The following is a 57,671-nucleotide window of genomic DNA, read 5'->3' as shown; positions in this document are numbered from 1 at the left end:
GGACTGGCTGGCCGCGGCATACGACGTGCTGACCGAAAGCGGCGTGGAAGCGGTGAAGGTGATGCCGCTGGCCAAGCGCCTCGGCATGTCGCGCACCAGTTTCTACTGGCATTTCAAGGACCGCGAAGCGCTGCTGGACGCGATGATCCGCCGCTGGGAGGAAAAGAACACCGGCAATCTCGTGGCCCGGACCGAAGCCTATGCCGAAAGCATTGCAGAGGCGCTGTTCAACCTCTTCGACTGCTGGATCGACCCCGAGCTGTTTGATGCCAGGCTGGATCTCGCGATCCGCAACTGGGCGCGCAATGACGCCGGCCTGCAGGCGCGGCTGGACCAGGCGGATGCACGTCGCGAGCAGGCAATGAAACAGATGTTCCTGCGCTTCGGGTATGACGCGCAAGACGCGCTGATCCGCGCCCGAGCCATGATCTATACCCAGATCGGCTATATCTCGATGCAAGTCCGGGAAAGCACCGAGTACCGGATCTCGCTGATGCCAGGCTATATCGAGGTTTTTTCTGGCCAGCCGCCTGCCCAGCATGACTTGGACCGGTTTCTGGCCCGCCACAGCCGAGCGCCGGCTGCGGTTTGAAACGCTGGCCATTACCCGAAAAGGGGCCACTCCCGCCTGCCGCCTAGGCATCCAAGATGCCTGCTGGACAGTTGGGCCAAGCGCCGTGCCCAGGGGGCGCGGCGCGGATCGCTTCGGGCTGCGCCCGAAGCGAAAAACATCGGCAATGCTTCTGCTGAAAACAGACAGATGTGTTTGCCACAGCCGCGCCGCGCGTCAGCGCGGCGCTACGAAAAGCACGGGCGCGGAACCGAAGGTTCCACGCCCGCCCTGTTCAGCCTTACCTGACCGCCTTATTCAGCTGCGATCTGCCCTTCGATCTTCTCGACCTTCACCGCCGAGAACTTGAACTCGGGGATCTTGCCATAGGGGTCCAGCGCCGGGTTGGTCAGGATGTTTGCCGCTGCCTCCACATAAGCGAAGGGTACAAACACCATGTCCTCAGCAATCGCCCGGTCGGCCCGCGCCATGATCTCGATCGAGCCGCGGCGGGTCGAAAGACGGATCATCTCGCCGGGCTCGATCCCCATAAGCTTGAGCGTGCGCGGGTTGAGCGAGCAGTTCGCCTCCGGCTCCACCGCATCCAGAACCTTGGACCGGCGGGTCATCGACCCGGTGTGCCAATGCTCCAGCTGGCGGCCGGTGGTCATGATCATCGGGAATTCCGCATCCGGTGCTTCATCCGGTGGGATCACAGATGCCGGGGTAAAGCGGGCACGGCCCTCGGGGCGCGGGAAGCCGTCACCGAACACAATCGCCTGACCGGGGTCGGTCTCATGCAGCGACGGATAGGTGATGGTCTCGGTTTCCAGACGCTCCCAAGTGATGTTGTTCAGGGACTTCATGTTCAGCTTCATCTCGGCAAAGACTTCGCTGACATCCTTGTAGTCCCATGGCAGGCCGATGCGCTGCGCAAGCTCGACAGTGACCTGCCAATCCTCACGCGCTTCGCCCGGAGGGGCCACGGCGGGGCGAACACGCTGAACCTGACGGTTGGTGTTCGACACGGTGCCGTTCTTTTCATAGAGCGCCGAGGCCGGCAGGATGATGTCGGCATAGTTCGCCGTTTCGGTCAGGAAGATGTCCTGAACGATCATCAGCTCCAGCTTGGCAAAGGCATCGCGCGCGTGATCGGCATCCGGGTCTGACATCGCCGGGTTTTCGCCCTGGATGTACATCCCCTTGATGTTGCCGGCATAGGCCTGGTCGACGATCTCGGTCACGGTGAGGCCCTTCTCGTTCGAGAAGTCGCCGCCGCCCCAGACGTCTGTGAAGCTCTTGCGGACATCATCCGAGGTCACGGTCTGATAATCCGGCAAGAACATCGGGATCAGGCCCGCGTCGGACGCGCCCTGCACGTTGTTCTGGCCGCGCAGCGGGTGCAGGCCGGCACCCGGCTTGCCAACGTTGCCGGTCATCAGCGCCAGCGAAATCAGGCAGCGCGAGTTGTCGGTGCCGTGAATATGCTGAGATACACCCATGCCCCAGAAGATCAGGCCCGCTTTGCCCTTTGCAAAAGTGCGCGCAACGCTGCGCAGCTGCTCAGGCGAGACACCGCAGATTTCAGACATCTTTTCAGGCGTGAACTGCGCCAGATGCTGTTTCTCCGCTTCCCAGTTCTCGGTGTACTTGTCGATGTATTCCTGGTCGTACAGGCCCTCCTCGACAATCACGCTCATGATCGCGTTCAGCATCGACACGTCTGCGCCGGGACGGAACTGCACCATCTCAGTGGCGAACCGGCGCAGGCCGACGCCGCGCGGATCCATCACGATCAGTTTGCCGCCGCGCTTGGTGAACTGCTTGAAGTAGGTTGCCGCCACCGGGTGGTTCTCGATCGGGTTGGAGCCGATGACGATCGCCACATCCGCGTTTTCGATCTCGTTGAAGGTCGCGGTCACAGCGCCGGAGCCCACATTTTCGATCAGCGCCGCAACCGAGGATGCGTGGCACAGACGGGTGCAGTGGTCGACGTTGTTGTGCTTGAAGCCTTGGCGGATGAACTTCTGGAAGAGATAGGCCTCTTCGTTGGTGCACTTCGCCGAGCCAAAGCCCGCAACCGATTTCGGGTCTTCGTTGCGTAGCTTGATCAGGCCCTTAGCGGCCAGATCCATTGCCTCTTCCCAGGTCGCTTCGCGGAAATGGGTCGACAGGTTGCCCGGATCGACGTTCAGCCCCTTAGCCGGCGCGTCATCGCGGCGGATCAGCGGCTTGGTCAGGCGGTGCGGGTGGTGAATGTAGTCAAAGCCAAAGCGGCCTTTCACACACAGGCGGCCTTCGTTTGCCGGGCCGTTGATGCCCTCGACGTGCTTGACCTTGCCGTCCTTGACCTTGAGCGAGACCTTGCAGCCGACGCCGCAGAACGGGCAGACGCTTTCGGTCTCGGAGTTGTAGTCCTTGCTGTCGCCAACCTGGTTTTCGTCCAGCACGGTTGCAGGCATCAGCGCGCCGGTCGGGCAAGCCTGCACACATTCGCCGCAAGCCACACAGGTGGACTGGCCCATCGGGTCGGCGATGTCGAAAGTCGGATATGCATCGTGGCCACGGCCGGCCATGCCGATCACGTCGTTCACTTGTACTTCACGGCAGGCGCGCACGCACAGACCGCAGGAGATACAGGCGTCCAGGTTCACCTTCATGGCGACATGAGAGTCGTCCAGCAGCGGAATGCGGCCCTCTTCCAGCTTGGGGAAGCGGCTTTCGGTGACGCCGTTCAGCTCAGCCATGTCCCACATGTGGGAGGACTTGTCGTGCGCCTCTTCCTTCTTGGGCTGGTCAGCCACCAGAAGCTCCATCACCATCTTGCGGGCGTTTTCGGCGCGCGCATTGTTGGTGGTGACAACCATGCCCTCGGCAGGTTCACGGATACAGGAGGCGGCCAGCGTGCGCTCGCCCTCGATCTCCACCATGCATGCACGGCAGTTGCCGTCCGGGCGGTAGCCCGGCTGCGGCTTGTGGCACAGATGCGGGATCTTCAGCCCGCGGCCGTTGGCGACTTCCCAGATGGTCAGGCCCTTTTCTGCCGTGACCTGTTCGCCATCGAGTGTGAATGTGACTTTATCGCTCATGGCTCAAACCTCTTCGGGGAAGTGTTTCATGGTCAGGCGGATCGGGTTCGGCGCAGCCTGGCCCAAGCCGCAGATCGAAGCATCAACCATTGCGGTGCTCAGCTCTTCCAGCAGGCCCTGATCCCACTTCTTCTCGCTCATCAGCTTGACGGCTTTTTCGCAGCCCACCCGGCAGGGGGTGCACTGGCCGCAGCTTTCGTCTTCGAAGAAGCGCAGCATGTTCAGCGCCGCATCGCGGGCCGAGTCCTGATCGGACAGGACCACCACGGCAGCGGAACCGATGAAGGTGCCATGCGGCTGCAGCGTGTCAAAGTCGAGCGGCACGTCATTCATCGACGCAGGCAGCAGGCCCGAAGAGGGGCCGCCCGGCTGATACGCCTTGAAGGCGTGGCCATCCAGCATACCGCCGCAGGCTTCGATGATGTCGGTGATGGTGAAGCCGGCGGGCAGCAGATGCACGCCAGGGTTCTTCACCCGGCCCGACACCGAATAGCTGCGCAGACCCTTGCGGCCGTTCTTTTCAACCGAGTTCAGGCATTCCGGGCCTTCGCGGTTGATCTTGCACACCCAGTACAGGGTCTCGACATTGTGAACCAGGGTCGGACGGCCAAAGACACCCACCTGCGCCACAAACGGCGGACGGTGGCGCGGCTCGCCGCGCTTGCCTTCGATCGATTCAATCATGGCGCTTTCTTCACCGCAGATATAGGCCCCTGCCCCGCGGCGCAGGTCAATGTAGCCTGCCTCAACGATGCCCGCATCTTCCAGCGCCTTGATCTCGCGGCGCAGGATTTCCAGCACCGCCGGGTATTCGTCGCGCATGTAGATGAAAGCTCTCTCCGCCTCGACCGCCCATGCCGCGATCAGCATGCCCTCAAGGAAGACATGCGGGGTGCGCTCCAGGTAGTAGCGGTCCTTAAAGGTGCCAGGCTCGCCTTCATCGCCATTCACGGCGAGGTAACGCGGCCCTTCATTGGCGCGCACGAAACCCCATTTGGTACCCGAAGGGAAGCCAGCGCCACCAAGGCCGCGAAGACCGGCTTCTTTGACTTTTGCCTGAACCGCTTCCCAGTCGCCATTTGCGCGCAGGTCCTTCAGCGTTGCATAGCCACCGTCCGCTTCATAGGCGGCGAAGGTTTCATAGTCCGGCACATGGGCGTGGGTGTCATCTGCTGCAATCGCCGCTTCGACCTTCTCGACGGTTGCGTGGTCGATGTGGTTGTGGCCGATTTCCAGCACCGGCGCGGTGTCGCAGCGGCCCATGCAGGGCGCGCGCAGCACGCGGACCTGGGAGGCATCCAGACCGTCTTCCAGCGCCTTTTGCAGTTGCTGGGCACCTGCCAACTCGCAGGACAGCGAATTGCAGACCCGAATGGTCAGCGCCGGCGGCGGCGTCTCGCCCTCTTTCACCACATCGAAGTGGGCATAGAAAGTGGCCACTTCGTAGATCTCCGCCTGGCCGGTGCGCATCTCCTCGGCCAAAGCCCGGATATGCGCCGCGCTCAGGCAGCCGTATTTGTCCTGGATCAGGTGCAGGAACTCAATCAAGAGGTCACGGTTGCGCGGGCGGTCCCCCAGCAGTTCCTGAACCTCGCTCAGCGCAGAGTCATCGACCTGGCGGCCTTTGGGCGTCTTGCGCCCTTTGCCTTTGCCGGACTTCCATACGCCCTTGCTATCATCCAATGGTGCCATGGGATCCTCCAGTCAGCACGTCTTTCATCCCGAAATGCCATCAAGAATGAATATCGTCAAATCTAGAAAACCGATTGCACGATAAGGATTGCTTATCACGCCATTTGCGGCATCCCATTGTCCACAAACGTCGCAACCACCTCTTTCAACGCCTGAACAGTGGTCAATTCCGGTGTCCGGTCCAAGGTTGCAATGCAAATCGGCCGCGATTGCTCAGGCTCGACCAGCGACAAAACCCGGGTTCCGCCCAGCCCGCCCAGCGCCTGCATCAGCGCCCGCGGCAGAATCGTTGCCACCGACCCCTCCCGCGCCATCACCATCGAGGCCATGAAGCCGTTGGATTCGGAGACGATCTCGGGCTTCAGCCCCAGGTCGGCAAAGATCCGGTCCAGGATACGCCGGTTCTGCATCTGCTGATCCAGCAAACTCAGCGGCAGCTCTGCCGCCTCAGCCCAGCTGATCGCATCGCCCCGGCCCGCCGCCATCTCCTCCGGCGCCAGCAGCACATAGCTTTCCTCATACAACGGCTGCACCGTCACCAGTTCCCGGCCCATGCTGTCGGCATAGGTAATTCCAGCGTCGATTGTACCATCATAAAGCCGCTGCTGAATAGCCAGCGAGGTGGTGACCTCAACCCGGGCCAGAATCCGCGGATAGGCCTGATGCACCTGATCCACCAGTTGCGCCGCCCAGGCGGTTGCGGTCGGCACCACGCCCAGCACCAGATTGCCGGTCACCTCGCCGCGGGAGGCCGCAATCTCCTGCTCCAGCGCCTTGGCGTCATCCAGGATCGACCGCGCACGGCGCACGATCATCATGCCCTCTTCGGTCAGGCCCTGGAACCGGTTGGCGCGGCGCACGATAGACAGGCCCAGCCGCTCCTCCAGATTGCGGATCCGCATGGAAAACGCAGGCTGCGACATTCCGCAGTCAGCGGCCGCCTTGGCAAAATGCTGATGCCGCGCCAGCGCGGTCAGCAACTGCAGGTCCTTGAGCTCAATCATGGCCAAACCTTACGCCGCGCTGCACGGCGCGCGCAACGGGGCTGCCGCCTTTCACGCAGAGCTGTGCGCTTCCGTCCTGCGCAGCGCCTCGTCGTAGAGAGCTGCGAGCTCCTCCATCGCCTGCGAAACCGTTTCCAGCTGCGCTGCAAGCACAGGATGCCCGCCCAGCCTTTGCAGCAGCAGCGCTTCGCGATTGGCCAGAATTGCCTGCTCTGCCGCGCGGCCCTCATCCGTCAGGCTGTAAGTCACCCCGGAACGGCCGGCCCCTTGCTTCCTGGTCAGACCGGCGGAGGCCAGCTTGCGCAGGGAATACTGGATATTGGGAATATCCGTCCGGTTGGTGGCGCGGGCCAGCTCCTTGATCGTCTTTGACCGCCCGCCGCTGCCGATCAGCAGCAGCAATGTAACCTCGGCTCCGGCAAGCCCGGCGCCGCTGACCTTGTCAAAGCAGCCCGCTTGCCAGCGGATCAAACCTTCCTGCGCTTTCTGAATCGCCAATTCAAGACTGTACAAAGTGCCGCCAAGCCCCGAAGAACTCTCAGCGGCCGGAACGGAGGTGTCTGCTGCAAACGGGGAAAGAACGGCTTTTTTATCCAACAATCAACTCCGGCAAAAATCAGTTTTAGTGCCCGCAACGGGCCAAAGATACTGCGGATCAGAAATGCAGCCACCGGGCCTGCCTGTATCCTGCAGCACCGGAAGAATTTCTGAAAATCCAACTCAAATCGGCCCAACATATCCAACCAATTCCGCTGAACTTCAATACCTGGCGGAAAACTCTGTTGCGGCTCCAATTCCGCAAGTCCGCCATTTTGCGGTAAATTTACGATCCGGACAGCCTCGCACAAACGGCTGCCCTGCAGGGACTCGCGGGGGCTTCAACTGCCGCTGCGGTGCACCTGCGCATCCCTTGCTGGCACGAAAACCTCCGCGATTTCCTGAACCAGGTTGTCGACGATTGCCTGGGCCTGAGCCTGTGACCGTTTGGCGCGCAGCCTGCGGGCAAGAGCGGAACCGCGCACCCCCGCTTCCTGCACCAGAAGCAGCAGCGCGATTTCCCGCAGCTGATGCATCGTCTGATCCGCCGCATCCTCAGGCAGGCCCTGCTGCAGCCGGTCAGGCACCGGACTGTTACCCAGCAGGCGCTTGATATCTCCGCCATGTTTTGAGGCCTCTGCCTGGGCAAAACAAAGTTCTGCCATCGGGGCCATTTCCGACAAGAAGACCGCGGCAGGCAGCCGCGTGCTCTGCCGGGAATAGCCTGCCTGCCGCTCGATCCCAAGGTCTGCACGCGCCGGATCAAAGGCCAGCGTCAGGCCTTCCGCCGAAAACTCCGCAGCCCGGTGAAGACCAAAACTCTGATCCAGGCTCAGACCTTCTGCAAACAGTACCAGCCGGGCCAGCGCTGCAGGCGGCAAATCGCAGGACAGGCGCTGAATGCCGCTTTGGCCGGTCTGTTTATACTTCAGAACCAGGCGCGCCCCGCCGCCATCCCGCGCTTCCATGGAGAAACTTCTTGCAGTCATGCTGCGAGTTACAAGGGATTCCGCCAAAGCTTCAAGCACCGCTTGAACCAGCGGCAAATCTCCGCGGCCCCAAAGCGGCCTGCGCCTCCGCTGCATTGACCTAAGGGGCACTGGCCCCATCCTTAACCTGTGCCCGCCAGCCTGATCAGGACCCCTAGCAGCCTGGCAGCAGCGGCCCGGACAGAAAGGCGGCCTATGCCCAAGACGCCAGTAAAGGAATATATGCTGGACACGCACCGGCTTTGCGATCCGGCGCAGACGCTGGCTTCGGTCAGGCCGCATCTTGCGGCGATGGGTATCACCCGCATTGCCAACCTCACCGGCCTCGACCGGGTCGGCCTGCCGGTCGTCATGGTGAGCCGTCCCAATTCCCGTTCGGTAGCCGTGGCCCTCGGCAAGGGGCTGACCCTGGAGGCCGCACAGGCCTCAGGCGTCATGGAGGCCGTGGAGACCTGGCACGCGGAACGGGTGATGCGGCCTTTGCGGGTGGCAAGCTTCCGGGAGCTGGAGCAGACCGCACGTGTTGCCGATGCCCGCCGTCTGCCGCGGGTGACCGGCGGACGCTTTGATCCGGACCTGCGCCTGCTGTGGGTCGAAGGGGAAGATCTTGCAGACGGCGGCAAGGCCTGGGTGCCGTTTGAGATGGTCGACACCGACTACACCGGCCCGCCCTGCGGCGGCCAGGGCGTCTTTCCCCGCACCACCAACGGGCTGGCGTCCGGCAACAGCCGGGCAGAGGCGGCCTGCCATGCCATCTGCGAACTGATTGAAAGAGACGCGCTGACCCTGTGGCACCATGCGGCGCCCGGGCCGCGCCTCGATCCGGAGACGATTGATGACCCGCGCTGCCAGGCGGCGCTGGACTGTTTTGCCGCAGCGGGCCTCAGGACCGGGGTCTGGGATATCACCTCAGATACCGGCGTCGCCACCTTTCTGTGCATGGCCTGCGGCGACGGCAGCCACCCAGGCCATATCGGCATAGGAAGCGGAACCCATCCGGACCCGGGCATCGCCCTGCTGCGGGCGCTGACAGAGGCGGCGCAAACCAGGCTGACCTATATTTCCGGCGCCCGGGATGATCTTGACCCGCTGGAATTCACGCCCAGCGCCGCCGCCGAACGGGCGAAATATGTCAGCCGCCTGCTGCAGCAAACGCAGCCGTCGCAGAGCTTCCGGCACTGCCCCGCTTTCACCTCGCCTGCTTTCGAGGAGGATTTGTCCTGGCTCCTGAAACGGCTGGCGGCAGTTGGAATCACCCAGGTGCTGCTCGTCGATCTGTCCCGCCCGGGCTTAGGCATCTCTGTGGTGCGCGCGGTGATCCCGGGCCTGGAGGCGCCGCATGATGATCCCGATTTTGTACCGGGCCCGCGCGTTTCGCAGCTGTCAGGAGCACGGGGATGAAAGCCATTGTCTTTGCCGGCCCTACGATCAGCGCAGCGGAGGTTCAGACCGTGATGGATGCCACGGTTCTTCCCCCTGCCGGACAGGGCGACCTTTACCGTGCGGCCCGGCAGGACCCGCCGGCAATCGGGCTGATCGACGGCTATTTCGAAGGTGTCCCCTCGGTCTGGCACAAGGAAATCCTGTGGGCGCTGGAACAGGGGATTGCTGTCTTTGGCAGTGCCAGCATGGGCGCCCTGCGTGCGGCCGAGCTGGCACCGTTCGGCATGATTGGCGTCGGGGATATTTTCGCCAGCTACTTGTCCGGTTCGCTGTGCGACGACGACGAAGTCGCCGTCCTGCACAGCCCAAAGGAACTGGGCTTTGCAGCGCTCAGCGAGCCGATGGTCTCAATCCGGGCAACCGCGGCCCGCGCCGAACAGGAGGCGGTGCTGGATGCGGAACAATCCCAAGCGCTGACCCGCGCCGCCAAGCAGCTGTTTTATCATGACAGAACCTGGGCGCAAATCCTGGCCGGATTTGCCGGCGCTGACTGGCATCCCCGGTTCTCCGCCTGGCTGGCCACCGGACGGGTCGATGCCAAACGGAAGGATGCGCAGGAAATGCTTGTGCGGATGGCCAACTATTTGAACGGCCAGAACGAACCTGCTGCAAAGCCGCCGCAGAAGCTGGAGCCGTCGCTGGCCTGGCGGGAGCTTGTCAGACGGGCCGGAACAGAACAACACCGCCCGCCCCCCGCAGACCTGCGCGTGCTGGATGAACTGCGCCTGGAGCCGGACCGCTACCAGGAATTCCGCACGCGTGCTGCGGCCCGCTGCCTGGCGCTTGGCACCGCCGAACGGGCCGGGCGGCAGGCAGAACGCGCTGCCATCCTTCGCCAGCTCGAGGACCACCGCGAAGCCCATGGCCTGTTCCAAAGCCGCGCGCTGCAGCGCTGGCTGGCAGAAAACCGGCTCACTCCGGCGGGCTATGAGGCCTTGCTGGCCGAGGCCGCGCTGGCTGGCAGCACGGTGGAGGAACTGGGGTCGAGCCTGGATGCGCATATGCTGGCTGAGCTCCGCCAGGCCGGGGCTTACGCCCGGCTGCAGTCCCGCGCCGCCGCCAAGGCGCATCTGCGCGAACCGGGTGCGCAGGGGCAGTCTATGCCGCCGCAGCACCGCCTGCATGTCGCGGCCTGGTACTTTGAGGACCGGCTCCAGCGCAATATCCCCGACGATCTGGCGGGATACGGCAAATCCCTGGGCCTCGACGGACTGGAGGCATTCTATGACCTCATATGGCATGAATTCATGTACCATACGTCGGGGCAACCCCAGCCTGCACAAAGAAACAGGGAATAGGCAAGGCAAACAGGCGGAACCTCCGCGGAAGGGAGGTCTTGCATGAACAACGGCTATGATCCGGCGGAAGAGCCACCGGGAACACGCTTCCTGCTGTTTCCGCAGTCCCCGTTCCGGACAGCGGATCCGGTGCCGGAACTGGTAGAAATCTCTGCCCCCCCCGGGACAATCGGGGCCGGGCCGTCCGGGCCGCGGATGTATGCCGTGAATCCGCAGGGCAAAACCATCCCCTTTGGCGCCATTGTTCCGGGCCCTTCCGGGCCGGGGATGTATCTGCCGCCCTGGCATGGCGAGCTGCTGCCGCCGCCGGAACCGGATGAGGACGGCCATTTCACCCATATCCCCCCTTCGGACCCGCGGTTCGAGGCCGCGCATCTGTTTGCAGCGGCCCATTTCACGCTGGACGTCTGGGAGGAGTATTTCGGCCACCCGATCCCCTGGCACTTTGCCCGGGACTACGACCGGCTGGAGCTATCCCTGCTGCCCAGCCTGGACAATGCGCATATCGGCTGGGGCTTTTTGGAAACCGGCGGCACCTGGGAGCACGGCGGCGAGTACCGCGCCTACAGCCTCAACTTCGATGTGGTCGCCCATGAAATCGGCCACGCCATCATCTACAGCGTTGCTGGCATGCCGGAGACAGCAGAGGTGCCGGGTGAATATTACGGCTTTCACAAATCCGCAGCCGATATGGTGGCGCTGATTGCCGCCTTGCATTTCGGTTCCGTTGTCGACGAGCTGCTGGAGAGCACGCGGGGCAATCTTTACACCTTCAACCAGCTGAGCCGCTTTGCCGAGCTTTCCGGCAACGCCCAGATCCGGATGGCGGCCAACACCCGGACGCTGCAGGAATTCGTGCAGGGCTGGAACAGCGAACACGCGCTGTCGGAACCGCTGACCGGCGCCATGTTCGATATCTTCGTCGATATCTTCCACGAACGCCTGCTGGTGCACGGGCTGATCACACCGGAAATGGAAGATCTGTCGGACCAGCTGGAGGAAACCCCGTTTTACGGCGACGTCATGCAGGCGCTGTTCGATGCGCGCTATGCGCTGGATCCCGAAGGGTTCCGCGTTGCGCTGCTGGAAGCGCGCGACCTTCTCGGCGGCTACCTCGCCGCTGCCTGGAGCCTGCTCGACGCCGGCAGCCTGACCTACGCGGCCGTCGAGGAGGCCCTGCTGGCCGTTGACCGCGAAACAACCGGCGGCGCCTTCCAATCCATCATCGAAGGCAACTTCCGGATGCGCGGCATCGGCCTGGTCCAGCCAGGCCTCCGCCTGCCGGAAGCGGATGAGGACAGCCACGCCCATTCTGTGAGGACACGCGTTCCCGGCGGTTAAGGCCCAGACGCTGGGAACAGGAGCTTCAGACGCCTATTGGCTGTAATTTGCAGCCAATTTGTGCTATTTTCACCCTAAGGGGGACTTTTCCGGAAATTGTAGTCGCGCATTTTGCGCGCGGCAATTGCGAAGAGAACGCCTGGTGTCGTTTCCATAGCCACAGGAGTGTGTACGGTGGCCGAGTCTTTACTGAGTTTTTCCGAAGTGCTGTTATTTGGACGTTTGATCGACGATATGACGGTGACCCCCAAGACTTATGGGGCCGCTGTGGGCACAACCGGCAATGTTGCAAATCTTGCAGGCACGTCGGTGAATAACCAGACCGTCAAGGCTGGCGACAAGATCCTGGTGATGGCCCAGACCAACAACCGCCAGAACGGCCTCTATACGGTTTCAAATTCTGCCGGAAACCCTTGGGTGCATCAGTTGCAATTGCCCGAAGGCACCCTGGTCGAGGTCGCCCGCGGCAACCGCCGCGGGCTGTGGAAACAGGACGGTGATTACGAGGCCGGGCAGCAGGAATTTTCCGCCCCGGAGTTGCGGCGGCGGAGAAGACGCGGAAAAGGCAACAACAATTTCCTGGGCGATCAGCTGAGCGACGATCCCAAACTCGCCCGGATTTACGGGTTCTCCTACGAAGGCACGTATTTCGAGCTGCCGGAACCGGTGATCTTCCTTGTGCATGGCGACGGGGACAGCGCGACCGGTGTGGTTCCAAACTCCAATAGCGTGCAGGTTTCCCGCGCGCCCCTGGATCCCTCGGTGACGGGCGTCGCCTCCGCGGAGTATCAGATCGCAAACGGCATCTGCGTCTGGGAATATGACAAGGCGGATTACTCGATCCGGATGGATGTGATGACCGGTATGCTGGAACAGGTGCTGCTGGATGTCTATTTCGGCGGCGGCGGCCCGGCGGTCAGCGGCGCCAAAGTGAGCGGTGCAAAGGTCAGCGGGGCCAAGGTCAGTGGCGCCAAGGTCAGCGGGGCCAAAGTGAGCGGCGCCAAGGTCAGCGGGGCCAAGGCCCGCGGCTCCGGCGACTGACCCGGGCACCCCAGCGAGTCCTGCCGCCCCCGAAAAAGCAGGGCCTGACCCTAGAACCCCGCCTTCTTCAGGCCCTCGACAAAGTGATGGGTGTCTTCCTCCAGCTTGTCCGGCTGGACCTTGGCCCAGCGCTCCAACGAGAAATTCGGATGCGCCTCGCGGTGCCGATCCGCCATGTCGCGGGCCAAATCCATCTTGCCCAGTTGCGCATAGCTGGCCGCCAGCATCCGCTGGCCCTCGGTCGGGTTGTTCATCCGGGTCAGCGTGTCGATGACGGCATCGTATTCCTTGAGATTGTAATAGGCCCCGCCCAGGTGCCACAGGTACTGATCCGGGAAATACGGGTTCAGCCGCATCGCCTGCTGCAGATTGCCGATCGCGGCTTGGTTGTCGCCGGAATGGGCCAGCGCATCTGCATAATCCGACAGCAGGTCGGCGTCATTCGGATTGAGCGCCAGGGCGCGCCGATAGGCGCCGATCGCCGCGTCATGCTCCTTGCGGTACAGATGGACGAACCCCAGTTCGCCAAAGCCCCGGGCATCGGTCGGGTCCAGTTCCACCGCCCGCTGCGCATAGGACAGGGCCGTATCCAGCGCGTGCTCCGAATCCTTGGCCCAGGAATACCGCCAGTCGATATTCAGGGTGCGCGAAATGGCGGCCGAAGCCCTGGCATAATCCTGGTCACGGGCCAGCGCCCGCTCATACAGGGTCTGGGCTTCGCGGTTGTCCTGCCGGGTATAGCGGAAAATGAACTGCTGACCGCGCAGCACATAACCATAGGCGGCCAGATCCGAAGGCGCCGTCTGCGCCATGCGCCGCCGCTCCTGCGCTTCGATCAGCACCGCCGTCGCGGCCACAATGGCATCCGTCACTTCGTCCTGAATGGCGAAGATATCGTCGATCTCCCGGTCATATCGCTCGCCCCAGATGGTCCTGCCCGAGGCGGCGTCGATCAGCTCAATCGCCACCCTGACCCGCGCCGCCGCGCGCCGGACACTGCCGCGCGCGACATAGCGCACGCCAAGCTCCCGGGCGGCCTCCTGCGGGGACATCGACTGGGTCTTGAAGAAAAAGGCAGAATTGCGGGCAATGACAAAGAGGTTCTTGAATTTGGACAGGTTGAGGATGATGTCCTCGGTTAGCCCGTCCGCGAACCAGCTGTCCGACGGATCGCCGCCAAGGCTGCTGAAGGGCAGCACCGCAACAGAGGGGATGCCGGGGGGCGGCCGGCCTGGCTGGGCTTCGGGCGGCCGCCGTGTTGCTGCCATCGTGGCCCCCGCCACTTCGCTGCGCACGCAATAAGACGCCACTGGCTCTGCAATATTCTTGAGCTGCTTCGGCCCGAGAAACTCGAACCCGAAGCGCAGCCGGTTGCGTATCTGCTCATAGACGGCGGCACTGATATAGACCCGGCCCGGCTCCGCAATCTCTTGCAGCCGGGCTGCGATATTGACGTTGTCGCCATGAATGCCCCTGTCGTCCACCAGGATCTCCCCCAGGTGCACGCCCGCACGGAACCGGAGCTGCTGGCTTTCCGGCCGCGAGAAATTGTTCTGTTCCGCGATGCGGTGCAGCTCAACGCCGAACCTGACGGCATCTGTTGCGGTTTCGAACAAGGCCAGCACCCCGTCGCCGCGCACCGCGACCACCCGCCCGTCCAGGGCATTGCAGGCCGCCTCCAGTTGCTCCAGCAAGGATTTCAGGGCGCTGTAGGTGTCGAATTCATCATTGCCCATCAGGCGGGCATATCCGACCACATCAGCAAACAGCACAGCCCCGAGCTGCCGCCTGACTCCTGTTTTGCTGCTGTCGCCGCTCACAAGCTGTCCTCCTCCTGTGAGTGCCGGCAAGGCCTGCCGCAGACGCCGGCCATGCCTGTCTTCATTTGCCAGTCAGTCCGCTGGCGGGTCTTGCGGGCCTGGCGGCCAGGCCCATCCTGCAGTTCCGGCACCGCGGAACCCAATGCGCAAGCCGGCATCAAGCGCTTGTGCCAGCGCACCGCGGCAGGCCTCCCATTCCGTCCGCAACAGCCCCACAGTTATCATGTCGAAATACCGGCCTTCCGCATACCACGCAGCCCGCATTCTGCCTTCGGCTGCAAAGCCCGCGCGTGCGGTCAGCTCTCCGCTGCGGGTGTTGTCGGCACGGTAGTAAGATGTAACGCGATTTAGCCCGATCTGCCGGAATGCAAAGTCCAGAGTCAGCGCCAGCGACCGGATGCCAATACCCTGCCGGCGCCTGGACTGCTCAATGAACAGCGCAACAACCGCATCCCGGTTCACCGGCGAAATACTCTCAAGGCCGGTGATCCCGCACAGCTCCCCCGTGCCGGAGGTGATCGCGAACCAGCACTTGCCGGTGTCTTCTGCGGCGCCCAGCGCCGGCGCCCATGCCTGTTGTATCGAAGCCAGGCTGAGCGGCGCCCGTGCGGTCCGGTCAAAACAGGCAAGATCGGCAACATTCTGAAACCAGCCGGCCAGCGCAGGAAGGTCGTCTTCTTCCAGCGGTCTCAGCTGGACATCCTCTGCGGGCCGTTCCGGCATCTGCCGTCCCTTTCTGCTTTGCTGTTTGCACTGCCGCGCGGGCGGGGTAACGCATCCCCGCTGCTTTATAGCACATTCCAGCACGGTAAGGGCGAACCAATGACGGTCCAATTCACCCTGCCCTGCCTGCGGCATCTGCCAAGACCGGCGGTTCTGCCTGCAAGAAATGCCGATGGGCCTCCTTTTTGGGCTTGCGACTCTGCAAGGCTAAGATTAAACCCCGCCGCAGTGGACCGATAGCTCAGCTGGATAGAGTACTTGACTACGAATCAAGGGGTCGGGGGTTCGAATCCTCCTCGGTCCGCCACTTTCCCTTTTGTTGGACGACGCATAGTTCTGCCATTTGGCACCCATAGTCGTTCCATTCCCCGTCCTTTCGGTTCTATACGCTCGCGGCTGAATTGCAGGTCAGACGCCGAAGGCGCCTGTTCCAGCTGATCTGCCACGTGGCGAACGAGGGAGAGGTCGAGGCATTACTAATCGACAGGGTTGCTGATCTTCCAGCCGCTCGCCCAGTTCAGCAGAGATGCAACTCGACCCGTTACCGCTCAGCAGCCGTGGCTTGTGCCGTACGGCTGCCTGATCGCAGCCCGAGGCCCGCAGCGCCAGGTCCAGAGTGCCGGTCACGTCGCCCGCTTTCATCGTCGTACAGAGTTTCCAGGCGATGATGTAACGGCTGTAATCGTCGCGGAACGTAGACAGGTAAAACCAGCCCCAGCCAATGACCTTAAGGTAGAGAATATCGGTCTGCCAGAGCTGGTTCGGCTGTGTGGTCTTGTCCTGGCACTCGTCAGCTGCCGACACCACCGCAAAGGCGGGCTGGTGATCAGGTCGTAGGATTTCAGGGTGCGATACACGGAAGCCTCTGACATCGAGCCATTGGAACGCAATTGGTCCGAGAGACAATGGGCGAGGGTACTTTTCCGCATCTGTGAAGCGCATGGCCAACTCGCGCGGCGACGGCTCGCTTTCCTGCTGGGCGAGCCCCTTGATCTTCTCTCGAACCGGCTCGTGAACAGCAGCAACCTTCTGTTTCCCCGGGCCGTCAACAATCACGTTGCCGGACATGTCAAAAACTTGCCGGGCTTATTCAGGCTTTTGCCAATCAAGCCGCCTTCCTTGATATCAGCTTTGATCCAGGCCAGCTATCGCCGGTCCAGCCGCTGGTTTTGCCAGGCGCAACCGTGCCTTCGCGCAGTCCGGTGCCATAAACGGTGCCGCCGGGCTTGAACGCACGCCCAAAAACTGCCTTTGCAATTGTTGAGAAAATGCATTTGAATCTCTCATTGGCGGCCAGCTCCGCAGCATTCTTCTGCTGCCTGCAGTCCAAATTTGCCAAAGACGTTCATCTGTTTCGGTGCCATTCCGCACAGATTGAGCTGCAACGCGGATCCCGGCACTGTATAGCCAGGCGGCAGCAGGCCTTAGGGCAAGCAGACTGAGGCCCCTCAACTTCTTTACTCTTACCTAGGCGGCCCACAACTTTGTTTCACAAGCTGGATGAAGGTCTTGACCACCAGGTTCGGCTCCACACCGCGTTTGCGCACCAGTTTGATTTCGGACTTCAGATCAAACATGCCGTCACCCACTGACCGGACCCGGCCTTCCCGCACCCAGATATTGGCAAAGCTTTCCGGCAGATAGCCTATGTAGCGGCCGGTCAGCACCAGCATGGCAATACCTTCGATCTGATGCGCGCTGGCATTTGAAGGCAGCCCGCGGGAGACCGGCGCCACCAGATCCTCGTTCAGATAGGCGCGCTTGCAGAAATTCGCCTGCGGCAGCAGTTCCTCGACCCTTGCCGGCGTGTCCGCGGTAAACAGGGGATGGCCGCGGCTGCAGTAAAGGCCGATCCGTTCATACCCCAATGTCTCGTATATCAGGCCCGGCTTGTGCTTGTGGAACACGCCCACGCCCAACGCAATCTGGCCGTCCTGCACCGCCATCTCGATGTCGTCGGGCGCCAGCGAGTGCATCTCGATCGCCACCTCCGGCGCAATCCGGGTGAACTCGGCCAGGGCGCTCATGATCGGCGCATCATTGTTGAACACCCAGTTGTCGATCGCCGCCACCGAAAGCCGCCCCACCAGCTTGCCGCGGGTGCCGTCCACCGTCTCGCCGAACTGATCCAGCGCCGCAAACAGCTTGTGCGAGGCGGCATAGACGATCTCACCCTTGTCGGTCAGCCGGAACCCCTTGCGGCCGCGCTGGCACAGGCGCATGCCCAGCCGGGTTTCCAGATCGGCAATCTGCCGCGAGATGGTCGAGGCCGAGACATTCAGCGTGATCTGCGCTGCCGAAAATCCGCGCGCCTCCACCACCGCGCAGAAGACGTAGAGCAGGTGCAGGTCGGCTTTGGAGAGGGCTGGCGGCAGCATGGCCTCACCATACTTGCAAGTTTGTAAAAGTTAAGTCCCTTAGTTTGTAATTTAATAAAAGCTAATCCCGGCCAATCCTATCGCCCAAGCATGTATTGACGAGGAGATAGAGCAGCATGGATGCGAGCACTGCAACGGCCAAGCGCTGGGGGATCAACAACGACTACGCCAAGCTGACAGATGTTCTGCTGGGCAGGCCGGAGTATTTCAAATGGGTCGAAGCCGGCCCGCTGATCGGGCGCACCCTAGCCAACGCGCACAAGACCGGCGTGCAGTTCGACCTGCAGCTGGCGATGAAGCAGCACTCGGAAATGGTCTCGATCTACGAGGAGGCCGGCGTCACCTGCCACTATCTGGACAGCGACGAGGTGCTGCACCGCAATTTCTTCGCCCGCGACAGCTCTGCCATGACCCCTTGGGGCGCGCTGATCTGCCATATGCAGCTGAAATGCCGCCGGGCGGATTACGCGACCGCGATCAAATTCTACCAGGACAACGATATTCCGATTTGGAAGTTCGCCACCGCGGGCCACTTCGAAGGCGGCGACTTCAACATCATCGAGCCGGGCCGGGTGCTGATCGGCTATTGCGGCGAGCGGTCCGAGAAAGAGGGCTCTGAACAGGTCGCCGAATTTGTCCGTGCAGAGGGCTGGGAGGCCGTGGTGGCCCCGATCAGCCGCGAGTTCGTGCATATGGACGGGCTGATCGTGCCGCTGGCCGAGAAGCTGGCAGTGGCCTGCATCGACGCGATGGAGCCCTGGCTGGTGGATATCGTCAAGGGCTGGGGAATCGAGATCGTCGATGTCTCCTATGCCGAGGCCAAGAACCTGGGCGTGAACTTGGTGGCCTTGGGCGATGGCAAGGTGCTGTCGATGGCCGGCGCCAAGGACCTGAACGCCAAGATGCGCGCGCTGGGGTTCGAGGTCTTTGACCCCGACATGTCGATGTTCACCCTGGGCGGCGGCGGCGTGCATTGCCTGAGCCAGGCGCTGTGCCGCGAAGACGCCCCCCAAAGCGCATGAGCAGCAACCATCGCATAGACGGCGCCCGGCTGTGGCAGAGCATCATGGAGATGGCCAAGATCGACGCCTTGCCGGGCGGCGGCTGCGGGCGGCTGACGCTGACGGATGGCGACCTGGAAGCCCGCGAGCTGTTTACCCGCTGGTGCGAGGATGCGGGCTGCACCGTCACCTATGACCGGCTGGGCAACATGTTTGCCCGCCGCGCGGGACGTGATCCGGACGCCCTGCCCATCGCCATTGGCAGCCACCTGGACACCCAGCCGCACGGCGGCAAGTTCGATGGCGTCTATGGCGTTCTTGCGGGCCTAGAGGTGGTGCGGACGTTGAACGATCTGGGGCTGGAGACCGATGCCCCGATCGAGATCGTCAACTGGACCAATGAAGAAGGCGCGCGCTTTGCCCCTGCCATGCTGTGCTCCGGCGTTTATGCGGGGCTGTTTGATCTGGAGTTTGCCCTCAGCCGCGAAGACGCCGAAGGGCTGCGGTTCGGCGATGAGCTGGAACGGATCGGCTATGCCGGCTCAGAACCCTGCGGCGCGCATCAGTTCGGCGCCTTTCTGGAAGCCCATATCGAGCAGGGCCCGGTGCTGGAAGCCAATGAGGAGGTGATCGGCGTGGTCACCGGCGGCCAGGGCCAGCGCTGGTATGATGTCACCGTCAAGGGCCGCGACGCCCATTCCGGCTCCACCCCGATGCCCGGGCGCAGCGACGCGCTGGTCTCCGCGGCGCGCCTCATACAAGAGGTGCAGCGGATCGCCCTGGCCTATGGCCCCGATGGCGTCGGCACCGTGGGCGAGCTGCACGTCAGCCCGAATTCCCGCAACACCATCCCCGGCGAGGTGCGGTTCACCATCGACTTCCGCCACCCTGACGACGCGGTGCTGAGCGGCATGGACAACGCCATCCGCCGCGCCGCCGCCGAAGAGCAGGAAGCCGGGGTCGCTCTTGACATGATCTGGCACAACCCGCCGGTGAACTTCGATGCCGTTTGCGTCGGCGCTATCGAGGACGCGGCCAAGGACAGCGGACACCCCTGGCGCCGGATGGTGTCGGGCGCGGGCCACGACGCCTGTCAGGTCGCCCGCAAGGCACCCACCGCAATGGTCTTTGTGCCCTGCCGCGGCGGCCTCAGCCACAACGAGGCTGAATGGGCCGAACCTGACCACCTTGAGGCCGGCTGCAACGTGCTGTTTCAGGCCGCCCTCACGCTTTCAAAACAAATGGCCCCGGCAACGTGATCACGCGCCGGGCGCTCAAACAAAAACAAAGTGATCATCCAACAAGGGAGACTAACATGAACAAGACCAAAACACTGGCCAAACCTCTGGCCGCCGCCGCACTGGCCGCCACCCTCGGCAGCACCGCCATGGCGCAGGATGTGGTGATCGGGGTGCCAAACTGGGCCTCAGTCCGCGGAACCGCGCATATCCTAAAGGTGGCGCTGGAGGACAATCTGGGCCTCTCGGTAGAGCTGCAGAACGGCACCAATCCGATCATCTTCGAGGCGATGGATTCCGGCGCCATGCATGTGCACCCGGAGGTCTGGCTGCCAAACCAGCAGAACCTTCACGACACTTTTGTCACCGGCAAGGGCACGGTTGACTATAACCCGAACGCGGTGCTGTCCGACCAGCAGATCTGCGTCACCAAGGACACCCAGGAGCGCACCGGCATCTCGGCCCTCAGCGATCTGACCGACCCTGAGATGGCAGCGAACTTCGACACCGATGGCGACGGCCGCGGCGAGATGTGGATCGGCGGGGCCGGCTGGGCCTCCACCAATGTCGAGAAGATCCGCGCCAAATCCTATGGCTACTCCGAGACCATGAACCTGATGGAAATGGACGAGACCCTGGCGCTGGCCCAGGTCGACAACGCGGTGGCGCAGGGGCAGAACATCGTTTTCTACTGCTACACGCCGCACCACATGTTCTCTCTCTACGACCTGGTGCCGCTGACAGAGCCTGCCTATGACGCCGCCGAATGGGATGTGAAACAGCCGACCGACGATCCGAACTGGCTGGAAAACTCCAAGGCGGGCACTGCCTGGGACGCGGCCAAGCTGCATGTGTTCTATTCAGCGGGCCTCGCTGACAGCCAGCCCGAAGCGGCGGCGATGCTGGGCAAGGTCAAGCTCACCACCGAGCAGGTAAACGCCGTGGTCTATGCACTGTCCGTTGATGGTCAGGACCCGGCAGAATTCGCCCGCAACTGGGTCGATGAAAACGCCGATCTGGTGGACTCCTGGTTCCAGTAAACTGCCGGAACCTAAGGGCCACAGGCGGGCGGCACTGCTGCCCGCCAAACGAACCGGGACATCCGGAGACTGAGCATATGACTGACAATGTGATCACGCTGGACGGCGTGTGGAAAATATTCGGGCCGAATGCCGATGCCGCGATGGCGGCAATCCGCGAACGCGGCCTGGGCAAGGCCGAGGTGCTGGAGGAATTCAACTGCGTGGTCGGCATCGCCGACGTGTCCTTCGAGGTGAAACGCGGCGAGATCTTCTGCGTGATGGGGCTGTCGGGCTCCGGCAAATCCACCATGGTGCGCCACTTGAACCGGCTGATCGAGCCGACCGCAGGCAATATCTCGGTGATGGGCCGGGACATGCTGACCCTGTCGGACGCGGCCTTGCGCGAGATGCGGGCGATGAACATCGGCATGGTGTTCCAGCACATGGCGCTGCTGCCGCACCGCACCGTGCGCGACAACGTGGGCTTCCCGCTGCAGGTGCGCGGCGAGCCGAAATCCACCCGCTGGGAAGTCTCGCAGCGCTGCCTGGACAAGGTGAACCTGACGGGGTTTGAGGACCGTTTCCCCCGCGAGCTGTCCGGCGGCATGCAGCAGCGGGTCGGCCTGGCGCGCGCCCTGGCCTCCGACCCGGATGTTCTGCTGATGGACGAACCCTTCTCGGCCCTCGACCCGCTGATCCGCCGTCAATTGCAGGACCAGTTCATGAAACTGTCGGCAGAGCTGAACAAGACCACCGTCTTCATCACCCACGACCTGGACGAGGCGATCCGTATCGGCAACCGCATCGCCATCATGAAGGACGGCCGCATCGTGCAGATCGGCACGCCGGAGGAGATCGTCACCCAGCCCGCCGACGACTACGTGCGCGATTTTGTCGAGGGCATCTCCAAGCTGAAACTGGTCTTTGCCCATTCGATCATGGTGCCGATCAGAGAGTACCGGCCCACCCGGCCTGTCAATTTCGACGAAAGCCCGCGCGCCCATCACGGCACAGACCTGGACCAGCTGATCGACATAGCCACCTCGACCGAGAACGTGATTGTCATCACCGGCGACGATGGCGCCGACATTGGCGTGGTCGACCGTGCAACGCTCTTAAAGGGCATCCAGGGGGGCAAGGCATGAAGGATACAGCTATCGAAACGCCTAGCCTCAGCGTCGAAGGATTTGCCGTAGAAAACGGCTCCTACTACGCCCGCGAATTTGCCCGCATCCAGGGCAAAACTGGCTTTGCCTGGTCCTGGAACACCATGGCGGCCGTCTGCGGCCCCCTGTGGGGCGCTGCCCGCGGCGCCTGGGGCTTCTTCTGGATGTTCCTGGTGCTGGAGCTGTTTGCCTTGGTGCAGATCGGCCGCGGCCTTTGGGGCGAACTTGGCGCCGACCAGCTGGCCCGCTATGAGCGCCTGCTGGGCAACATTGCCAAGCGCGAAGCCCAGGCGGCGGATCTGACCGCCGCGGGCGACGCTGCCGGCGCTGCCGCCAAGCTGAAGATCGCCGACAACCTGCGCGCTGCCGCCGACAAGGCGCTGGAGGCCGCCAATGCCGCCAGCAGCACTGCACTGGCCATTCTGCTCACCGGCCTTGCCCTGATGGCGGTGATCAAGCTGGCCGAGGGCTTCTATGCCAACACCACCTATGAGGCCCAGTACCTGCGCTGGCGCTCCGGCCAAAAGGCGCAATCGGGGATGAGCCGCAATGGTCTGATCTTTGGTGCCATCGGCATGCTGGCGATCTGGCCGCTGACCCTGGTGCGCTTCACTGTCGCCAAACCGGATGAGGCCATGGCCAATGTCACCGGCGGGCTGCTGGGCGAGCGTCTGCCGATCACCGAATTCCCGGTCGGCAAGGAATACTTCGCCGCGCTGTCCAAGAAAGGCGATGCTGGTTTCGACTGGCTGGCCAACAACTTCGGCGACGTGTTCGACGGCGTCACAGCCGGCATCCGCTGGGTGCTGGACGGGCTGGAAGTGCTGCTGATCCAGACCCCCTGGCCGGTGGTGATGTTTGTGACCGTGGTCATGGCACTGCGCCTGGCCGGGCCTCGGGTGGCGATCTTTACCGCCGCCTCGCTCGCCTACCTTGCCTTCATGGGCCTGTGGGAGTTGGCAATGATCACCGTGGCGCTGATCGGCGCGGGGGCCTTCCTCTGCGTGGCAATCGGCATTCCGCTCGGCATCTGGTTCGGCAAATCCAAACGCGCCTATGCCATTGCGGAACCGGTGCTGGACTTCATGCAGACCATGCCGGCCTTCGTCTACCTGATCCCGATCATCGCCTTCTTCGGCACCGGCAAGCCGCCGGGGGTTCTGGCCACCCTGGTCTTTGCGATGCCGCCGGTGATCCGCCTGACCGCCCTGGGCATGCGCGGCGTGCCGGAGGCCACCAAGGAAGCCGCCATTGCCTTTGGCTGCTCACGCCGCCAGCTGTTGTTCAACGTCGAGCTGCCCTTGGCGCTGCCTTCGATCATGACTGGCATCAACCAGACCATCCTGATGTCGCTGTCGATGGTGGTGATCGCCTCGCTGATCGGCGCCGAAGGGCTGGGCGCTCTGATCCTGGAAGCGCTGCAGTATGCGGCCAAAGGCCAGGGCCTCCTGGGCGGTCTCGCCATCCTGTTCTGCGCCATGGTCATCGACCGGATCGCACAAGGCGCCTACCGCAAGAAAACCGGCGAAAGCTAGACCCTCCCCCGGGGCTGTCCCGGACTGCCCCGGTGCTGCGACTTTGGCATCGGGGTCTTTTTCTTCTCTAACCCGGAAAGGCTGCACATGGCTGACGAACATCTGAAATCCATGATGGAGAACCTCTATTGGTGGGGCATCCCCACTATGTTCCGCTGCCCCAACGAAGGTCCCGAAAACCAGGACATCGCCCTGGTCGGCGTGCCGCATTCCACCGGCAACGGCACCACCGAGCGCGACCAGCACCTGGGCCCCCGTGCGCTGCGCAACGTCTCGGCCGTGGGGCGCCGGGTGCATGGCAGTTTCGAACTGAACCCCTGGGAGGCCGCCAGAATTGCCGATGTCGGCGACGTGCCCTTCCCACGCGCCAACGACAACGAGGACTGTATCGAGCAGATCACCCGCTTCTACCAGGAGATCGACGCGGCAGGCGCCCGGCCGGTTTCCATCGGCGGCGACCACTCGATCACCGGCGGCATCGTGCAGGCCATCGGCTGCGGCAAGATCACCAAGGGCGAGCCGGTCTGCTTCCTGCATTTCGATGCCCACACAGATGTTTTCACCAAGGTCGACCACTTCCTGGGCGCCAAGAAATCCGCCGCCCATTGGGGCGCCTATCTGGTGGATCAGGGCAAGGTCGACCCGCATCATTCCATGCAGATCGGCATCCGCGGCCACGCCCGCACCCTGGACTGGCTGGAGCCGTCTTATGACTATGGCTACAACGTCGTCACCATGAAGGAGTTCCGCAAGCGCGGGGTCGAGGACGTGGTGGCCCAGATCAAGGAAGTCATGGCAGGCCGCCCGGTTTATATCACCTTTGACCTCGACAGCCTGGACCCGACAATTGCGCCGGCGGTCTCCAACCTGGAGCCGGGTGAAAAGGGCTTTGACATCGACGAGGCAGTTGCCCTGCTGCACGCCGTGCGTGGCATGAACATCGCCGGCGGCGATATCGTCTGTATGATGCCGACCAAGGACAGCCCGAACCAGATCACCGCCCTGACCGCCTCTGCTATCATGTTCGAGATGATCGCGATGATCGCGGAAAACGTAAAGAACGGAGCAACCGCATGACCCCAAATGGTGATGACTTCTTTCAACCGGTTTCTGCCATGGACCTGCCCCGCTTTGCCGGGGTGCCCACCTTCATGCGGCTGCCGTCGCTGACGCCGGACCATCCCCGCTATGGCGAGGTGCAGATGGGGCTGGTCGGGGTGCCCTGGGACGGCGGCACCACCAACCGCCCCGGCGCCCGCCATGGGCCGCGGCAGCTGCGCGACTATTCCACCATGATCCGGGCGATGAACCCGGTGACCGGCGTGAACCCCTTTACCACCGTCAACTGCGCCGACCTGGGCGACGTGCCACCCAATCCGGTCGACATCCAGGATAGCCTGGAACGGATCACCGCCTACTACAGCGGCTTCAAGGCGGCAGGCATCACCCCGATGACGGCGGGCGGCGACCATCTGATCACCTTGCCGGTCCTGCGGGCGCTGGCTTCGGACGGGCCGCTGGGGCTGGTCCAGTTCGACAGCCACACCGATCTCTTCGACAGCTACTTCGGCGGCTACAAATACACCCACGGCACCCCGTTCCGCCGCGCGGTGGAGGAAGGGCTGGTCGACCCTAAACGCTTTGTCCAGGTCGGCATCCGCGGTACTGCCTATAACACCGAGGACATCGAATGGGGCCTCGAGCAGGGCATCCGCATCATCCGGGTGGAAGAGCTGTTCGACCGCGGCATCAAGGACGTGATGGAAGAGGTGCGCGGCATCCTCGGCAGCCAGCCGGCCTATTGCACTTATGACATCGACTTTGTCGACCCCACCTATGCGCCCGGCACCGGCACGCCCGAGATCGGCGGGCCCAACAGCTTCCAGGCCCAGCAGGTGATCCGCGAACTGGCCGGCGTCAATCTGATTGGCGCGGATCTGGTCGAGGTGGCACCGCCATTTGACGAGAGCGGCGGCACAGCCTGGCTGGGCATCTCGCTGATGTTCGAACTGATGTGCGTTCTATCCCAGGCGATGGCGTGGCGAAAGGGTTGAGCCGCAACAGGCTTTGCAGCCAAAAGATGGATCCCGCATTGAGCGACCGGTCAAGAGACATTGAACTCAAACGCCCACACTTTGAATGCGGTTTTTAAGAAGGCCAAACTTGCGGGGCAGCTCCCCTTGAGCCGGTGCTGCCTCAGCCAAAGACGGCCTTGCGCGGTTTCTAGTCTTTTACCTCTCGAGCAGCGTTCAGCGGTTCGAAAGCAGCGGCTGTTTCCGGCCAACGATCCGGCCCTGTTTCCAGGCTGTGCGTTTCGGGGTAACGGCGGGAAGGTGGTCAATTGTCATATTGCGCCCGAAATCCAGTTTCCGTCTTGAAAAATTTCCGCAAGGCGGCAAATGCATTGCGAAGGAGCGTCACTCAATTGTAAATGTATTGCATGACAAATTGGCTGCCTGACCCCTCCGCCCTTAGCTCCCCTTTGCATACCAGCCTTGCCATTGCCATTGCGAAGGCGATCTCGGAGGGGAAACTGCCAAAAGGCACCCGGCTGCCGACTCACCGAAAGCTGGCCGAGGAACTTGGCCTAAGTGTTCACACGGTAAGCAAGGCCTATGAAAACCTGCGGCGGCAGCGGTTGATCGACGGCCAGGTCGGGCGTGGCAGTTATGTCCTGGATCCGGACACTCCGGATGATCAGCCGTTTCAGCTCAGTTCCGAGCGCGGCCGCAATTTCGATCTGTCGATTTCACGGCCTGCCTTCTCCCAGCGCCATGCAGAGCTGTTTCAGCAGACGCTGACAGAGCTGCCTCAAGGGCTGGACCCCAGCTATTTTCTGGCCTGCCGTCCGAATGTCGGGCATGATGCCCATAGGGCTGCCGGGGAGAGGTGGCTGCAGATTTGCGGGCTGGATGCACCGGCAGAGCGGATCATCATGACCAATGGCGTCAGCCATGGCATGTCTGCTGCGCTGTCCGCGCTTACCCGGCCAGGCGACACAGTTGTGTCGAGCCGGATCACGCATCACCTCCTGGTTTCCGGCTGCTCCTACCTTGGGCTCAATCTCGCCGGAGTTGACTGCGACGAAGATGGAATCCTGCCGGACGCCTTGGACAGGCACTGTTCTGAGAGCAATGCTAAGGTATTGTTCCTGCTTCCATCTTTAGCCAACACAACAGCAGAGATGATGCCAGAAGAGCGCCGTCTGGCATTGCTGAAGATTGCCCGCAAACATGACCTGCACATTATCGAAAACGATGCTTTCGGCCCCGTTGCCGAGGACCGGCCCATTCCGGTTGCGGCCTTGGCGCCTGAACGCACGATCTATCTGACGACCTTTACCAAATGCACCGTTTCCGGCTTGCGGGCGGGCTACATGGCGGCGCCTGAACACCTGCTGCCGGCACTAACGGGGCGGATTGTCGTATTCGGCTGGATGGCAACGCCGCTGATGTGTGAGATCGCCACCCGCTGGGTACAGGACGGTACCGCGCTGGAGCTGGCCCGCTGGCAGCGGCGCGCCTTGGCGGAGAGGTATGAAATCGCGTCGCAAGCGCTGCAAGGCCGCCAATGGCGGGGACATCCGTCAGGGCTGCACCTCTGGTTGCCCCTGGACTCCGGCTGGACCACTTCCAGCTTTGTGTCTTATGCCCGCGAACTCAAAGTTGCTGTCGCTCCGGATGCACCGTTTCTGACACCCAAGACTCCGCCTCAGAACGCGGTACGGATTTCCCTGGGCAGCGTCCAGGACATAGGCCGCTTCAAACAGGCCATGGAACTGCTTGGCGGCATGCTGAACCGCCCGCCTGAGGGAGTGGCGCCGCTGGCCTACTAGCATTGTCATGCGACAATAAAAAAATTGACATGCAGTACAATTCCTAACAAGTCTGTCGCAGCGGTGCGCAGGCACCCATGAGACTTGGGAGGAAATCATGGCTCAATCCATCACATTCACCTTTGGGGCCATTGCGGCCGCGGGGATTGCACTGACTGCCGGCACAGCTGCTCAGGCAGACACCTGGCGTTATGCCTTTGAGGAGGCGATGACCGACGTTCAGGGCGTCTATGCTCAGAAATTCAAAGAGGAAATCGAGGCGAACTCGGATCACGAGATCCAGCTGTTTCCCTATGGCACCCTGGGTGAATCCGCCGATATCATGGAACAGACCCAGGACGGCATCCTGCAGTTCGTGGACCAGTCGCCGGGCTTCACCGGATCGCTGATTCCCGAGGCGCAGGTGTTCTTTGTGCCCTACCTGCTGCCCACCGATCAGGAGCATCTGGCGCGCTTCTACAAGGAGAGCAAAGCCATCAACGGCATGTTCAAGCCGCTGTATGCCGCACAGGGGCTGGAGCTTTTGAACATGTTCCCCGAGGGCGAAGTGGCGATGACCACCAAAACCCCGGTCACCACCTGCACCGACCTGAACGAAGTGAAGTTCCGCGTCATGACCAATCCGCTGCTGGTGGAAAGCTACAAGGCCTTTGGCGCCACCCCGACGCCGCTGCCCTGGGGCGAGGTGTACGGCGGGCTGCAGACCAATGTGATCCAGGGGCAGGAAAACCCGACGTTCTTCCTCTATTCGACCAAGATTTACGAGGTGACCGACTATATCACCTATGCAGGCCACAACAATTTCACCACCGCAGTGATGGCCAACAAGGACTTCTATGACGGCCTCAGCGCCGAAGATCAGCAAGTTGTCCAGAACGCGGCGCAGGCCGCTTATGACCACACGGTGGTCTATCAGCAGCAGGCGGCGGAAACCGAGCTTGCCAAGATCATGGAAGCCAAGCCGGAGATGAAAGTCACCGTGCTGACCGATGAACAGCGCAGCTGTTTCAAGGATGCGGCGGCTGAAGTCGAGGCCAAATTCATCGAGATGACCGGCGGCAGCGGCGCCGCGATCCTGGAGCAGATGAAGGCAGACCTGGCGGCAACCGCAAACTGACGCCAGCACTGCAAACGCCGCTGTGCAGGTGCTGCCTGCTCAGCGGCCCGCGGATCTTCGGAGGAAGCTATGCTCACACATCAGTCAGCGCTGCCCGGCTTTCTGGGCGTGATCGACAGTGCCGTAAGCCGTACAGAGTCATTCCTGCTGGCAGCTGGTGTGCTGTTGATGGCCGCCAATACCGTAGCCAATGTGGTGGGCCGCTTTGTGCTGGGACACTCGATCTTTTTCTCCGAAGAGCTGAACCGGATCCTGATCATCCTGATTACCTTTGCCGGCATCAGCTATGCGGCGCGCAACGCCCGTCATATCCGTATGTCCGCCATCTATGACCTGCTGCCGCCGCATCTGCGCAAGGTGATGGTCGTGGTGATCTCGCTGGTCACCGCGGGCTTTATGTTCCTGCTGTGTTTCTATGCGGTGAAATACATCGGTGCGCAGGCCTCGCGCGGGCGGGTGCTGCCCGCGTTGCAGATACCGGTGTGGACTATCCTGGTCTGGGTGCCTGCGGGATTTTTCATGACCGGCATTCAATACCTGCTGACTGCGGTGCGCAATCTGACCTCTCCCGGCATCTACCTCTCGACCCACGTGCAGGAAGGGTACGAGGACGCCGAAGAAATCGAAATCTGAGGACCTGCCCATGGCTGCTGCCATCTTCCTGACCATGATTGTCCTGCTGCTGCTGGGCTTTCCGATGATGATCCCGCTGATTGCCGGCGCCTTCATCGGCTTTCTGATGCTGTTCGGCGACCTGGCCCGGACCGAAACCATGGTGCAGCAGATGATGGCCGGCATCCGGCCCGCGTCGCTGATTGCGGTGCCGATGTTCATCTTTGCCGCCGACATCATGACCCGCGGCCAGTCGGCCGGGCGGCTGATCAATGTGGTGATGGCCTATATCGGCCATATCCGCGGCGGGCTTGCGATCTCCACCGCTGCGGCCTGCACCATGTTCGGCGCGGTCTCGGGATCGACCCAGGCGACGGTGGTGGCCATCGGCTCCCCCTTGCGGCCGCGGATGCTGCAGGCAGGCTACAAGGACAGCTTTGTGCTGGCGCTGATCGTGAATGCCAGCGACATCGCCTTTCTGATCCCGCCCTCGATCGGCATGATCATCTATGGTGTGGTGTCCAGCACATCAATTGCAGAGCTTTTCATTGCTGGGATCGGGCCCGGCCTGCTGATCCTGGTGCTGTTTTCCCTCTATGCCTACATCTATGCAGTGCGCAACAACGTGCCGACAGAGCCGAAAGCCACCTGGGCCGAGCGTTTGCAGACGATGCGGCAGGCGCTGTGGCCAATGGGGTTTCCGGTGATCATCATCGGCGGCATCTATGGCGGCGTGTTCAGCCCGACAGAGGCCGCCGCAGCCTGCGTGCTTTATGCCCTGATCCTAGAGGTCGGCGTGTTCCGGTCGATGACTCTGGCCAATGTCTATGACACGGCTAAATCCACCGGGCTTGTAACGGCCATCGTGTTCATCCTGGTGGGGGCAGGCGCTGCGTTCTCCTGGGTGATCTCCTTTGCGCAGGTGCCGCAGCAGATCCTGGGGGCCATCGGCATTGCCGAGATGGGGGCCATCGGCGTGCTGTTCGTGATCTCCATCGCCTTCTTCATCGGCTGCATGTTTGTCGACCCCATCGTGGTGATCCTGGTGCTGGTGCCGGTTTTTGCTCCGGTTGTGAAATCAGTTGGCCTTGATCCGGTGCTGGTCGGCACCATCATCACGCTGCAGGTCGCCATCGGATCCGCCACGCCCCCATTTGGCTGCGATATCTTCACGGCCATCGCGGTCTTCAAACGCCCCTATGCCGAGGTCGTGCGCGGCACGCCGCCGTTCATCCTGATACTGCTGGGCGTGTCGGTGGCGCTGATCTTCTTCCCGCAGATTGCGCTGTTCCTGCGCGACCTGGCCTTTGCCAAGTAAGGATGCCCGGATGTTCACATCAATTCTGGTGCCGTATGACGGTTCGCAGGGAGCTGAGGCCGCCTTGGTCAAAGCGACAGAGCTGGCGCGGCTGTGCGATGCCGGTCTGACACTGCTTTCGGTCTACCGCCACCATTCACTGCTGGAGGCCTCCATGCATATGGTGGGTCCCGATCAACCGGATGATCTGGACGACATCATGCGCCGCCATGCCACCGAAGTGGCCGAGCGGGGCAAGGCACTGGCGGCGGCCAGCGGCATTGCCGCCCCCCGTGCCTTTGTCAAAGCCGGCCCGGTTGCCCGCACCATCACCAGCTTTTCCAAGGAACATGGCAATGATCTGATCGTGATCGGCAGCCGGGGTCTTGGATCGCTGGAAGGCGTGCTGTTGGGCAGCGTCTCGCACAAGGTGACCAGCCTGTCAGAAACCCCGGTTCTCATAGTTTAGGAACGAACATGGCTCTAGATATCCACTCCACACCGTCGCGCATTCCCGCCCGGCTGGACGCCCGCCCGGTCAAAAAGCGGATCGCCTTGGTGGCACTGGCCACCGATCATACGTCTGAGCGCGACTTCGCCCGCATCTGTGATCCGGATCAGGTTGGCGTCTATGTGAACCGCATCGACTTCGAAAATCCGACCACCAAGGAAACGCTTCTGAAGACCGGGCCGCGCCTGACGGCGGCCGCAGCACAGATCCTGCCGGATGAAGAGGTGGATGTGGTCGCCTATGGCTGTACCGCAGCCTCGATCGTGCTGGGCAATGATACCGTGACCCGGCATTTGAACGCCGCCAAGCCGAATACGCCCTGCGTCACGCCGAGTTCTGCTGCCTTTGACGCCTTTGCAGCCCTGGGCGCAAAACGGGTGTCATTGCTGACTCCTTACAGCCCGGACGTAACCGATGAAATGGCGCAGTACTTTGCGGCGCATGGCCCCGAAGTTGTCAGCGCAACCTGCTTTGGGCTGACCGACGACCGGCAAATGGCGCGGATCTCCGAGGACAGCATCGTTGAGGGCGCGATTGCGGCCTGCGACCCGCAGGCAGACGCGCTGTTTCTCTCTTGCACCGCCCTGCGTGCAGCCACCTGCGTGCAGCGGATCGAGAACCGCCTCGGCAGGCCCGTGGTCTCCTCGAACCAAGCGATGATCTGGCGCTGCCTGCGTCTGGCAGGAATTACCGATCCTGTGCAGGGTTACGGCAGGCTTTTTGAACTATAATCAGGCTGAACAGGTCCAATGACAAAGAATATCACTCTTCAGGACAGCGTCCGGGCCCGGGCCCGGATTGCTGGCCGCATCCGTCAAACGGCGTTGCTTCCTTCGCCTTCCCTCAGCAGGCTGAGCGGCGGGCAGGTGTCGCTGAAGCTGGAAAGCACTCAGATCACCGGCAGTTTCAAGCTTCGCGGCGCCACCAATGCGGTGCTGTCCCTGACAGAGGAACAACGCGCGGCAGGCGTGGTGGGCGTCTCCACCGGCAACCACGGGCGCGGGCTGGCCTATGCGGCGGCGCAGGCCGGGGTACGCTGCATCATCTGCATGTCGGAATTGGTGCCGCAGAACAAGGTCGAGGGCATCAAGTCCCATGGCGCCGAAGTGCGCATCCTGGGCCGCTCGCAGGATGATGCGCAGGTGGAGGTCGACCGGCTTGTAGGTGAAGGCATGACCATGCTGCCGCCCTTTGACCACCCCGACATCATTGCGGGCCAGGGCACCGTTGCGCTGGAGATGCTGGAGCAGGCGCCGGATCTGGAGACCGTTCTGGTGCCCTTGTCCGGCGGCGGGCTGATTTCCGGCGTGGGCATGGTGCTGAAAGCGGCAAACCCGGATATCCGGGTCATTGGCATCAGCATGGAGCGCGGCGCGGCGATGTATGAATGCCTGAAGGCGGGCAAGCCCATACTGGTCGAGGAAAAGGCAACACTGGCCGACTCTCTGGGTGGCGGGATCGGGTTGGACAATGCCCATACCTTTGAGATGACCAAAGCGTTTGTTGATGACGTGGTGCTGGTCACTGAGGCTGAAATCGCCGCCGCAATCCGCCATGCCTATTTCGAAGAACGCCAGGTGATCGAGGGCTCCGGCAGTGTCGGCATTGCAGCGCTGCTGGCGGGTAAGATCGAAAACCCGGGACGTTGCGTGTCGCTGGTCAGCGGTCAGAACATCGCCATGGACCTGCACAAACGCATCATCGACGGTGAAGACGTAGATGTGGAAGCCGAGACAAAGGGAGGCGCAGATGCCTGACATCAGAATCCTGACCGAGGCGGAGCTGCGCGATCTGGTGCCGCTGGACCTGGACGCGGTGGATTGTGTCGAACAGGGCTTTACAACGCTGGCCGGGGGCAAGGTGGTGATGCCGCCGATCATGACCCTGCCGGTGCCGGATCATAACGGCGAGGTTTGCGTGAAGACCGCCTATGTGCCGGGCATTGACAGCTTTGCGATGAAGATGAGCCCCGGTTTTTTCGACAACCCCAAGATCGGCCTGCCCAGCACCACCGGGCTGATGGTCGTGTTTTCCAGCAGGACCGGCCTTCTTCAGTCGTTGCTCCTGGACAATGGCTATCTGACGGATGTGCGCACCGCTGCGGCCGGCGCTGTTGCCGCACGCCACCTTGCGCGCGCGGATGCGGCGCATGTCTGTATCATCGGCGCAGGTGTGCAGTCGAAGATGCAGCTGAAAGCAATGACTCTGGTACGCGATATCAAAAGCGCCGTGATCTGGGCGCGGGACGGGGCCAAGGCCGAAGCCGCGGCCGCCAGCCTGCGCCAAGAACTGGGGATCGAAATCACCGTCAGCGCGGATATCGCCCAGGCGGTTGCATCGGCGGATATCGTGGTCACCACAACGCCCGCCGCTGACCCTGTCCTTCAAGCTGACTGGCTGCAGCCGGGCCAGCTGGTTGTCGCCATGGGCTCGGACCAGGAGCACAAATGCGAGCTGGAGCCTACCTGTCTGGCCAGGGCGGACCTTTATGTCCCTGACAGCCAGGCCCAATGCGCCGTCAAGGGCGAGCTGCGCAGTGCCATCGAAGCCGGGCTGATTGCCCCGGAACAGAGATTTTCGGAACTTGGCAGCATCACCGCCGGCCAGGCCGCCGGACGCCGCTCGGACAGCGACCTGATCATTGCCGATCTGACCGGCACCGGCGTTCAGGACACCGCAATCGCAACTCTTGCTGGCCACCGCGCAGATGCGGCGGGGGCCGGTGCCTCTTTCACCAGCTGATCAATCAGGAACCACGCATATGGCAGACCCCAAGCTGTATTTCTCCCGCGCGGAATTTCAGGCGCGCCTCGACAAGACCCGGGCCGAAATGTCCCGCCGCGGGCTTGATCTTCTGATCGTCACGGACCCCTCGAACATGAACTGGCTGACCGGCTACGACGGCTGGTCCTTCTATGTGCATCAATGCGTTGTCCTGGGCCTGGAGGGAGAGCCGCTTTGGTACGGCCGCGGCCAGGACGCCAACGGCGCGCTGCGCACATGCTTCATGGATCCCGCCAATATCATCGGCTACCCGGACCATTACGTGCAGTCGACCGAACGCCACCCGATGGATTACCTGTCAGCGCAGCTGAAGGACCGCGACCTGGACGGCGGCAATATCGGCGTCGAGATGGATAATTACTATTTCACCGCTGCGGCCTATGCCTCCCTGCAGGGGCATCTTCCGAACGCACGCTTTGCCAATACCAATTCCCTGGTCAACTGGCAGCGCGCCGTGAAGTCCGAGGCCGAGCTGACCTACATGCGCCAGGCCGGCAGGATCGTCGAGCGCATGCACCAGCGCATCTTCGAACGTGTCGAACCAGGGATGCGCAAGTGCGATCTGGTGGCGGACATCTATGACGCTGCCTTGCGTTATGATGCGGAATTAGGCTTTGGCGGCGACTACCCGGCGATTGTGCCGCTGCTGCCGTCCGGGCCGGATGCCGCCGCGCCGCATCTGACCTGGGACGATCTGCCGATGAAATCCGGCGAGGGCACGTTCTTTGAGATCGCGGGGGTGGTGCACCGCTACCATTGCCCGCTGTCGCGCACGGTGTTCCTGGGCAAGCCGACGCAGACCTTCCTGGACGCGGAAAAGGCGGTGCTGGAGGGCATGGAGGCAGGGCTTGAGATGGCCAAGGCCGGCAACACCTGCGAAGATATCGCCAAGGCGTTTTTCAAGGTGCTGAAGAAATACGGCATCGAGAAGGACAACCGCACCGGCTATCCGATCGGCGTCAGCTACCCGCCGGACTGGGGTGAGCGCACCATGTCGCTGCGTCCGGGCGACACCACGGTTCTGGAAGAGAACATGACCTTCCACTTCATGACCGGCCTCTGGATGGAGGATTGGGGCTTTGAGATCACCGAAAGCATCCGTATCGGGGCTGACGGGCCGGAATGCCTGTCCGATGTGCCGCGCAAGATGTTTGTGAAGGACTGAGCCATGAAGCCAAACCCGATTTCCCCCACCATTCCGCTGGATCAGGATGGGGTGCACCACGGCTTTCTGAAACTGCCCTACAGCCGGGATGACTCGGCCTGGGGGTCTGTGATGATCCCGCTGACGGTGATCAAGAACGGCGAGGGGCCGACCGCGCTCTTGACCGGCGCCAACCACGGCGACGAATACGAAGGCCCGATTGCGCTGCACGAGCTGGCCGTAAACACCAAGGCAGAAGACGTGACCGGCCGGCTGATCATCGTGCCGGCCTTCAACTATCCGGCCTTCCGCGCGGGCACGCGCACCTCGCCCATTGACAAGGGCAATATGAACCGGTCGTTCCCGGGCCGCCCCGACGGCACTGTAACTGAGAAAATCGCCGATTACTTCCAGCGTACATTGCTGCCGCTGGCGGATCTGGCGGTGGACTTCCATTCCGGCGGCAAGACGCTGGACTTCGTGCCCTTTGCCGCCGCGCATATTCTGGAGGACAAGGCAACGCAGGAGGCGTGCTTTGCCGCGATGAAGGCGTTCAATGCGCCCTATTCGGTGGAGCTCTTGGAGATCGACAGCGGCGGCATGTACGACACCGCTGTTGAGGAAATGGGCAAAGTTCTGGTCACCACCGAACTCGGCGGCGGCGGCTCATCCACCGCGCGCAGCAATGCGATTGCCAAAAAGGGCCTGCGCAATGTGCTGATCCATTTTGGCATCCTCCAGGGTGAGATGCAGCTGGATGAGACCGTGAAGCTGACCATGCCGGATGATGACTGCTTTCTGTTCAGCGAGGGCGACGGGCTGTTTGAGATCATGGCGGATCTGGGCGAACCAGTTGCCAAGGGCGATCTGCTGGCCCGCGTCTGGCCGCTGGACCGCTCCGGCCAGCCGCCGGTGGAATACCGCGCCCGCCGTGCAGGCCTGGTGATCAGCCGCCATTTCCCGGGGCTGATCAAATCCGGCGACTGCGTTGCGGTTGTCGGTGTCTCTGGCGTCTGACGGGACCTGGATTATGCAACTGGACCAGCGCGATCTCGAAATTCTGCGTGTGCTCTCGACAGAGGGCCGCATCACCAAGACCGCGCTGGCCGAACAGATCGGCCTGTCCCCTACGCCTTGCTGGGACCGGTTGAAAAAGCTGGAGCAGGCCGGGCTGATCGAAGGTTACGGCGCCCGCATCAACCTGAAAAAACTGGCACCGCATGTGACGGTGTTTGTGGCGGCAGAGATTGCCGACCACACCGCTGCCAGCTTCCGTGCCTTTGAAGCGGCGATGCAGCGCTATGACGAAGTCACCGCCTGCTGGGCCCTGGGAGGCGGGTTTGACTATCTTTTGCAGATCGTCACCCGCGACATCGACGCCTATCAGCGGCTGATCGACGAGATGCTGGACGCCCGCATCGGCCTCAGCCGTTACTTCACCTATGTGGTCACCAAACCGGTCAAAGGCGCGGGCGCGCCGCCCTTGGATATTCTGCTGGGGCAGGCATGACGCCGCGGTGCTTTTCTTATGCCAGTTGCCGGGGCGCAGCTGTTTCTTCTGCCCGCCCGCCGAACTTCAGTCACATTCTCTGCTGCGAGCAGGCAGAATTCTCTGCATAATCTGAGGAGGATATCATGACGGAGACCGCCCTCTCGGCCCGCGGCGACATCGCTGACAAGGCACTAGTTCGTTCTTTTTCATACATTAATGGCAGGTGGTGCGGCGCTGGAAACGGCGAATGCTTTCCCGTAACCGATCCGGCGGATGGCTCTGAGCTGGGACATGTCGCGCGCCTCCCGGCAGAGGAATCCTCTGTTGCGGTGGATGCAGCGCAGTCCGCGTTTCCAGCCTGGGCGGGGATGCTGCCGCAGCAGCGCGCCGCCATCCTGCGCCGCTGGTATGCGCTTCAGCTGGAGCACAAGGAAGATCTGGCCCGCATCATGGTTCTGGAACAGGGCAAACCCCTGTCGGAGGCGCGCGGCGAGATCGATTACGGCGCGGCCTTTGTGGAATTCTACGCCGAGGAAGCCAAGCGCCCTAATATCGAAGGCGTGACCAGCCACCTGCCTGATGCTGAGGTGGAGCTGTGGCGCGAACCGGTGGGGGTGGCAGCGCTGATCACGCCCTGGAATTTCCCCTCGGCGATGCTGACCCGCAAGGCGGCGGCGGCACTGGCGGCAGGCTGCACCGTGGTGGCGCACCCGTCGGGCGAAACCCCCTTCAGTGCGCTGGCGCTGGCGGAGCTGGCAGAGCGCGCGGGCTTTCCGCCCGGCGTGTTCAACGTGGTGACCGGCCACGCACCCGCCGTCGTGGAACCCTGGACCCGCGACCCCCGCGTGCGGGCTCTGTCCTTCACCGGTTCGACCAGCATTGGCAAGCTTCTGTACCGGCAATCTGCGGACACCGTAAAACGGCTGGTGATGGAGCTGGGCGGCCACGCGCCGGTGATCGTCTTCAAGGGCTGCGATCTGGACAAGGCGGTGGGCGAAGCCATCAAGGCCAAGTTTGCCACCTCCGGCCAGGACTGCCTGGGCGCCAACCGGATCTTTGTCGAACGCCCGGTCTATGCCGAGTTCTGCGCCAGGTTCACCCAAGCCGCCAAGGCGCTGACCATTGGCCGGGGGATGGATGATTGCGACCTCGGCCCGCTGATGAATGAAAAGGCCGTGCAAAAGCAGGAAGAGCATGTTGCAGACGCATTGGCCAAAGGCGCCACGCTGGCCTGCGGCGGCAAACGCCATGTGCTGGGACCGCTGTTTTTTGAACCGACCGTGCTGACAGATGTGTCGGCCGATGCGCTGATCATGTCAGAGGAAACCTTTGGCCCGGTCGCCCCGATCACCCCCTTCGACACCGAGGAGGAGGTCATCGCCCGTGCCAATGACAGCGAATACGGGCTGGTGGCCTATGTCCACAGCCACGATCCGCGCCGCATCTACCGCCTCAGCCGGGCGCTGCAATACGGCATGGTGGCGGTGAACCGCACCAAGGTGACCGGCGCGCCGATCCCCTTTGGCGGTGCAAAGCAATCCGGCCTGGGGCGCGAAGGCGCCCGGCTGGGCATGGAAGAATTCACCGAGATTAAATACGTCTGCCGCGACTGGGCCTGAACCTTCCGCGGAAAGGAAAGGAAGCAAAATATGCTGAAGAACGATCAACTCGACCAGTGGGACCGCGAGAATTTTTTCCACCCTTCAACCCATCTGGCCCAGCACGCTCGCGGAGAAAGCCCGAACCGGGTGATCAAGACCGCCAGCGGTGTCTTTATCGAGGACCGGGATGGCAACAAGCTGCTGGACGCCTTTGCCGGGCTATACTGCGTGAACGTGGGCTATGGCCGTCAGGAAATCGCCGAAGCTATTGGCGATCAGGCCAAGGAACTGGCCTATTACCACTCCTATGTGGGCCACGGCACCGAGGCCTCGATCACGCTCGCCAAGATGATCCTGGACCGCGCGCCCAAGAACATGTCCAAGGTCTATTTCGGCCTTGGCGGCTCTGACGCCAATGAGACCAACGTCAAGCTGATCTGGTACTACAACAACATCCTGGGGCGGCCTCAGAAGAAAAAGATCATCTCCCGCTGGCGCGGCTATCATGGCTCCGGCCTGGTCACCGGCTCGCTGACCGGGCTGGAACTGTTCCACAAGAAATTCGATCTGCCGGTAGAACAGGTGATCCATACCGAGGCACCGTACTACTACCGCCGCGATAATCTGGAGCAGAGCGAGGAACAGTTCGTCGCCCATTGCGCGGCTGAGCTGGAGGCGCTGATCAAACGCGAAGGCGCCGATACCATCGCCGCCTTCATCGGTGAGCCGGTACTGGGCACCGGCGGCATCGTGCCGCCGCCTGCGGGCTACTGGCAGGCCATTCAGGCCGTGCTGAAGAAACACGACATTCTGCTGGTGGCGGATGAGGTGGTGACGGGCTTTGGCCGCCTTGGATCGATGTTTGGCTCTGATCACTATGGGATCGAGGCGGATATCATCACCATCGCCAAAGGCCTCACTTCTGCCTATGCACCGCTTTCGGGCTCCATCGTCTCGGACAAGGTTTGGAAGGTGCTGGAGCAGGGTACTGATGAAAATGGCCCGATTGGCCATGGCTGGACCTATTCCGCACACCCGATTGGCGCGGCGGCGGGGGTTGCGAACCTCAAGCTGATTGATGAGCTGAACCTTGTCAGCAACGCCGGGGAGATTGGCGCCTATCTGAACGCCACAATGGCAGAAGCGCTTTCCGGCCATGCACATGTTGGCGAAGTCCGCGGCGAGGGGATGCTCTGTGCGGTGGAATTTGTGAAGGACAAGGACAGCCGCACCTTTTTTGACGCCACGGACAAGATCGGCCCGCAGATCTCCGCCAAGCTCTTGGAGCAGGACAAGGTGATTGCCCGGGCCATGCCGCAGGGCGACATCCTGGGCTTTGCCCCGCCTTTCTGCCTCAGCCGCGCTGAGGCAGACCAGGTGGTTGCCGCCACCCTGCGGGCCGTCAAAGCAGTGCTAGGCTGATTGAGCCCCCTGACAGGGAAAGGGCGGGCGGACGCCGGCCCGATTCACGTTTTTCTGCAGGCTGCCGGATGTAAAAAGATGCGCCTGGCAGGAATTCACATATTTAAACCCGAAAATGCCCGCTACTCTCGCAAAGCGCTGACATCTGCCGTTGGAACAAATCTGAGGAACTTACGCTTTGTCCCGCGCTGTGCAGGTCCGGGTCCTCTTCCTCGCTGCGGACGGCACAAAGGGCCAGTATTCCCGCTGCGCGGCATCCGCGCGCCCGCGATCGCAAACCGGCACCGAGAGCTTCCGGCTCAGCCCTGTTTCCGCCTGCCCGGTCCGCAATCTGGCGATCCGCTGAAATCCGGCACGTGCTTTTCTGCCCCAGGGTCTAACTGCCCGCGCGCACTTCCCGCAGCCCTTGCAGCACCTGCCTGATCTGCTCCAGCGCCGGATTGTCCGGCAGATACAGTGCCTTGCAGCTGAGGTGTATCGCCGGCGCCTCCTCCACTGCGTGAACCTGGCCGGCCGCCAGCGCCTCTGCCGCCATATAGGCCGGAAAATATCCCATGCCGCCCCGTTTCATCAGATAACGCAGCCCCATCGGCGCATTGCCCAGCACGATGTGCTGGCGGCTGCGCTGCGGCAAAACCTCCTGCAGCTGCGCCGCATATTCGCGTCCGAACTCCAGATTGATGAACAGGGGCAGCGCATCCCGGCCCAGCCGCAGCGGCCGGTCCGCCACCAGCACCAGCGCTTCCGATGCCAGTTCCTCGACGCCCAGCCGGGTGCCCGCCGGCACCTCGTTGACAATGGCCAGGTCCAGCAGCCTGCGCGCCACCGCCTCGGCCATGTTCAGCCCGTGATCGTAATTCAGGGTGAAGGGCACCATGCCCTCTGCCCGCTCCAGCCAGACCGCCACATCCACCAGCAGCGGATCCCAGACCGACAGCTGCGCCCCCAGCCGCAAGGACACCCGCCCCGCCAGGCTGGCCCGCAGATCGCCGGAGACAAACTCCCAGGTGCGCATCATCTGCTCTGCATAGGGCAAGAACTGTCGGCCCGCCGCCGACAGCCGGGTGCCGCCAGGACCGCGCTCGAACAAGCTGGCGCCCAGCGCCTCCTCCAGCGCCTTGATCCGGGCACTGACCGCGGTCTGGGTAATGTTCAGCCCCCGCGCGGCACCGTGAAAACTGCCGGCGGCCTCGATGGCCAGAAAGGTTTCAAAGGCGTTGATCTGCATGTTGATCAATATTTCCGATCAGTTTGAGCAAATCAATTCGTTTTCCTGCTCAGAATGGACAGGCTACGCTGCTGACAGATCAACCAAAGGACACGCGCCATGCTGGACAAAAGCCACAAGCCAAACTGGACCAGTTTCGAAGAAGCCACGCCCGAGGACTGGGCCGCGGTCGAAGCCTATGAGGAAGCCTATAACGCCGCCCTGCCCGACCGCATCCTGGATGCCATCCGTTCGCTGGACGAGGACTGGACCCCCTACCCGGTGAACCGCTACCAGCACTCGCTGCAGGCCGCGACCCGCGCTTGGGAGGACGGCGCCGACGACGAGATCATCGTCGCCGCCCTGGTGCATGACACCGGCGACATCCTGTCGCCCTACAACCATGGTGAATTGTCGGCGGCGATGATGAAGCCCTATGTCAGCGAGAAGACATACTGGATCCTCAAGCACCACTGCGTGTTCCAGGGCTTCTACTACAACCACCACTTCGGCGGCGACCGCAACGCCCGCGACAAATACCGCGACAGCCCCCATTGGGAAGACTGCCGCTATTTCTGCGAGAAGTATGACCAATGCGCCTTTGACCCGGACTACCCGACCAAACCGCTGGAGTTCTTCGAGCCGATCCTGCGCAAGGTCCTGTCGCGCGGCTGGGGCCACATGGAGCTGGCGGAGACAGCTGAGGACTGAGGCCGCCACTCAGGTTTTGCGCCGGGCTGCGCCCGTCGCCACGGGCCAGGCAGGGCGCGCCTTTAGCGCGCCCTGCCTGGCCCAACGGGAGCCTTCGGATTTCATATCCGAATGGCGACGGGCGGGAGGGGTTGATTTGAAGACCCCGGTGTTGAGCCGGAGCCCCTGCCACCTTACAAACTTGCAGAAGTCTTAGGTGAATGGCCGCACGTTCGGAAGGAACACCCCTGCATGATTGCCTATGTCACAGTCGGCGCGGATGACATTGCTCTTGCGAAACGCTTCTATTCTGCGTTTTTGCCGGCTCTCGGCTACGGCCTGGAGGAAGGCCCAGAAGGGCTGAGTTTCGCGCTGCCCGTTCAGCCGGGGCAGTCTCCTGTTCTGCCTGATTTCTACGTCAAGCCTACCTTCGACGGGCGCCCGGCCTCGGCTGGAAACGGGTCGATGGTCGCATTCCAGGCCCGCAATCAAAAGCAGGTGCGCAACCTGCACGCCGCCGCCCTTGCCGCAGGCGGCTCTGACGAGGGTCCGCCGGGGTTCCGCGCTTCCTACGGGCCGCGCTTCTATGTCGGCTACCTGCGCGACCCGCAGGGCAACAAGATTGCGCTGTTTTCAAGTGACCCAAGCGAGCCGGGGCGGGACAGATAGCGCAGGCTACGCAAACCACGGGCGCCCTCTGTCGGCTTGTGTCATTCCAATGTGCCTACCGCCTGACGCTTTGGTCAGCCCTCGCAGCGCAACCGCTTGGCCAGCCCGTGGATTTCTTCTGTGGCCTCAAATCCTTCCTGACCAAGCCGCAAAACTGCTTTTGCTACGAGATCCGGGTTAACAGCTTGCGCTTTTTCTGATGCGGCCACGGCTTCGAACTCATCAGGAGTGCAAGTAAACACGCTTCTGCGCGGGATGCTGTCCAAATACTCAGTAAAACCCGCGTGTTGCAAAACTGTAGAGGCCAGCTCAAGCGGGCCTGCGCAAAGATCATCATCATCGTTCCATGAAGGAGATGCCTCTCTTCACGGTAGTATTTTTGATGAATGCAACGGGCAACTGCAAGCAGCCTGCCGGTATGGGTGTTCTCAGGCTGCGGAAGCCAAGGCGGATAATCCATACCAGAAGGTTGATCCTTTCGCCTTGCCATCTGCAAGAGCGAAGACCGAGCAGCCCCAACAAAAAAGCCCCGGCACATTGGCCGGGGCTTTCTCATCTCTTCCACCAAGGCTTAGCCGTTCTGACGGATGGTCTCGTTCTTCGGATCGTAGGGGCTGTCGCAGGTGACGACCGCATCCCACAGCTTGTCCTGGATCTTGACCTGCAGCTTGGTGCCTTCCACCGCGAACTCGGGCTTCACATAGCCCATGCCGATGGATTTCTCGAAGGCCACCGAGTAGCCGCCGGAGGTCAGGCGGCCCACACGGATGCCATCCTCGGCATAAAGCGCCTCGCGGCCCCAGGGATCGGCGTCTTCGGGTCCGTCGATCAGCAGGGTGCAGCACTTCACGCGCACGCCGGTCTCTTCCAGCTTGGCCTTGCCGTGGAAGTCCTTGGACATGTCGATGAAGCGCGGCAGGTCGGCTTCCAGCGGGGTCGCGTCGCGGCCCAGCTCGTTGCCGAAGGCACGGTAGGATTTCTCCTGGCGCAGCCAGTTCTGGGCGCGGGCGCCGACCAGCTTCATGCCGTGCTTCTCGCCGGCTTTCTCCAGCAAGTCGAACAGGTAGTTCTGCATCTCGATCGGGTGATGCAGTTCCCAGCCCAGTTCACCGGTATAGGCAACGCGGATCGCGTTCACCGGGCACATGCCCAGTTCGATCTGCTTGGCCGACAGCCAGGGGAAGCGCTTGTTGGACAGTGCGGTTTCCGGATCGGCGTCGACGATCACCTCTTTCAGCACATCGCGGGACTTGGGGCCTGCGATGGCGAAGACGCCCCACTGGCTGGTCACGTCCTGGATCTCGATGTAGCCGAACTCCTCCATCTTGTCCTCAGCCGCCTTGCGCAGGAAGTCCGCGTCATACTCGGACCAGGCACCGGCGGAGACGAGGTAGTAGTTGTTCTCGCCGTTGCGGACGATGGTGTATTCGGTGCGGGTGGTGCCAAAGACAGTCAGCGCGTAGGTCAGGTTGATGCGGCCGACCTTCGGCAGTTTGTTGCAGGTGAACCAGTCCAGGAACTGGGTGGCACCGGGGCCTTTGACGACATGCTTGGTAAAGGCGGTTGCGTCGATCAGGCCAACGCCTTCACGCACGGCTTTCGCCTCTTCCACAGCATACTGCCACCAGCCGCCGCGGCGGAAGGAGCGGGCGTCGTGGTCGAAGTTTTCCGGTGCGTCCAGCGGGCCGAAGTAGTTCGGGCGTTCCCAGCCGTTGACCCAGCCGAACTGTGCGCCGCGGGCCTTTTGGCGGTCGAACGCAGGCGCGGTACGCAGCGGGCGGGCTGCCGGACGCTCTTCGTCCGGGTGGTGCAGGATGTAGACGTGCTCATAGCACTCTTCATTCTTGCGGGCCGCGAACTCGGTGGTCATCCAGTTGGAGGAGTAGCGTTTCGGGTCGAGCGACGCCATGTCGATCTCGGCCTCGCCGTCCACCATCATCTGCGCCAGATAGTAGCCGGTGCCGCCAGCGGCGGTGATGCCGAAGGAGAAGCCTTCCGCCAGCCACATGTTCCGCAGACCCGGTGCCGGGCCGACCAGCGGGTTACCGTCGGGGGTGTAGCAGATCGGGCCGTTGAAGTCGTCCTTGAGGCCGGATTCTGCACAGGACGGAACGCGCTCGGCCATCGCCATGTACTGTTCTGCGATCCGGTCCAGGTCCAGCGGGAACAGGTCGGCGCGGAAGCTGTCCGGCACGCCATGCTCGAACTGCGCGGGGGCGCCGCGCTCGTAGATGCCCAGGATCCAGCCGCCGCGCTCTTCGCGGGCATAGGATTCATTGTCGGCGTCGCGCACAACGGGGTGCTCGGGGTTGCCGGCTTCACGCCATTTGACCAGCTCGGGGTCCTTGTCCATGACGATGAATGTATGCTCGACCGGGATGGCCGGCATCTTGATGCCCAGCATCTTGGCGGTGCGCTGCGCGTGGTTGCCGGATGCGGTCACGACGTGCTCGGCGGTGATCACCACCTGCTCGTCGGAGGGCACCAGGTTGCCGCCTTTTTCGACCATCTTGGTGCAGGTGACTTCCCAGTGGGTGCCGGTCCAGTGGAACGCGTCTGCCTGCAGCTTGCGGACGATCTCGACGCCGCGCTGACGGGCGCCCTTGGCCATCGCCTGGGTCACGTCTGCCGGGTTAATGTAGCCGTCTTCGGTGTGGTAGATCGCACCTTTCAGGTCGCCGGTCTCGATCAGCGGCCAGCGCTCTTTGATCTGCTCCGGGGTCAGCCATTCATAAGCCACATCGCAGGTCTCGGCGGTGGAGGCATAGAGCATGTATTCGTCCATGCGCTCCTGGGTCTGTGCCATGCGCAGGTTGCCCACCACGGCGAAACCTGCGTTCAGGCCGGTTTCCTCTTCCAGGGTCTTGTAGAAATCGACCGAGTACTTGTGGATGTGGGTGGTCGCATAGGACATGTTGAACAGCGGCAGAAGGCCGGCTGCGTGCCAGGTGGAGCCGGAGGTCAGCTCGTCACGCTCGATCAGCATGACGTCTTCCCAGCCGGCTTTGGCCAGGTGATAGGCAATCGAGGTGCCGACGGCGCCGCCGCCAACAACAAGTGCTTTGACTTGGGTTTTCATTCTCCGGCTCTCCAGCTTTGTGAGATTCTTGGCGACGGTTATGCCCGCGCATTGAATTCCGCGCAAAATCAGGCCGACGCAAAAACACTCAAAACCGACCTTGCGCGCCACAGCATACCGGATTCTGCTGCAGATTTTGACGGGAATGGCGTTTTTTGCGCAGCAAAAAGGGGGCCGCGGCCCCCTGCTGTCCTGCTGTTGCGGCCAAAGACTGCGGTCAGCAATCCAGGGCATTGCCCCGGCGGATGCAGACCGGCTGCGGCTCTGCCGCTGCCCCGGCGGCGTCTGCCTGCGCCACCTGCTCGCCGCCGGACAGCAGCCGCTTGCCATAGCTTGCCGCCTCCTGCCAGACCGTGGCCTGCCCCTCTGCCCCGGCCCCTGCCAGGCTTGCCGCTTCCCTGGCGGCACGGACCCGGGCAAAGCGGTCCTGCAAAATGGTGCTGTAATCGGTGGCGCTGAGATCGCCCCAGTTGAGGCCGGCATCGCGGGTCTGGATATAGTAGTCATAGCCGATCACCGCCTGAGTGCTGAACACCAGGATGCCCATCGCTTTCTTCAGTCCCATGCTGCCCTCCGGATCCGCAAAATGCTGCCTGTCCATCGGAAGTCAGCACCTGGCGCGAAATTGCGGCAGCAATCCGGCATTTCGGGGAAGAATGCAGCGCAATCGCGTCAGCCCGGCGCGGGCCGTGCCCTGCCGGTTGTTTGCTGCTGCTGTCTGCCTGATACTGATCTTTATAGGCCAGCGGTAAGGAATGGCGGCGCCGCCAAAGGGCGGAGGCGGGACGGGAGGGTTGCTCCCGCACGCGAAACGTCGTCTGTGCGTGCCCGTGCCAATGGGCCCTGTTCCAAGGTGCCGGGTGTGTCAGGCCCGGCGGTGACCGCGATCGGGAAACAGTGTGCCATATGGGGCTTAAAATGCCGTGAGGCCTGCGTACGCAGGGGGTGCAACACCTAGGACCGGCTGCATTGCGGCGGCTGTTTCGCAATGACTATTTTACAAAGAAGAAGGTGCAGGAGCAGGCTTCTTCTTTGTCCAAATACTCAAATGCCGCCACTTGCCCCTCATGGGGCGCCTGCGGCTCACATCTCGACGATCTTGCCCGGATTCAGGATGTTCTCCGGGTCCAGTGCCACCTTGATCGCGGCCATAAACCGGGTCGCGTCGCCCAGTTCCTGCTGCAGATAGGGGCGCTTGCCCTGGCCGATGCCGTGCTCGCCGGTGCACGTGCCATCCATCTCAATCGCCATCTCGTTGAGCCAGCCGATGTACTCATCCGCCTTCTGGCGTTCCGCATCGCTGTCCATGTCAATCAGCAAGAGCGCGTGGAAGTTGCCGTCGCCCACATGGCCGACCATCGGTGCCAGCAGCCCCATGCTCTCGGCCTTTCTGCGCGCCGCGCTGACGCATTCCGCCAGCCGCGAGATCGGCACGCAGACGTCTGTGGACAGGCCTTTGGCGCCGGGGCGCAGTTGCAGGCTGGCCCAATACATGTCGTGGCGTGCCTGCCAGAGCTTGCTGCGCTCCTCCGGTGTCGAGGTGGCGGCGATATCGAAGCCGCCGAATTCTTCAGCAATGGAGGCGAACATGTCCGACTGCTCTACCACGCCCGCGTCGGAGCCATGGAATTCCAGCAAGAGCAGCGGGTTTTCCGGCAGGTCGAGGCCGGAATAGGCATTGGCGGCGCGCACGCTCAGAGCGTCCAGCAGCTCAATGCGGGCCACCGGGATGCCGTACTGGATGGTCATCATCACCGCGCGGCAGGCCTCATCCACGGTGCGGAAGGAGCAGCGGGCAGAGCGGATCGCCTCTGGGATGCCCTGCAGTTTCAGCGTCAGTTCGGTGATCAGGCCCAATGTGCCCTCGCTGCCCACCAAGAGGCGCGTGAGGTCATAGCCGGCCGAGGATTTCTTGGCCCGCTGTGCGGTGCGGATCACGGCGCCGTCCGCCATTACCGCCTCCAGCCCCAGCACGTTGTCCTTCATGGTGCCGTAACGCACCGCGTTGGTGCCGGAGGCACGGGTGGCCGCCATGCCGCCAAGCGAGGCATTGGCGCCGGGATCAATCGGGAAGAACAGGCCTTGGTCGCGCAGATAAGTGTTCAGCTGCTCCCGGGTGACACCGGGCTGCACCACCACGTCCAGATCCTCGGGATGCACCGCCAGGATCTGATCCATCCGCATCATGTCCACGCAGATGCCGCCAGCAGGCGCGTTGACATGCCCCTCCAGCGAGGTGCCGGTGCCGAAGGGAATGACCGGCACACCGTATTCGGCGCAGACCGCGACAATCTCCGAAACCTCCCGGGTGGTGGTGGGGAAGACCACCGCATCCGGTGCCTGGTTGGTGATCCAGGTGGTGGTGTGGCCGTGCTGCTCGCAGATGGCCTGGCCGGTCTGCAGCCGGCCGCCGAACTGCTGGCTCAGCGCATCAATGGCGGCGGCGATCCCGGCCTCGTTGCGCGGCAGTGATGTGGCTTGGACCATGGCGGCCTCCCCTGGCAGCAGGGCGCGGCGCCCCGGAACAATTCACCTGTTAACCTACGCGCCGCTACCGGAGTTCAGCAATACCCAGAACCCCGTAGCCGCCCCAGCCCGTCCGGTCTAACCGCCCAGTTCTAACCGCCCAGTGCAATCCCCTCGCGCCGCGGGTCCGCCGCGCCTTTCAGCCCATCGCCGATCTCAATCGCGTGCAGGCCGGAGGTCAGGTCGCGGGCGTTGACCTCATACCCCATTTCCGTCAGCGCCTCCGTCAGATCCTCCGCGCTGGTGCCTCCCTCGACATCATAGGTGCCAAAGCGGTTGACCAGATGCGGCAGCGCCAGCGCCGCCTGGATGTCCATCCCCCAATCGGCCCAGGCGATGATCGACTTGGCCACATAGCCGATGATGCGGCTGCCGCCGGGGGAGCCGATGGCCAGCACCGGCTTGCCCTCCTTCAGCACAATGGTCGGCGCCATGGAGGACCGCGGCCGCTTGCCCGGCTCCAGCCGGTTGGCGATGGGCACGCCATTCACATGGGTGCGGAAGGAGAAATCCGTCAGCTCATTGTTCAACAGGAACCCACCCGCCATCAGCCGTGAGCCAAAGGCGTTCTCGATGGTCGTGGTCATCGACAGCACGTTGCCGTATTGGTCTACGATGGAGATATGGGAGGTCGAGGGCAGCTCAACCAACTCGTCATCGGCCAGCGAGGCATGGTCGAATTCGGGGGCGCCCGGCGCCACCTCGGGCAGCGCATCATCGCCCTGCAGCAGGTCGGCACGGCTGGCGAGATAGTCCGCCGCCACCAGCCCATGGGTGGGCACCGGCACATAGTCGCTGTCGGCCATATAGCGGCCCCGGTCGGCAAAGGCGAGGCGCGAGGCATCGCCGATCAGCCGCCAGGCCTCGGCGCTGGCTGCACCCAGCCCGGCCAGATCATAGCTCTCCAGCATCCCCAGGATCTGCCCCACGGTCAGCGCGCCGGAGGACGGCGGCCCCATGCCGCAGGCCTCGAAATCGCGGTAGGCAGCGCAGACCGCCGGACGCTCCTTGACCCGATAGAGCGCCAGATCAGTGGCGGACAATACGCCCGGATTGCCCTCGGCGCCGGTCACGGCACGCACGATCTCTGCCGCGATTGGGCCGGAATAAAACGCCCCGGCCCCGCCCTCTGCCAGCGCCCGCAGGGTGGCAGCATAGTCCGGGTTCAGCAGCGTTGCGCCCTCGGCAATGGGCGTACCATCCGGCAGGAAATAAGCCGCGGTCGCCGGGGCGCGCGCCAGCCGTTCGGCGTCGCCCTCGACCAGGGCAGCCAGACGCGGCGAGACGGCAAAACCCTCCTCCGCCAGCGTGATCGCCGGTTCAAACAGCGATGGCCAATTGGCACGGCCCCAGCGGCGATGCGCCGCTTCCAGCAAGGCTGGCGTGCCGGGGGTGCCAACAGAGCGGCCGCCGACAACCGCATCAAAGAACTTCAAGGGCGCACCGTTTTCATCCTGAAACAGGGTCGGCGTGGCCGCCAGCGGCGCGGTTTCGCGCCCGTCCAGCGTGGTCAGCTCGCCCGTCGCTGCGTCATACCAGACCAGGAACGCACCGCCGCCAAGGCCTGAGGACTGCGGCTCCACCAGACCCAGCACGGTCTGCACCGCCACCATCGCATCCGCAGCCGTGCCGCCTGCGCGCAGCACCGCCGCCCCGGCCTCCACCGCGTGCGGGTTTGCGGCAGCGACCATCCAGTTGTCCGCCTGCACCGGCCGGCCTTCGGCCTTGGCCTCCAGCGCGGCGGCCACTTCGGGGGAAATCGCCTCAAAACTGCCGGCTGTTGCCGCTTCGGGGGCAACGAAGTCCGAGGCCTCCTGCGCAGCGGCAGTGCTTGCGGCAAGTGCGGCAGAGGCCAGAATCATATACTTCATGAAAACCCTCCTGTTACTTCCAGCCGCGCAGACGCACTCACAGCATGGACGGCACAACCTGATCCGGCGGCCGGTGGCCGTCTTCAAACGTCTTGATGTTCAAAAGCACTTTCTCGCCCATTTCGATCCGCCCCTCGATGGTGGCCGACCCCATATGGGGCAGCAGCACCACATTGGGCAGCTCGCGCAGGCGGGGGTTGATGTCGGTGCCGTGCTCATAGACGTCCAGCCCCGCACCCGCGATCTCATCCGCACGCAGCATCCGGGTCAGCGCGTGCTCGTCGATCACCTCGCCGCGCGACGTGTTCACGATCACTGCCGAAGGTTTCATCAGTTTCAGACGGCGTGCGTTCATCAGGTGAAAGGTGGAGGGCGTCGAAGGGCAGTTGACAGAGATCACATCCATCCGCGCCACCATCTGGTCGAGGCTCTCCCAATAGGTTGCTTCCAGCGCGTCTTCGATCTCCGGGCGCAGGCGGCGGCGGTTGTGGTAATGGATCTGCATCCCAAAGGCGGCGGCGCGCTTGGCCACTGCCTGACCGATCCGGCCCATGCCCAGGATACCCAAACGGCGCCCCGCGATGCGCCCGCCCAGGAACGCCGTCGGCGCCCAGCCCTGCCAGTCGCCTTTCTGCATCACCGCCAGGCCTTCGGGCATCCGGCGTACCACCGCCATGATCAGCGCCATCGCCATGTCGGCGGTGTCGTCAGTCAATACACCAGGGGTGTTTGATACCAGAATGCCGCGCTGCCGGGCGGTCGCCACGTCGATGTGATCGACCCCGGCGCCATAATTGGCAATCAGCTTCAGCCGCTCGCCCGCCTGCCCCAGCAGCCCTGCGTCGATGGTATCGGTGACGGTTGGCACCAGCACATCGGCCTCTTTCAGGGCTGCGGCCAGCTCAGCTTTGGTCATCGGCGTGTCATCCTCACGCAGGCGCACATCGAACAGCTCGCTCAGCCGGGTTTCCACAGGTTCCGGCAACCGTCGCGTAACAACAACACTCAGTCGGTCTCTTGGCACTTGTGCTCTCCCTTGGGCTTTTCATTTTGCACGCCTCCATGGCATCGTGGCGCAGGATGCGCAGAGGCACAAGAACCCAACCGCATTCCCTGCCCCGCAAGACCGGAAATTTGCCGGGTGCTGCGGGGGCATAACAAGACGGGCAGAAGACCGGAACAAGAGGCTGGGCATAACCCGGCTGGGCAAGAAGAGGCGAGCAGGCAGTGAGAAACGCGGCAATGGCAATCCGCCATCTGGCAGCGGCAGCGGTATCCCTGGCGCTGGCGGGCGCAGCCTGTGCAGCCGAATCCCGCGGCCCTGTCACCAACCTTCCCCTGCCCCGCTATGTCTCAATGAAGGCCGCCACCGGCAATGTGCGCCGCGGCCCGTCGCTGACCCACAAGATCGACTGGGTGTTCAAACGCCGCGGCATGCCGCTGGAGATCACCGCTGAGTATGGCCACTGGCGCCGGGTGCAGGACCGTGACGGTGCCGGCGGCTGGGTGCATTACGCACTTCTGTCCGGTGTGCGCACTGTGCTGGTGGAAGAGGACATGCTGACCGTGCACGCCCGCCCCGACACCCGCGCGCCTGTAACCGCTGCCTTTGAACTGGGCGTGGTGGCGCGCCTCGGCGAATGCGCCACCGACTGGTGCGAGATCTCGGCCGGCGGCTACAGCGGCTGGGCGCCCAAGAAAAAGCTCTGGGGCGTCGCACCGGATGAGCTGCGCGAGTAGCCCCGGCTCTTTCATCTTTCCAGAAATACTCCGGGGTGAATTGGGCCGGCGGTCCAAGAGGGGCAGCGCCCCTCTTGCAACCAAGCCTGCGGGGCAGCACCCCGTTTCTATACTTGCCGGGCAGCGCCACTCCCCTCTGCCGCGGCAATCTGCGCGGGCTTCCCGGGCACCGCACCATTGCACCTGCAGCAATCCTGCTCTACATGGGGACAATATCAATGGCTTCCCAAGCCCGTTCCGCCCCCATTAGGCTGCGCTGGAACACCACTGGAATAACCCCCGGCACGGGCCTGGCCCGGCTGACGTCATAAACGCCTCCGAGATCGCTGAAAGGTTGTGGAACATGGCAGAAAATCAAACCCCGGACATATTGTATACCATTGTAGACGAAGCGCCCGAACTGGCCTCGGCATCCTTCCTGCCGATCATCCGCAAGTTCGCTGCCGCCGCCGGTGTCACCGTCGGCACCAAGGACATTTCGCTGGCCGGCCGCATTATCGCCGCCTTCCCGGAGAACCTGACTGACGCACAGCGCCAGAGCGATGACCTGGCAGAGCTGGGCCAGCTGGTGAAGACCCCGGACGCCAATGTGATCAAGCTGCCGAACATCTCCGCCTCGGTGCCGCAGCTGACCGCTGCCATCAAGGAACTGCAGGCCCAGGGCTATGACCTCCCGGACTACCCGGAAGAGCCCAAGAGTGACGCCGAAAAAGACGCGCGTGCCCGCTATGATGCCATCAAGGGCTCCGCGGTGAACCCGGTCCTGCGTGAAGGCAACTCCGACCGCCGCGCCGCCAAGGCCGTGAAGAACTTTGCCCAGAAGAACCCGCATTCGATGGGTGCATGGTCGGCAGACAGCAAGACCAAAGTCTCGTCGATGCCGGGCAACGATTTCTATGCCAACGAGAAATCCGCAACCATCACCGCCGCCCAGGCCGGTACCGCGAAGATCGAGTTTGTCGCCAAAGACGGCGCTGTCACCGTGCTGAAAGACGGCTGGCCGCTGGAAGAAGGCACCGTGGCGGACGCCACCTTCATGTCGGTCAAGGCGCTGTCGTCCTTCCTCGGCGAAGCGATTGCCGGCACCAAGGCAGACGGCACCATGTTCTCGCTGCACATGAAGGCCACCATGATGAAGGTCTCCGACCCGATCATCTTCGGCCACGCAGTGAAGGCCTGGCTGGCGCCGGTGTTCGACAAATACGGCGCCGAGCTGGAGGCGCTGGGTGTGAACCCGAACTCCGGCATGGGCGACCTCTTGGAGCGCGTCAAAGGCAATGCCGAAATCACCGCCGCCATCGAAGCCGTGCGCGCCGAGCGTCCGGACATGTATATGGTCGACAGCGACAAGGGCATCACCAATCTGCACGTGCCTTCCGATGTGATCATCGACGCCTCGATGCCCGCGGTGATCCGCGCCGGCGGCAAGGGCTGGGACCAGAACGGCAACAAGGGCGACACCAACTGCGTGATCCCCGACCGCTGCTATGCCTCTGTTTATGACGAGACCATCAATTTCTTCAAAGCCAACGGCGCGCTGGACGTGACCACCGCAGGTGCGGTCGCCAACGTCGGCCTGATGGCCCAGAAGGCTGAGGAATACGGCTCCCACCCGACCACGTTTGAGGCGCCCGCCGACGGCACCATCCGCATCGTTCTGGCCAACGGCGAGACGCTGCACAGCCATGACGTGGAAACCGGCGACATCTGGCGCTCTTGCACCGTCAAAAAAGCCCCGATTGAGAACTGGATCCTGCTGGCCATGGACCGCCAGCGCCTGACCGGCTCCGAGGCGATCTTCTGGCTGGACGCAAACCGCGCCCATGACGCAGAGCTGATCAAATACGTGAAGCCCGCGCTTGAGGCGGCCGGCGTTGCGGACAAGTTCCAGATCATGGCGCCGCGCGAAGCCACCCGCCAGAGCCTGGAAACCATCACCGCAGGAAAGGACAGCATCGCCATCACCGGCAACGTGCTGCGCGACTACCTGACCGACCTGTTCCCGATCCTGGAGCTGGGCACCTCGGCCAAGATGCTTTCGATCGTCAAGCTGATGCAGGGCGGCGGGTTGTTTGAAACCGGCGCTGGCGGCTCTGCTCCCAAGCACGTGCAGCAGCTGGTCGAGGAAAACCACCTGCGCTGGGATTCGATGGGCGAGTTCTGCGCCCTCGGCAAGTCTCTGAACTTCCTGGCCGACGTCAAAGGCAACGCCAAGGCCGGCGTGCTGGGCCGCGCTGCTGAGGACGCGACCCAAGGCATCCTGGACCACAACCGCTCGCCCTCGCGCAAGGTCGGCCAGCCCGACAACCGCGACAGCCACTACTGGTTTGCCCGCTACTGGGCCGAGGCGCTGGCAGCTCAGAGTGACGACGCGGATCTGGCGGCGCATTTCGCCCCCATCGCCGAGGAGCTGGGCGCCAAGGAAGAGCAGATCATCAGTGAACTGGCTGCGGCCCAGGGCGCGCCCGCCGATATCGGCGGCTACTTCCGCCCCAGCGTGGAGCTGAAGGCGAAGGTGATGCGCCCCAGCGCCACGCTGAACGCCATCATCGGCTGATCCCAGCGGATCTGAAAACATGGATGCCCGGGGCTTTCCCCGGGCATTTTCTTTGCGCTGCCGCAGCAGGCCGGCTTGACCGCCTGGCCCGCACCGCCCAGAAATTGAGCCTGCGGCCCGACACCGCAGCACAGGCAGGCAGAGAAACAGCATCCCATGCAGAAACGGGGCAGCTTCAAGAAGCTCAATCACTTGCGCCAGCTGGACAGCCGCAAGCGGCCGCTGATCGTGCATGCGGAGGAGGCCTGGTTCCGGCACATCCTGGAGGGCGGCTGCGAGTTTTTCGAGAAGATCGGCGCCAGCGCCCATGCGCGGGGCTGCAAGCCGCTGCTGATCCACGCTGAGGATGTCCTGTCCTTCGGGCTTCTGGGGTCAGATCATCTGCAAATCGTCATCGGCCCGAAGCGCACGCAGGGCCCCCGCATCTTCCACGCCCAGCCCAGCTATCTGCGCGGCTTCTGGTATCTGGACCCGCAGGGCTATTACTGGAACTCCAGCCTCGCCGGGCAGCTGTTTGACCCGCAAGCGGTGGATGGCGCGGCGGCGGAACATTTCTTCAACGGCGTGCGCGGCCATGCCCTGCGGCGCAATGTCTCCAAACGGGCGCAAAGCACGCGAACACCCGGCGGGCTGGCGCCTGCGGATGCCGCCATTTTTGTGCAGGACATCGAGAAATACCGCGAGCCGGTGCATTACCTGACCACAGCGGAGATGATCACAGCCGCCTGCGCGGCAGTGCCCGGCAGGGTCTACGTCAAGCCGCATCCGCTGCAGGATGCTGCCGCGCTGAGCGGGCTGGAAGAGCTCTGCGCCGGAATTGCCAATGCAGAGCTGAGCCGTGCCAGCGTGCATGACCTGATCGAAGCCTCAGCCGCGGTTGTGTCGCAGAACTCCGCCGTCGGGTTCGAGGCGCTGATGCACCGCAAGCCGGTGCTGACCTGCGCGGCAACCGACTATCATCACGGCACGCTGGTCTGCCGCACTGGGGCGGAGCTGCAGGAAAACCTGAACCGGGCCGCAGATGCCTTTGCCGCCTTTCCGTTTGAGCGCTATTTCTATTGGTTTCTGGGCCTGCACATGCTGGAGCCGCAAAAAACCGGCTTCGAAGACCGGGCCTGGCGCCGCCTGCTTCAGGGCTGACAAACACGCTGCAAGCGAGGCGGCACGCCGCCGCCCAGGCATACACATGATCAGCCGTAGAGGCCGCTGGTTTGGAAATCCTGCCAGATGCCCTTGCCTGCCCTGCCTCCTGCCCTGCTTCCTGCCGAGCCAGAGGCAACCGGCTGCGGCACTGGTTCCAAGGTCCAGCGGCCTTCCGTTTAGGGGCGCCATCAAGGGGTTTAAAACAAGAAACCGCTGCACAGCGGAGGGCTGACAGCGGTTGCTCTATATCATCGTTCAGAGAGATTTTTTGGATTTTACTAGGTTTGGCGGTGACCTACTCTCCCAGGGCTTTAGCCCAAGTACCATCGGCGCGGCAGTGCTTAACTTCCGGGTTCGGGAAGGGACCGGGTGTTTCACTTGCGCTGTAGCCACCAAACCGAGAAAAATCCAGATGCCTTCGGCATTTGGATTTTCTCGGTTTGCGGTCGGCAGCGTGCTTACGGAGTAAATACGCGAGAGACCGCCCAGGAGTTATGTCACGACGACGTTTCCAAATGCAGGAGGCGCTACAATCAACATGTCCAAGTTTTGTTAGGGATGTGTTTGCTTTCTGTGTCCGTAACACTGTCTGTTACTGGATCAAATCAAGCCTATCGGGCGATTAGTACCGGTCAGCTGAACGCATTGCTGCGCTTACACCTCCGGCCTATCGGCGTGGTGGTCTTCCACGGCCCTCAGGGATACCTTGTTTTGAGGGGGGCTTCCCGCTTAGATGCCTTCAGCGGTTATCCTGTCCGATCATAGCTACCCTGCACTGCTGCTGGCGCAACAACAGGTCCACCAGTGGATCGTTCACCCCGGTCCTCTCGTACTAGGGGCAACTCCTCTCAAGTATCCTACACCCACGGCAGATAGGGACCGAACTGTCTCACGACGTTCTAAACCCAGCTCACGTACCTCTTTAAACGGCGAACAGCCGTACCCTTGGGACCTGCTCCAGCCCCAGGATGAGATGAGCCGACATCGAGGTGCCAAACACTGCCGTCGATATGGACTCTTGGGCAGTATCAGCCTGTTATCCCCGGCGTACCTTTTATCCGTTGAGCGATGGCCCTTCCACGCGGGACCACCGGATCACTATGGCCGACTTTCGTCTCTGCTCGACTTGTCAGTCTCGCAGTCAGGCTGGCTTCTGCCATTGCACTCAACGAGCGATTTCCGACCGCTCTGAGCCAACCTTCGCGCGCCTCCGTTACTCTTTAGGAGGCGACCGCCCCAGTCAAACTACCCGCCACGCAGGGTCCCGGATCCGGATAACGGACCGCGGTTAGACATCAAGAGTGCGAAGGGTGGTATCTCAAGGGAGGCTCCACAGGAACTTGCGTTCCTGCTTCGATGCCTACCACCTATCCTGCACATCACAATCCTGATGCCAGTGCGAAGCTGTAGTAAAGGTGCACGGGGTCTTTCCGTCTAACCGCGGGAAGCCTGCATCTTGACAGGCAATTCAATTTCGCTGAGTCGATGTTGGAGACAGCGGGGAAGTCGTTACGCCATTCGTGCAGGTCGGAACTTACCCGACAAGGAATTTCGCTACCTTAGGACCGTTATAGTTACGGCCGCCGTTTACCTGGGCTTCAATTCGGAGCTCTCACCCCTCCTTTTAACCTTCAGGCACCGGGCAGGCGTCAGACCCTATACGTCGCCTTACGGCTTCGCAGAGCCCTGTGTTTTTAATAAACAGTCGCCACCCCCTGGTTTGTGCCCCCGGATCCAAGTTGCCTTGAACCCGGGCCTCCTTCTCGCGAACTTACGGAGGTATTTTGCCGAGTTCCTTCAACATCGTTCTCTCAAGCGCCTTGGTATTCTCTACCAGTCCACCTGTGTCGGTTTAGGGTACGGTCTGATGGAGGGCTATTTCCAGGGACCAATCAGCGGCCCGCCCAATCCGATAAGGGCGGACAACCTTCATGATCCGTCACATCCTCCTGGCCCAGGAATATTAACCTGGTTCCCATCGCCTACGCCTTTCGGCCTCGGCTTAGGGGCCGGCTTACCCTGCTCAGATTAGCTTTAAGCAGGAACCCTTGGACTTTCGGCGAGAGTGTCTCTCACACTCTTTGTCGCTACTCATGTCATCATTCTCGCTAGTGATCTCTCCACCGGATGGCTCACGCCCCGGCTTCATCGAAAGCTCCTTGCGTCCAACACCTTCCGAAGAAGGCTAAAGACGCATGGAACTATGTCACACTACGCTCTGCTACCATGCACTATGTGCATCCTCGGCTTCGGCTCATGGCTTGAGCCCCGTTACATCTTCGCCGCAGGACGTCTTATTTAGACCAGTGAGCTGTTACGCTATCTTTAAAGGATGGCTGCTTCTAAGCCAACCTCCTGGTTGTTTTGGACATCCCACCTGCTTTCCCACTTAGCCATGAATTGGGGGCCTTAGCCGGAGGTCAGGGTTGTTTCCCTCTCCACGACGGACGTTAGCATCCGCCGTGTGTCTGCCATCTAGTACTCCCGGGTATTCGGAGTTTGGTTAG

45 protein-coding genes, 1 tRNA gene, 2 rRNA genes and 1 pseudogene (2 of these 49 running past the window's edge) are annotated in these 57,671 nt (G+C 62.6%); 31 read left to right on the top strand and 18 right to left on the bottom strand.

Going from position 1 to position 57,671, the window contains the following annotated elements:
- On the top strand, positions 1-592 hold the 3' portion of the coding sequence (locus tag ACXAEK_RS05935) for a TetR/AcrR family transcriptional regulator (RefSeq protein ID WP_475040447.1). 41 nt of this gene lie to the left of the window's left edge; only the last 592 of its 633 coding nucleotides appear in the window; its start codon lies off the left edge, out of view; its stop codon occupies positions 590-592.
- Between the two features lie 272 nt (positions 593-864).
- Here the strand turns inward: ACXAEK_RS05935 and fdhF are convergent, their stop codons facing one another.
- From fdhF to ACXAEK_RS05910, 5 genes are all read right to left on the bottom strand, one after another.
- On the bottom strand, positions 865-3,639 hold the full coding sequence (gene fdhF / locus ACXAEK_RS05930) for a formate dehydrogenase subunit alpha (protein WP_475040445.1): 2,775 nt from the start codon (positions 3,637-3,639) through the stop codon (positions 865-867).
- A gap of 3 nt (positions 3,640-3,642) precedes the next feature.
- A complete protein-coding gene (locus tag ACXAEK_RS05925; RefSeq protein ID WP_475040443.1) occupies positions 3,643-5,331 on the bottom strand; it encodes an NAD(P)H-dependent oxidoreductase subunit E in 1,689 nt (562 codons plus the stop codon).
- A gap of 95 nt (positions 5,332-5,426) precedes the next feature.
- Complete coding sequence (locus ACXAEK_RS05920) at positions 5,427-6,335, bottom strand: LysR family transcriptional regulator (protein ID WP_475040441.1); 909 nt, start codon at positions 6,333-6,335, stop codon at positions 5,427-5,429.
- Between the two features lie 51 nt (positions 6,336-6,386).
- Positions 6,387-6,806: a winged helix DNA-binding protein gene (locus ACXAEK_RS05915; protein WP_475040439.1), complete on the bottom strand. Its 420-nt coding sequence runs from the start codon at positions 6,804-6,806 to the stop codon at positions 6,387-6,389.
- A gap of 407 nt (positions 6,807-7,213) precedes the next feature.
- On the bottom strand, positions 7,214-7,840 hold the full coding sequence (locus tag ACXAEK_RS05910) for a hypothetical protein (RefSeq protein WP_475040438.1): 627 nt from the start codon (positions 7,838-7,840) through the stop codon (positions 7,214-7,216).
- 216 nt (positions 7,841-8,056) lie between these two features.
- Between ACXAEK_RS05910 and ACXAEK_RS05905 the strand changes: the two genes are divergently transcribed.
- The 4 genes from ACXAEK_RS05905 (at position 8,057) to ACXAEK_RS05890 (ending at position 12,984) form a co-directional block, all read left to right on the top strand.
- Positions 8,057-9,262 (top strand): YcaO-like family protein, encoded by a 1,206-nt coding sequence (locus tag ACXAEK_RS05905; RefSeq protein WP_475040436.1) that lies wholly within the window; start codon positions 8,057-8,059, stop codon positions 9,260-9,262.
- The gene (locus tag ACXAEK_RS05900) at positions 9,259-10,602 is read left to right on the top strand and encodes a TfuA-like protein (protein WP_475040434.1); all 1,344 of its coding nucleotides are present in this window, start codon (positions 9,259-9,261) and stop codon (positions 10,600-10,602) included. The genes ACXAEK_RS05905 and ACXAEK_RS05900 overlap by 4 nt, the downstream gene beginning before the upstream one ends.
- A gap of 42 nt (positions 10,603-10,644) precedes the next feature.
- Complete coding sequence (locus ACXAEK_RS05895; RefSeq protein ID WP_475040432.1) at positions 10,645-11,943, top strand: gluzincin family metallopeptidase; 1,299 nt, start codon at positions 10,645-10,647, stop codon at positions 11,941-11,943.
- A gap of 174 nt (positions 11,944-12,117) precedes the next feature.
- On the top strand, positions 12,118-12,984 hold the full coding sequence (locus tag ACXAEK_RS05890) for a hypothetical protein (protein ID WP_475040430.1): 867 nt from the start codon (positions 12,118-12,120) through the stop codon (positions 12,982-12,984).
- Positions 12,985-13,034: 50 nt separating this feature from the next.
- Here the strand turns inward: ACXAEK_RS05890 and ACXAEK_RS05885 are convergent, their stop codons facing one another.
- The gene (locus ACXAEK_RS05885; RefSeq protein ID WP_475040428.1) at positions 13,035-14,804 is read right to left on the bottom strand and encodes a tetratricopeptide repeat protein; all 1,770 of its coding nucleotides are present in this window, start codon (positions 14,802-14,804) and stop codon (positions 13,035-13,037) included.
- 72 nt (positions 14,805-14,876) lie between these two features.
- Positions 14,877-15,527, bottom strand: coding sequence for a GNAT family N-acetyltransferase (locus tag ACXAEK_RS05880; protein WP_475040426.1), 651 nt, complete (start codon positions 15,525-15,527; stop codon positions 14,877-14,879).
- Positions 15,528-15,757: 230 nt separating this feature from the next.
- Here ACXAEK_RS05880 and ACXAEK_RS05875 point away from each other — a divergent pair.
- Positions 15,758-15,834: transfer RNA gene (locus tag ACXAEK_RS05875), tRNA-Arg, on the top strand.
- Between the two features lie 185 nt (positions 15,835-16,019).
- On the opposite strand, the pseudogene ACXAEK_RS05870 reads toward ACXAEK_RS05875, so the two are convergent.
- Positions 16,020-16,544, bottom strand: a pseudogene (locus ACXAEK_RS05870) (DDE-type integrase/transposase/recombinase); the annotation flags it as partial.
- Positions 16,545-16,990: 446 nt separating this feature from the next.
- Entirely contained in the window at positions 16,991-17,905 is a 915-nt protein-coding gene (locus ACXAEK_RS05865; RefSeq protein WP_475040424.1) for a LysR family transcriptional regulator, read from the bottom strand.
- Between the two features lie 116 nt (positions 17,906-18,021).
- On the opposite strand from ACXAEK_RS05865, the gene ACXAEK_RS05860 reads away from it, so the two are divergent.
- The 20 genes from ACXAEK_RS05860 to ACXAEK_RS05765 all read left to right on the top strand — a co-directional run bounded on the left by ACXAEK_RS05860 (position 18,022) and on the right by ACXAEK_RS05765 (position 39,682).
- Positions 18,022-18,927, top strand: coding sequence for a dimethylarginine dimethylaminohydrolase family protein (locus tag ACXAEK_RS05860; protein ID WP_475040422.1), 906 nt, complete (start codon positions 18,022-18,024; stop codon positions 18,925-18,927).
- Entirely contained in the window at positions 18,924-20,165 is a 1,242-nt protein-coding gene (locus tag ACXAEK_RS05855) for a Zn-dependent hydrolase (RefSeq protein WP_475040420.1), read from the top strand. The genes ACXAEK_RS05860 and ACXAEK_RS05855 overlap by 4 nt, the downstream gene beginning before the upstream one ends.
- 128 nt (positions 20,166-20,293) lie before the next feature.
- On the top strand, positions 20,294-21,184 hold the full coding sequence (locus tag ACXAEK_RS05850; RefSeq protein WP_475045201.1) for an ABC transporter substrate-binding protein: 891 nt from the start codon (positions 20,294-20,296) through the stop codon (positions 21,182-21,184).
- Between the two features lie 77 nt (positions 21,185-21,261).
- The gene (locus ACXAEK_RS05845; protein WP_475040419.1) at positions 21,262-22,311 is read left to right on the top strand and encodes a quaternary amine ABC transporter ATP-binding protein; all 1,050 of its coding nucleotides are present in this window, start codon (positions 21,262-21,264) and stop codon (positions 22,309-22,311) included.
- Positions 22,308-23,867 carry an ABC transporter permease gene (locus tag ACXAEK_RS05840; RefSeq protein WP_475040417.1) on the top strand — a complete coding sequence of 520 codons (1,560 nt, stop codon included), beginning with the start codon at positions 22,308-22,310 and terminating at the stop codon, positions 23,865-23,867. The genes ACXAEK_RS05845 and ACXAEK_RS05840 overlap by 4 nt, the downstream gene beginning before the upstream one ends.
- A gap of 87 nt (positions 23,868-23,954) precedes the next feature.
- On the top strand, positions 23,955-24,944 hold the full coding sequence (locus tag ACXAEK_RS05835) for an arginase family protein (RefSeq protein WP_475040416.1): 990 nt from the start codon (positions 23,955-23,957) through the stop codon (positions 24,942-24,944).
- A complete protein-coding gene (speB, locus tag ACXAEK_RS05830; protein ID WP_475040414.1) occupies positions 24,941-25,921 on the top strand; it encodes an agmatinase in 981 nt (326 codons plus the stop codon). The genes ACXAEK_RS05835 and speB overlap by 4 nt, the downstream gene beginning before the upstream one ends.
- Before the next feature lie 386 nt (positions 25,922-26,307).
- Positions 26,308-27,702, top strand: a complete 1,395-nt coding sequence (ehuR, locus tag ACXAEK_RS05825) for a MocR-like ectoine utilization transcription factor EhuR (protein ID WP_475040412.1) — start codon at positions 26,308-26,310, stop codon at positions 27,700-27,702.
- Positions 27,703-27,799: 97 nt separating this feature from the next.
- Positions 27,800-28,819, top strand: coding sequence for a TRAP transporter substrate-binding protein (locus ACXAEK_RS05820; protein ID WP_475040411.1), 1,020 nt, complete (start codon positions 27,800-27,802; stop codon positions 28,817-28,819).
- Between the two features lie 69 nt (positions 28,820-28,888).
- Entirely contained in the window at positions 28,889-29,452 is a 564-nt protein-coding gene (locus tag ACXAEK_RS05815) for a TRAP transporter small permease (RefSeq protein ID WP_475040409.1), read from the top strand.
- 10 nt (positions 29,453-29,462) lie between these two features.
- The gene (locus ACXAEK_RS05810) at positions 29,463-30,749 is read left to right on the top strand and encodes a TRAP transporter large permease (RefSeq protein ID WP_475040407.1); all 1,287 of its coding nucleotides are present in this window, start codon (positions 29,463-29,465) and stop codon (positions 30,747-30,749) included.
- A 10-nt stretch (positions 30,750-30,759) separates the two neighbouring features.
- The gene (locus tag ACXAEK_RS05805; RefSeq protein ID WP_475040405.1) at positions 30,760-31,197 is read left to right on the top strand and encodes a universal stress protein; all 438 of its coding nucleotides are present in this window, start codon (positions 30,760-30,762) and stop codon (positions 31,195-31,197) included.
- Positions 31,198-31,205: 8 nt separating this feature from the next.
- Entirely contained in the window at positions 31,206-31,970 is a 765-nt protein-coding gene (eutA, locus tag ACXAEK_RS05800) for an ectoine utilization protein EutA (protein WP_475040403.1), read from the top strand.
- A gap of 18 nt (positions 31,971-31,988) precedes the next feature.
- Positions 31,989-32,996, top strand: coding sequence for a hydroxyectoine utilization dehydratase EutB (gene eutB, locus ACXAEK_RS05795; RefSeq protein ID WP_475040402.1), 1,008 nt, complete (start codon positions 31,989-31,991; stop codon positions 32,994-32,996).
- Entirely contained in the window at positions 32,989-33,981 is a 993-nt protein-coding gene (gene eutC / locus ACXAEK_RS05790) for an ectoine utilization protein EutC (protein WP_475040400.1), read from the top strand. The genes eutB and eutC overlap by 8 nt, the downstream gene beginning before the upstream one ends.
- 19 nt (positions 33,982-34,000) lie before the next feature.
- Positions 34,001-35,188 (top strand): ectoine hydrolase DoeA, encoded by a 1,188-nt coding sequence (gene doeA / locus ACXAEK_RS05785; RefSeq protein ID WP_475040398.1) that lies wholly within the window; start codon positions 34,001-34,003, stop codon positions 35,186-35,188.
- Between the two features lie 3 nt (positions 35,189-35,191).
- On the top strand, positions 35,192-36,184 hold the full coding sequence (doeB, locus tag ACXAEK_RS05780) for a N(2)-acetyl-L-2,4-diaminobutanoate deacetylase DoeB (protein ID WP_475040396.1): 993 nt from the start codon (positions 35,192-35,194) through the stop codon (positions 36,182-36,184).
- 13 nt (positions 36,185-36,197) lie between these two features.
- On the top strand, positions 36,198-36,677 hold the full coding sequence (locus ACXAEK_RS05775; protein WP_475040394.1) for an Lrp/AsnC family transcriptional regulator: 480 nt from the start codon (positions 36,198-36,200) through the stop codon (positions 36,675-36,677).
- Positions 36,678-36,802: 125 nt separating this feature from the next.
- The gene (locus tag ACXAEK_RS05770) at positions 36,803-38,278 is read left to right on the top strand and encodes an NAD-dependent succinate-semialdehyde dehydrogenase (RefSeq protein ID WP_475040393.1); all 1,476 of its coding nucleotides are present in this window, start codon (positions 36,803-36,805) and stop codon (positions 38,276-38,278) included.
- Positions 38,279-38,308: 30 nt separating this feature from the next.
- Positions 38,309-39,682, top strand: coding sequence for an aminotransferase (locus ACXAEK_RS05765; protein WP_475040391.1), 1,374 nt, complete (start codon positions 38,309-38,311; stop codon positions 39,680-39,682).
- A gap of 376 nt (positions 39,683-40,058) precedes the next feature.
- Here ACXAEK_RS05765 and ACXAEK_RS05760 read toward each other — a convergent pair whose 3' ends face one another.
- A complete protein-coding gene (locus ACXAEK_RS05760) occupies positions 40,059-40,910 on the bottom strand; it encodes a LysR family transcriptional regulator (RefSeq protein ID WP_475040389.1) in 852 nt (283 codons plus the stop codon).
- A 99-nt stretch (positions 40,911-41,009) separates the two neighbouring features.
- Between ACXAEK_RS05760 and ACXAEK_RS05755 the strand changes: the two genes are divergently transcribed.
- Both ACXAEK_RS05755 and ACXAEK_RS05750 read left to right on the top strand, forming a co-directional pair.
- The gene (locus tag ACXAEK_RS05755; protein WP_475040387.1) at positions 41,010-41,600 is read left to right on the top strand and encodes an HD domain-containing protein; all 591 of its coding nucleotides are present in this window, start codon (positions 41,010-41,012) and stop codon (positions 41,598-41,600) included.
- Between the two features lie 231 nt (positions 41,601-41,831).
- Entirely contained in the window at positions 41,832-42,248 is a 417-nt protein-coding gene (locus ACXAEK_RS05750; protein WP_475040385.1) for a VOC family protein, read from the top strand.
- A 74-nt stretch (positions 42,249-42,322) separates the two neighbouring features.
- Here ACXAEK_RS05750 and ACXAEK_RS05745 read toward each other — a convergent pair whose 3' ends face one another.
- The 6 genes from ACXAEK_RS05745 to ACXAEK_RS05720 all read right to left on the bottom strand — a co-directional run bounded on the left by ACXAEK_RS05745 (position 42,323) and on the right by ACXAEK_RS05720 (position 50,748).
- Entirely contained in the window at positions 42,323-42,457 is a 135-nt protein-coding gene (locus ACXAEK_RS05745; protein WP_475040383.1) for a hypothetical protein, read from the bottom strand.
- Between the two features lie 362 nt (positions 42,458-42,819).
- On the bottom strand, positions 42,820-45,327 hold the full coding sequence (locus tag ACXAEK_RS05740; RefSeq protein WP_475040381.1) for a GcvT family protein: 2,508 nt from the start codon (positions 45,325-45,327) through the stop codon (positions 42,820-42,822).
- A gap of 217 nt (positions 45,328-45,544) precedes the next feature.
- Positions 45,545-45,892, bottom strand: a complete 348-nt coding sequence (locus ACXAEK_RS05735; protein WP_475040379.1) for a hypothetical protein — start codon at positions 45,890-45,892, stop codon at positions 45,545-45,547.
- A 518-nt stretch (positions 45,893-46,410) separates the two neighbouring features.
- A complete protein-coding gene (locus ACXAEK_RS05730; protein WP_475040377.1) occupies positions 46,411-47,814 on the bottom strand; it encodes an FAD-binding oxidoreductase in 1,404 nt (467 codons plus the stop codon).
- A 131-nt stretch (positions 47,815-47,945) separates the two neighbouring features.
- Entirely contained in the window at positions 47,946-49,724 is a 1,779-nt protein-coding gene (ggt, locus tag ACXAEK_RS05725; protein WP_475040375.1) for a gamma-glutamyltransferase, read from the bottom strand.
- 37 nt (positions 49,725-49,761) lie between these two features.
- Entirely contained in the window at positions 49,762-50,748 is a 987-nt protein-coding gene (locus ACXAEK_RS05720) for a 2-hydroxyacid dehydrogenase (protein WP_475040373.1), read from the bottom strand.
- 218 nt (positions 50,749-50,966) lie between these two features.
- Here ACXAEK_RS05720 and ACXAEK_RS05715 point away from each other — a divergent pair, with 218 nt between their 5' ends.
- The 3 genes from ACXAEK_RS05715 (at position 50,967) to ACXAEK_RS05705 (ending at position 55,161) form a co-directional block, all read left to right on the top strand.
- A complete protein-coding gene (locus tag ACXAEK_RS05715) occupies positions 50,967-51,464 on the top strand; it encodes an SH3 domain-containing protein (protein ID WP_475040371.1) in 498 nt (165 codons plus the stop codon).
- A 343-nt stretch (positions 51,465-51,807) separates the two neighbouring features.
- Positions 51,808-54,021, top strand: coding sequence for an NADP-dependent isocitrate dehydrogenase (locus ACXAEK_RS05710; RefSeq protein WP_475040369.1), 2,214 nt, complete (start codon positions 51,808-51,810; stop codon positions 54,019-54,021).
- A 156-nt stretch (positions 54,022-54,177) separates the two neighbouring features.
- Complete coding sequence (locus ACXAEK_RS05705) at positions 54,178-55,161, top strand: capsular polysaccharide export protein, LipB/KpsS family (protein WP_475040367.1); 984 nt, start codon at positions 54,178-54,180, stop codon at positions 55,159-55,161.
- Positions 55,162-55,446: 285 nt separating this feature from the next.
- Here the strand turns inward: ACXAEK_RS05705 and rrf are convergent.
- Both rrf and ACXAEK_RS05695 read right to left on the bottom strand, forming a co-directional pair.
- Positions 55,447-55,561, bottom strand: a 5S ribosomal RNA gene (rrf, locus tag ACXAEK_RS05700).
- 204 nt (positions 55,562-55,765) lie between these two features.
- A 23S ribosomal RNA gene (locus tag ACXAEK_RS05695) occupies positions 55,766-57,671 on the bottom strand (it continues 924 nt past the right edge of the window).

The organism is Leisingera sp. ABM4_101 (assembly GCF_056158725.1).
Note: the sequence above shows the minus strand (reverse complement) of the source record. Positions and strands in the feature narration are given on the sequence as shown.

Excerpts from the sequence above, each read along its gene's own strand:
- ACXAEK_RS05845 (WP_475040419.1), top strand. The coding sequence starts at position 21,262 with ATGACTGACAATGTGATCACGCTGGACGGCGTGTGGAAAATATTCGGG.
- ACXAEK_RS05865 (WP_475040424.1), bottom strand. The coding sequence starts at position 17,905 with ATGCTGCCGCCAGCCCTCTCCAAAGCCGACCTGCACCTGCTCTACGTC.
- ACXAEK_RS05770 (WP_475040393.1), top strand. The coding sequence starts at position 36,803 with ATGACGGAGACCGCCCTCTCGGCCCGCGGCGACATCGCTGACAAGGCA.
- ACXAEK_RS05730 (WP_475040377.1), bottom strand. The coding sequence starts at position 47,814 with ATGGTCCAAGCCACATCACTGCCGCGCAACGAGGCCGGGATCGCCGCC.
- ACXAEK_RS05855 (WP_475040420.1), top strand. The coding sequence starts at position 18,924 with ATGAGCAGCAACCATCGCATAGACGGCGCCCGGCTGTGGCAGAGCATC.
- ggt (WP_475040375.1), bottom strand. The coding sequence starts at position 49,724 with ATGAAGTATATGATTCTGGCCTCTGCCGCACTTGCCGCAAGCACTGCC.
- ACXAEK_RS05815 (WP_475040409.1), top strand. The coding sequence starts at position 28,889 with ATGCTCACACATCAGTCAGCGCTGCCCGGCTTTCTGGGCGTGATCGAC.
- ACXAEK_RS05895 (WP_475040432.1), top strand. The coding sequence starts at position 10,645 with ATGAACAACGGCTATGATCCGGCGGAAGAGCCACCGGGAACACGCTTC.
- ACXAEK_RS05910 (WP_475040438.1), bottom strand. The coding sequence starts at position 7,840 with ATGGAAGCGCGGGATGGCGGCGGGGCGCGCCTGGTTCTGAAGTATAAA.
- speB (WP_475040414.1), top strand. The coding sequence starts at position 24,941 with ATGACCCCAAATGGTGATGACTTCTTTCAACCGGTTTCTGCCATGGAC.
- ACXAEK_RS05755 (WP_475040387.1), top strand. The coding sequence starts at position 41,010 with ATGCTGGACAAAAGCCACAAGCCAAACTGGACCAGTTTCGAAGAAGCC.
- ACXAEK_RS05905 (WP_475040436.1), top strand. The coding sequence starts at position 8,057 with ATGCCCAAGACGCCAGTAAAGGAATATATGCTGGACACGCACCGGCTT.
- ACXAEK_RS05765 (WP_475040391.1), top strand. The coding sequence starts at position 38,309 with ATGCTGAAGAACGATCAACTCGACCAGTGGGACCGCGAGAATTTTTTC.
- eutA (WP_475040403.1), top strand. The coding sequence starts at position 31,206 with ATGGCTCTAGATATCCACTCCACACCGTCGCGCATTCCCGCCCGGCTG.
- ACXAEK_RS05840 (WP_475040417.1), top strand. The coding sequence starts at position 22,308 with ATGAAGGATACAGCTATCGAAACGCCTAGCCTCAGCGTCGAAGGATTT.
- ACXAEK_RS05750 (WP_475040385.1), top strand. The coding sequence starts at position 41,832 with ATGATTGCCTATGTCACAGTCGGCGCGGATGACATTGCTCTTGCGAAA.
- ACXAEK_RS05740 (WP_475040381.1), bottom strand. The coding sequence starts at position 45,327 with ATGAAAACCCAAGTCAAAGCACTTGTTGTTGGCGGCGGCGCCGTCGGC.
- ACXAEK_RS05880 (WP_475040426.1), bottom strand. The coding sequence starts at position 15,527 with ATGCCGGAACGGCCCGCAGAGGATGTCCAGCTGAGACCGCTGGAAGAA.
- ACXAEK_RS05710 (WP_475040369.1), top strand. The coding sequence starts at position 51,808 with ATGGCAGAAAATCAAACCCCGGACATATTGTATACCATTGTAGACGAA.
- ACXAEK_RS05820 (WP_475040411.1), top strand. The coding sequence starts at position 27,800 with ATGGCTCAATCCATCACATTCACCTTTGGGGCCATTGCGGCCGCGGGG.
- ACXAEK_RS05860 (WP_475040422.1), top strand. The coding sequence starts at position 18,022 with ATGGATGCGAGCACTGCAACGGCCAAGCGCTGGGGGATCAACAACGAC.
- ehuR (WP_475040412.1), top strand. The coding sequence starts at position 26,308 with ATGACAAATTGGCTGCCTGACCCCTCCGCCCTTAGCTCCCCTTTGCAT.
- doeA (WP_475040398.1), top strand. The coding sequence starts at position 34,001 with ATGGCAGACCCCAAGCTGTATTTCTCCCGCGCGGAATTTCAGGCGCGC.
- ACXAEK_RS05705 (WP_475040367.1), top strand. The coding sequence starts at position 54,178 with ATGCAGAAACGGGGCAGCTTCAAGAAGCTCAATCACTTGCGCCAGCTG.
- ACXAEK_RS05835 (WP_475040416.1), top strand. The coding sequence starts at position 23,955 with ATGGCTGACGAACATCTGAAATCCATGATGGAGAACCTCTATTGGTGG.
- ACXAEK_RS05805 (WP_475040405.1), top strand. The coding sequence starts at position 30,760 with ATGTTCACATCAATTCTGGTGCCGTATGACGGTTCGCAGGGAGCTGAG.
- ACXAEK_RS05775 (WP_475040394.1), top strand. The coding sequence starts at position 36,198 with ATGCAACTGGACCAGCGCGATCTCGAAATTCTGCGTGTGCTCTCGACA.
- ACXAEK_RS05810 (WP_475040407.1), top strand. The coding sequence starts at position 29,463 with ATGGCTGCTGCCATCTTCCTGACCATGATTGTCCTGCTGCTGCTGGGC.
- fdhF (WP_475040445.1), bottom strand. The coding sequence starts at position 3,639 with ATGAGCGATAAAGTCACATTCACACTCGATGGCGAACAGGTCACGGCA.
- eutB (WP_475040402.1), top strand. The coding sequence starts at position 31,989 with ATGACAAAGAATATCACTCTTCAGGACAGCGTCCGGGCCCGGGCCCGG.
- ACXAEK_RS05850 (WP_475045201.1), top strand. The coding sequence starts at position 20,294 with ATGGCGCAGGATGTGGTGATCGGGGTGCCAAACTGGGCCTCAGTCCGC.
- ACXAEK_RS05920 (WP_475040441.1), bottom strand. The coding sequence starts at position 6,335 with ATGATTGAGCTCAAGGACCTGCAGTTGCTGACCGCGCTGGCGCGGCAT.
- ACXAEK_RS05715 (WP_475040371.1), top strand. The coding sequence starts at position 50,967 with ATGGCAATCCGCCATCTGGCAGCGGCAGCGGTATCCCTGGCGCTGGCG.
- ACXAEK_RS05735 (WP_475040379.1), bottom strand. The coding sequence starts at position 45,892 with ATGGGACTGAAGAAAGCGATGGGCATCCTGGTGTTCAGCACTCAGGCG.
- ACXAEK_RS05760 (WP_475040389.1), bottom strand. The coding sequence starts at position 40,910 with ATGCAGATCAACGCCTTTGAAACCTTTCTGGCCATCGAGGCCGCCGGC.
- ACXAEK_RS05925 (WP_475040443.1), bottom strand. The coding sequence starts at position 5,331 with ATGGCACCATTGGATGATAGCAAGGGCGTATGGAAGTCCGGCAAAGGC.
- eutC (WP_475040400.1), top strand. The coding sequence starts at position 32,989 with ATGCCTGACATCAGAATCCTGACCGAGGCGGAGCTGCGCGATCTGGTG.
- ACXAEK_RS05900 (WP_475040434.1), top strand. The coding sequence starts at position 9,259 with ATGAAAGCCATTGTCTTTGCCGGCCCTACGATCAGCGCAGCGGAGGTT.
- doeB (WP_475040396.1), top strand. The coding sequence starts at position 35,192 with ATGAAGCCAAACCCGATTTCCCCCACCATTCCGCTGGATCAGGATGGG.